General features: G+C 46.5%; 67 protein-coding genes, 1 pseudogene and 2 riboswitches (2 of these 70 running past the window's edge). Of the genes and pseudogenes, 9 read left to right on the plus strand and 59 right to left on the minus strand.

What is annotated here, in order from left to right:
- The 8 genes from gudB to AD710_RS18255 all read right to left on the minus strand — a co-directional run.
- On the minus strand, window positions 1-217 hold the 5' end (the start) of the coding sequence (gene gudB, locus AD710_RS18220) for an NAD-specific glutamate dehydrogenase (protein ID WP_016939121.1). Its footprint begins 1058 nt before the window's first position; 217 of the gene's 1275 nt are visible here — the first part of the coding sequence; the start codon lies at window positions 215-217; its stop codon lies beyond the left edge, outside the window.
- 156 nt (window positions 218-373) lie between these two features.
- Window positions 374-958: a genetic competence negative regulator gene (locus AD710_RS18225; RefSeq protein ID WP_003153412.1), complete on the minus strand. Its 585-nt coding sequence runs from the start codon at window positions 956-958 to the stop codon at window positions 374-376.
- Between the two features lie 151 nt (window positions 959-1109).
- Entirely contained in the window at window positions 1110-1898 is a 789-nt protein-coding gene (locus AD710_RS18230; RefSeq protein ID WP_049628706.1) for a metallophosphoesterase, read from the minus strand.
- A gap of 86 nt (window positions 1899-1984) precedes the next feature.
- Window positions 1985-2443: a YpbF family protein gene (locus AD710_RS18235; protein ID WP_049628707.1), complete on the minus strand. Its 459-nt coding sequence runs from the start codon at window positions 2441-2443 to the stop codon at window positions 1985-1987.
- Window positions 2444-2506: 63 nt separating this feature from the next.
- Window positions 2507-3283, minus strand: a complete 777-nt coding sequence (locus AD710_RS18240; protein WP_016939125.1) for a LysM peptidoglycan-binding domain-containing protein — start codon at window positions 3281-3283, stop codon at window positions 2507-2509.
- Window positions 3261-3848: a CPBP family intramembrane glutamic endopeptidase gene (locus AD710_RS18245; RefSeq protein WP_049628708.1), complete on the minus strand. Its 588-nt coding sequence runs from the start codon at window positions 3846-3848 to the stop codon at window positions 3261-3263. The genes AD710_RS18240 and AD710_RS18245 overlap by 23 nt, the downstream gene beginning before the upstream one ends.
- 14 nt (window positions 3849-3862) lie before the next feature.
- The gene (locus AD710_RS18250) at window positions 3863-5353 is read right to left on the minus strand and encodes a RecQ family ATP-dependent DNA helicase (protein WP_016939127.1); all 1491 of its coding nucleotides are present in this window, start codon (window positions 5351-5353) and stop codon (window positions 3863-3865) included.
- On the minus strand, window positions 5346-6404 hold the full coding sequence (locus AD710_RS18255; protein WP_049628709.1) for a YpbB family protein: 1059 nt from the start codon (window positions 6402-6404) through the stop codon (window positions 5346-5348). The genes AD710_RS18250 and AD710_RS18255 overlap by 8 nt, the downstream gene beginning before the upstream one ends.
- Before the next feature lie 270 nt (window positions 6405-6674).
- Here AD710_RS18255 and AD710_RS18260 point away from each other — a divergent pair, with 270 nt between their 5' ends.
- The gene (locus AD710_RS18260) at window positions 6675-6923 is read left to right on the plus strand and encodes a ferredoxin (RefSeq protein ID WP_003153403.1); all 249 of its coding nucleotides are present in this window, start codon (window positions 6675-6677) and stop codon (window positions 6921-6923) included.
- Window positions 6924-7063: 140 nt separating this feature from the next.
- Here AD710_RS18260 and AD710_RS18265 read toward each other — a convergent pair whose 3' ends face one another.
- Entirely contained in the window at window positions 7064-7636 is a 573-nt protein-coding gene (locus tag AD710_RS18265) for a riboflavin transporter FmnP (protein ID WP_015240114.1), read from the minus strand.
- 147 nt (window positions 7637-7783) lie between these two features.
- A riboswitch (FMN riboswitch) is annotated at window positions 7784-7918 on the minus strand.
- Window positions 7919-8123: 205 nt separating this feature from the next.
- Here AD710_RS18265 and serA point away from each other — a divergent pair.
- Window positions 8124-9701, plus strand: a complete 1578-nt coding sequence (gene serA / locus AD710_RS18270) for a phosphoglycerate dehydrogenase (RefSeq protein WP_016939129.1) — start codon at window positions 8124-8126, stop codon at window positions 9699-9701.
- A 45-nt stretch (window positions 9702-9746) separates the two neighbouring features.
- On the opposite strand, the gene AD710_RS18275 is transcribed toward serA, so the two are convergent.
- The 14 genes from AD710_RS18275 to AD710_RS18340 form a co-directional block, all read right to left on the minus strand.
- Window positions 9747-10811 (minus strand): hypothetical protein, encoded by a 1065-nt coding sequence (locus tag AD710_RS18275; protein ID WP_049628710.1) that lies wholly within the window; start codon window positions 10809-10811, stop codon window positions 9747-9749.
- Entirely contained in the window at window positions 10786-11370 is a 585-nt protein-coding gene (gene sigX, locus AD710_RS18280) for an RNA polymerase sigma factor SigX (protein ID WP_016939131.1), read from the minus strand. Before sigX ends, AD710_RS18275 begins: the two co-directional genes overlap by 26 nt.
- A 190-nt stretch (window positions 11371-11560) precedes the next feature.
- Window positions 11561-13342, minus strand: a complete 1782-nt coding sequence (locus AD710_RS18285; protein ID WP_049628711.1) for an ATP-binding protein — start codon at window positions 13340-13342, stop codon at window positions 11561-11563.
- Entirely contained in the window at window positions 13339-14061 is a 723-nt protein-coding gene (gene resD, locus AD710_RS18290) for a DNA-binding response regulator ResD (protein WP_003153397.1), read from the minus strand. Before resD ends, AD710_RS18285 begins: the two co-directional genes overlap by 4 nt.
- A gap of 80 nt (window positions 14062-14141) precedes the next feature.
- Entirely contained in the window at window positions 14142-15317 is a 1176-nt protein-coding gene (ccsB, locus tag AD710_RS18295; RefSeq protein WP_049628712.1) for a c-type cytochrome biogenesis protein CcsB, read from the minus strand.
- A gap of 18 nt (window positions 15318-15335) precedes the next feature.
- Complete coding sequence (gene resB, locus AD710_RS18300; RefSeq protein WP_049628713.1) at window positions 15336-16964, minus strand: cytochrome c biogenesis protein ResB; 1629 nt, start codon at window positions 16962-16964, stop codon at window positions 15336-15338.
- Window positions 16961-17500, minus strand: coding sequence for a thiol-disulfide oxidoreductase ResA (resA, locus tag AD710_RS18305; RefSeq protein ID WP_045925489.1), 540 nt, complete (start codon window positions 17498-17500; stop codon window positions 16961-16963). Before resA ends, resB begins: the two co-directional genes overlap by 4 nt.
- An 84-nt stretch (window positions 17501-17584) precedes the next feature.
- Window positions 17585-18319, minus strand: a complete 735-nt coding sequence (rluB, locus tag AD710_RS18310) for a 23S rRNA pseudouridine(2605) synthase RluB (RefSeq protein WP_016939136.1) — start codon at window positions 18317-18319, stop codon at window positions 17585-17587.
- A gap of 92 nt (window positions 18320-18411) precedes the next feature.
- A complete protein-coding gene (gene spmB / locus AD710_RS18315; RefSeq protein ID WP_003153387.1) occupies window positions 18412-18948 on the minus strand; it encodes a spore maturation protein SpmB in 537 nt (178 codons plus the stop codon).
- Between the two features lie 4 nt (window positions 18949-18952).
- The gene (locus AD710_RS18320; protein WP_003153385.1) at window positions 18953-19543 is read right to left on the minus strand and encodes a nucleoside recognition domain-containing protein; all 591 of its coding nucleotides are present in this window, start codon (window positions 19541-19543) and stop codon (window positions 18953-18955) included.
- Window positions 19531-20682, minus strand: coding sequence for a D-alanyl-D-alanine carboxypeptidase family protein (locus AD710_RS18325; protein ID WP_047475704.1), 1152 nt, complete (start codon window positions 20680-20682; stop codon window positions 19531-19533). The genes AD710_RS18320 and AD710_RS18325 overlap by 13 nt, the downstream gene beginning before the upstream one ends.
- A gap of 114 nt (window positions 20683-20796) precedes the next feature.
- Window positions 20797-21282 (minus strand): DUF3907 family protein, encoded by a 486-nt coding sequence (locus AD710_RS18330; protein WP_016939138.1) that lies wholly within the window; start codon window positions 21280-21282, stop codon window positions 20797-20799.
- A 90-nt stretch (window positions 21283-21372) separates the two neighbouring features.
- On the minus strand, window positions 21373-21966 hold the full coding sequence (scpB, locus tag AD710_RS18335) for an SMC-Scp complex subunit ScpB (protein WP_016939139.1): 594 nt from the start codon (window positions 21964-21966) through the stop codon (window positions 21373-21375).
- The gene (locus tag AD710_RS18340; RefSeq protein WP_016939140.1) at window positions 21956-22711 is read right to left on the minus strand and encodes a segregation/condensation protein A; all 756 of its coding nucleotides are present in this window, start codon (window positions 22709-22711) and stop codon (window positions 21956-21958) included. Before AD710_RS18340 ends, scpB begins: the two co-directional genes overlap by 11 nt.
- A gap of 208 nt (window positions 22712-22919) precedes the next feature.
- On the opposite strand from AD710_RS18340, the gene AD710_RS19425 reads away from it, so the two are divergent.
- Window positions 22920-23009: a YjcZ family sporulation protein gene (locus AD710_RS19425; RefSeq protein ID WP_016939141.1), complete on the plus strand. Its 90-nt coding sequence runs from the start codon at window positions 22920-22922 to the stop codon at window positions 23007-23009.
- 86 nt (window positions 23010-23095) lie between these two features.
- Window positions 23096-23617, plus strand: a complete 522-nt coding sequence (locus AD710_RS18345; RefSeq protein ID WP_047475701.1) for a DUF309 domain-containing protein — start codon at window positions 23096-23098, stop codon at window positions 23615-23617.
- 65 nt (window positions 23618-23682) lie between these two features.
- Here the strand turns inward: AD710_RS18345 and ribT are convergent, their stop codons facing one another.
- From ribT to AD710_RS18395, 9 genes are all read right to left on the minus strand, one after another.
- A complete protein-coding gene (gene ribT / locus AD710_RS18350; RefSeq protein ID WP_003153373.1) occupies window positions 23683-24057 on the minus strand; it encodes a GNAT family N-acetyltransferase RibT in 375 nt (124 codons plus the stop codon).
- Window positions 24058-24173: 116 nt separating this feature from the next.
- Window positions 24174-24638 carry a 6,7-dimethyl-8-ribityllumazine synthase gene (gene ribH, locus AD710_RS18355; RefSeq protein WP_003153372.1) on the minus strand — a complete coding sequence of 155 codons (465 nt, stop codon included), beginning with the start codon at window positions 24636-24638 and terminating at the stop codon, window positions 24174-24176.
- Window positions 24639-24670: 32 nt separating this feature from the next.
- Window positions 24671-25867 (minus strand): bifunctional 3,4-dihydroxy-2-butanone-4-phosphate synthase/GTP cyclohydrolase II, encoded by a 1197-nt coding sequence (locus AD710_RS18360; protein ID WP_016939143.1) that lies wholly within the window; start codon window positions 25865-25867, stop codon window positions 24671-24673.
- A gap of 14 nt (window positions 25868-25881) precedes the next feature.
- The gene (gene ribE, locus AD710_RS18365; protein ID WP_045925494.1) at window positions 25882-26529 is read right to left on the minus strand and encodes a riboflavin synthase; all 648 of its coding nucleotides are present in this window, start codon (window positions 26527-26529) and stop codon (window positions 25882-25884) included.
- On the minus strand, window positions 26510-27625 hold the full coding sequence (gene ribD / locus AD710_RS18370) for a bifunctional diaminohydroxyphosphoribosylaminopyrimidine deaminase/5-amino-6-(5-phosphoribosylamino)uracil reductase RibD (RefSeq protein WP_049628714.1): 1116 nt from the start codon (window positions 27623-27625) through the stop codon (window positions 26510-26512). The genes ribE and ribD overlap by 20 nt, the downstream gene beginning before the upstream one ends.
- A gap of 131 nt (window positions 27626-27756) precedes the next feature.
- A riboswitch (FMN riboswitch) is annotated at window positions 27757-27903 on the minus strand.
- Window positions 27904-28023: 120 nt separating this feature from the next.
- The gene (locus tag AD710_RS18380) at window positions 28024-28368 is read right to left on the minus strand and encodes a hypothetical protein (protein WP_049628716.1); all 345 of its coding nucleotides are present in this window, start codon (window positions 28366-28368) and stop codon (window positions 28024-28026) included.
- A 246-nt stretch (window positions 28369-28614) separates the two neighbouring features.
- Window positions 28615-29190, minus strand: a complete 576-nt coding sequence (gene lepB, locus AD710_RS18385) for a signal peptidase I (protein WP_032864909.1) — start codon at window positions 29188-29190, stop codon at window positions 28615-28617.
- 80 nt (window positions 29191-29270) lie between these two features.
- Complete coding sequence (locus AD710_RS18390) at window positions 29271-29762, minus strand: CcdC protein domain-containing protein (protein WP_016939148.1); 492 nt, start codon at window positions 29760-29762, stop codon at window positions 29271-29273.
- Window positions 29763-29912: 150 nt separating this feature from the next.
- Window positions 29913-30344, minus strand: coding sequence for a peptidylprolyl isomerase (locus AD710_RS18395; RefSeq protein ID WP_038463262.1), 432 nt, complete (start codon window positions 30342-30344; stop codon window positions 29913-29915).
- 283 nt (window positions 30345-30627) lie between these two features.
- Between AD710_RS18395 and AD710_RS18400 the strand changes: the two genes are divergently transcribed.
- Window positions 30628-31530, plus strand: a complete 903-nt coding sequence (locus AD710_RS18400) for a DUF1002 domain-containing protein (protein WP_049628717.1) — start codon at window positions 30628-30630, stop codon at window positions 31528-31530.
- 44 nt (window positions 31531-31574) lie between these two features.
- On the opposite strand, the gene lysA is transcribed toward AD710_RS18400, so the two are convergent.
- The 24 genes and pseudogenes from lysA to AD710_RS18520 form a co-directional block, all read right to left on the minus strand.
- The gene (lysA, locus tag AD710_RS18405; RefSeq protein WP_016939152.1) at window positions 31575-32894 is read right to left on the minus strand and encodes a diaminopimelate decarboxylase; all 1320 of its coding nucleotides are present in this window, start codon (window positions 32892-32894) and stop codon (window positions 31575-31577) included.
- A 124-nt stretch (window positions 32895-33018) separates the two neighbouring features.
- Entirely contained in the window at window positions 33019-34500 is a 1482-nt protein-coding gene (locus AD710_RS18410) for a spore germination protein (RefSeq protein WP_049628718.1), read from the minus strand.
- Window positions 34454-35062, minus strand: a complete 609-nt coding sequence (locus AD710_RS18415) for a stage V sporulation protein SpoVABEA (protein ID WP_095241744.1) — start codon at window positions 35060-35062, stop codon at window positions 34454-34456. Before AD710_RS18415 ends, AD710_RS18410 begins: the two co-directional genes overlap by 47 nt.
- A gap of 3 nt (window positions 35063-35065) precedes the next feature.
- Window positions 35066-35416 carry a stage V sporulation protein AE gene (spoVAE, locus tag AD710_RS18420; protein ID WP_045510891.1) on the minus strand — a complete coding sequence of 117 codons (351 nt, stop codon included), beginning with the start codon at window positions 35414-35416 and terminating at the stop codon, window positions 35066-35068.
- The gene (spoVAD, locus tag AD710_RS18425) at window positions 35417-36433 is read right to left on the minus strand and encodes a stage V sporulation protein AD (protein WP_016939156.1); all 1017 of its coding nucleotides are present in this window, start codon (window positions 36431-36433) and stop codon (window positions 35417-35419) included.
- Between the two features lie 11 nt (window positions 36434-36444).
- A complete protein-coding gene (gene spoVAC / locus AD710_RS18430) occupies window positions 36445-36897 on the minus strand; it encodes a stage V sporulation protein AC (RefSeq protein ID WP_007612334.1) in 453 nt (150 codons plus the stop codon).
- Window positions 36898-36909: 12 nt separating this feature from the next.
- Window positions 36910-37335, minus strand: coding sequence for a stage V sporulation protein AB (locus tag AD710_RS18435; protein WP_007409413.1), 426 nt, complete (start codon window positions 37333-37335; stop codon window positions 36910-36912).
- A complete protein-coding gene (locus AD710_RS18440) occupies window positions 37325-37945 on the minus strand; it encodes a stage V sporulation protein AA (protein WP_016939157.1) in 621 nt (206 codons plus the stop codon). The genes AD710_RS18435 and AD710_RS18440 overlap by 11 nt, the downstream gene beginning before the upstream one ends.
- 126 nt (window positions 37946-38071) lie before the next feature.
- The gene (gene sigF, locus AD710_RS18445; protein ID WP_003153348.1) at window positions 38072-38839 is read right to left on the minus strand and encodes an RNA polymerase sporulation sigma factor SigF; all 768 of its coding nucleotides are present in this window, start codon (window positions 38837-38839) and stop codon (window positions 38072-38074) included.
- An 11-nt stretch (window positions 38840-38850) separates the two neighbouring features.
- Window positions 38851-39291 carry an anti-sigma F factor gene (gene spoIIAB / locus AD710_RS18450; protein ID WP_016939159.1) on the minus strand — a complete coding sequence of 147 codons (441 nt, stop codon included), beginning with the start codon at window positions 39289-39291 and terminating at the stop codon, window positions 38851-38853.
- Entirely contained in the window at window positions 39288-39641 is a 354-nt protein-coding gene (gene spoIIAA, locus AD710_RS18455; protein WP_016939160.1) for an anti-sigma F factor antagonist, read from the minus strand. The genes spoIIAB and spoIIAA overlap by 4 nt, the downstream gene beginning before the upstream one ends.
- 95 nt (window positions 39642-39736) lie before the next feature.
- Window positions 39737-40906, minus strand: a complete 1170-nt coding sequence (locus AD710_RS18460) for a D-alanyl-D-alanine carboxypeptidase family protein (protein WP_045925499.1) — start codon at window positions 40904-40906, stop codon at window positions 39737-39739.
- 136 nt (window positions 40907-41042) lie between these two features.
- The gene (locus AD710_RS18465) at window positions 41043-41861 is read right to left on the minus strand and encodes a purine-nucleoside phosphorylase (protein ID WP_045925500.1); all 819 of its coding nucleotides are present in this window, start codon (window positions 41859-41861) and stop codon (window positions 41043-41045) included.
- An 11-nt stretch (window positions 41862-41872) separates the two neighbouring features.
- Complete coding sequence (gene deoB / locus AD710_RS18470; protein ID WP_016939163.1) at window positions 41873-43057, minus strand: phosphopentomutase; 1185 nt, start codon at window positions 43055-43057, stop codon at window positions 41873-41875.
- A gap of 169 nt (window positions 43058-43226) precedes the next feature.
- Window positions 43227-44117 (minus strand): site-specific tyrosine recombinase XerD, encoded by an 891-nt coding sequence (gene xerD / locus AD710_RS18475; protein WP_016939164.1) that lies wholly within the window; start codon window positions 44115-44117, stop codon window positions 43227-43229.
- A gap of 7 nt (window positions 44118-44124) precedes the next feature.
- Window positions 44125-44352, minus strand: a complete 228-nt coding sequence (locus AD710_RS18480; protein ID WP_003153331.1) for a YqzK family protein — start codon at window positions 44350-44352, stop codon at window positions 44125-44127.
- 114 nt (window positions 44353-44466) lie between these two features.
- Window positions 44467-44916, minus strand: coding sequence for a ferric iron uptake transcriptional regulator (gene fur / locus AD710_RS18485; RefSeq protein ID WP_016939165.1), 450 nt, complete (start codon window positions 44914-44916; stop codon window positions 44467-44469).
- A 112-nt stretch (window positions 44917-45028) separates the two neighbouring features.
- Window positions 45029-45673, minus strand: coding sequence for a stage II sporulation protein M (gene spoIIM / locus AD710_RS18490; protein ID WP_016939166.1), 645 nt, complete (start codon window positions 45671-45673; stop codon window positions 45029-45031).
- Window positions 45674-45778: 105 nt separating this feature from the next.
- Window positions 45779-45979: pseudogene (locus tag AD710_RS18495) on the minus strand (hypothetical protein); the annotation flags it as partial.
- A gap of 56 nt (window positions 45980-46035) precedes the next feature.
- Window positions 46036-46326, minus strand: coding sequence for a hypothetical protein (locus AD710_RS18500; RefSeq protein ID WP_016939168.1), 291 nt, complete (start codon window positions 46324-46326; stop codon window positions 46036-46038).
- A gap of 111 nt (window positions 46327-46437) precedes the next feature.
- Window positions 46438-47751 (minus strand): NAD-dependent malic enzyme, encoded by a 1314-nt coding sequence (locus AD710_RS18505; RefSeq protein ID WP_016939169.1) that lies wholly within the window; start codon window positions 47749-47751, stop codon window positions 46438-46440.
- A gap of 12 nt (window positions 47752-47763) precedes the next feature.
- Window positions 47764-49170: a Na+/H+ antiporter NhaC gene (gene nhaC / locus AD710_RS18510; protein ID WP_016939170.1), complete on the minus strand. Its 1407-nt coding sequence runs from the start codon at window positions 49168-49170 to the stop codon at window positions 47764-47766.
- 140 nt (window positions 49171-49310) lie between these two features.
- Window positions 49311-50738: an aspartate ammonia-lyase gene (gene aspA, locus AD710_RS18515; protein WP_003153322.1), complete on the minus strand. Its 1428-nt coding sequence runs from the start codon at window positions 50736-50738 to the stop codon at window positions 49311-49313.
- 36 nt (window positions 50739-50774) lie between these two features.
- Window positions 50775-51764, minus strand: a complete 990-nt coding sequence (locus tag AD710_RS18520) for a type I asparaginase (RefSeq protein ID WP_016939171.1) — start codon at window positions 51762-51764, stop codon at window positions 50775-50777.
- A gap of 175 nt (window positions 51765-51939) precedes the next feature.
- Between AD710_RS18520 and AD710_RS18525 the strand changes: the two genes are divergently transcribed.
- Window positions 51940-52293 (plus strand): helix-turn-helix domain-containing protein, encoded by a 354-nt coding sequence (locus tag AD710_RS18525; protein WP_016939172.1) that lies wholly within the window; start codon window positions 51940-51942, stop codon window positions 52291-52293.
- 9 nt (window positions 52294-52302) lie between these two features.
- Here the strand turns inward: AD710_RS18525 and AD710_RS18530 are convergent, their stop codons facing one another.
- Window positions 52303-53466, minus strand: a complete 1164-nt coding sequence (locus AD710_RS18530) for a TIGR00375 family protein (RefSeq protein WP_049628720.1) — start codon at window positions 53464-53466, stop codon at window positions 52303-52305.
- Entirely contained in the window at window positions 53466-54020 is a 555-nt protein-coding gene (locus tag AD710_RS18535; RefSeq protein WP_016939174.1) for an NUDIX domain-containing protein, read from the minus strand. The genes AD710_RS18530 and AD710_RS18535 overlap by 1 nt, the downstream gene beginning before the upstream one ends.
- Window positions 54021-54098: 78 nt before the next feature.
- On the opposite strand from AD710_RS18535, the gene mciZ reads away from it, so the two are divergent.
- Window positions 54099-54221, plus strand: coding sequence for a Z-ring formation inhibitor MciZ (mciZ, locus tag AD710_RS18540; RefSeq protein WP_049628721.1), 123 nt, complete (start codon window positions 54099-54101; stop codon window positions 54219-54221).
- A 62-nt stretch (window positions 54222-54283) separates the two neighbouring features.
- Window positions 54284-55204: an aldo/keto reductase gene (locus AD710_RS18545; protein WP_049628722.1), complete on the plus strand. Its 921-nt coding sequence runs from the start codon at window positions 54284-54286 to the stop codon at window positions 55202-55204.
- Window positions 55205-55236: 32 nt separating this feature from the next.
- Here the strand turns inward: AD710_RS18545 and AD710_RS18550 are convergent, their stop codons facing one another.
- Window positions 55237-55461, minus strand: a complete 225-nt coding sequence (locus AD710_RS18550; protein ID WP_049628723.1) for a YqkE family protein — start codon at window positions 55459-55461, stop codon at window positions 55237-55239.
- 107 nt (window positions 55462-55568) lie between these two features.
- On the opposite strand from AD710_RS18550, the gene AD710_RS18555 reads away from it, so the two are divergent.
- Window positions 55569-55763, plus strand: partial view of an alpha/beta hydrolase gene (locus AD710_RS18555; protein ID WP_049628724.1) — the start only. Its footprint extends 720 nt past the window's final position; 195 of the gene's 915 nt are visible here — the first part of the coding sequence; it begins with the start codon at window positions 55569-55571; its stop codon lies beyond the right edge, outside the window.

The raw sequence follows: 55763 nt of genomic DNA on the forward strand, positions 1-55763 counted from the left end.
TGTGCTGCGCACGATAGCCTGTAAATATCTTCACAGACCCGTCATCCATCCGAACCGGAATTTTAACCGTTAATAATCTGAGCGGCTCTTTCAGCAGTTCATACACTTCTTCTGGATACCCCAATTTTTCCAGAGCTTTATGTATTACGGTTTGGGTTGATTTTAATACATCATGTTTGTCTTCTTCATTATGACCGGTGAATCGATCGGCTGCCATTTGAGTTAACCTCCTAAAATCTTCTGTTTCTCTCATGCTCCCTTTCAGTGACTAGTATACACCTTCAATATCTCCGTGCATAGAAGAAAGACAATGATTTTTCCATTATTTCGCTAAAAAAAACGGCCGCTGAAAACAGCGGCCGTTTCATCTTTTTTATGAAAAATGTTTCTGGATGGTCTCTACAGCATTGCCGTCCATGATGAGTTTTCCGTATTCATGGAGCCTGTAAATCGTGATCGTCGCCGGATGCCCGTATTCGGCCAGCACCGCGATAACGCCTTCGGCAGAACGGGAGCCGAGGTCTTCAAGACTTACATAGTATTGGTTCTCATAGTGGTAGACGGTTCCGCCGGTAATCCCGATGCGATGAAGGCTCCCGGCAAGCTGAATGATATCTTCAAACGAATGGAACTGATAAATAATATCCGGGCTTTCGTCAAGTTTGACCTGCATCTCGATATAATCATCGTCATATTCGTCATCTTCTGCGTCCGCGTCATGATTTTTCGTTACAATCACAACCATGCCTTGTGCCTGAAGAGAATATACTTCCACCGCGATCGGACCATTCGCTTCAAAGCCGAGCTCTGTATTTGCTTCATTCATCATATCTTTAAATAACTGGTGGACTTTAAACGAGTCCTTCCAGAGGTCTTCTTTTGTCAATCCCCGATCAGTGAGATCGTCGAGGGTTAAAAAGATTTTAATCTTATTGTAGTTCAGACGCTCAAGCCGCATAATGTTCCCTCCTGCCTCTTCTTGCACACAAATCATATAACACAGTATATGAATAAATGAGTCATAGGTTCTTAATTTGTTATCAGTTTACACCGTGTACAGCGGGAAGACAAGCAGAATGCCGTTTTTTATCGGAACGGCCGGGTTTGTTTCAGGAAAACGGCTCATCAGGTCCGCACAGTGTAATCATATGCGTCTCCGGTTTCGCTCCGAGCCTCAGCGGAACTTTTGTCGTGCCGTAGCCGTTGCTGATCAGGTAATGCGCTTTCTTTACCGTTCCCGTCCCGCCCAACTCATACGGCCCGAACCGGCCGAAACGGATTTGGCCGCCGTGCGTATGGCCGCTGAACACAGCATCAATTCCGTCAGACTCATTCATCTGCTCATGGATTTCCGGGTTATGGCAAAGCAGGAGATTTACTTCGTTTGCATCCGTATGTCTGACCGCAGATTCGTAATCATCCATCATCATCCGGATATCATCCACGCCGCAGATCGTAACGGTTTCCCCTTTATAAGCAAACTGAACCGATTCATTTCTCAGCGGAATCACTTTATATGCCCTTAAAAGAGAGAGCAATTTTTGCTGGCTGACCTCGTAATCATTATTTCCCCACACATAAATGACAGGCGCAAGAGCCGTCAGACGCTTGATGTTTTCTTCAATTCTGGCGTAAGGAACTCCGCCCTCCGCCAAATCACCGCCGAGCAAAACGGCATCCGGCTTATAAACCGATGCTTCCCAGAGAAGCTTTTCATCAATTAAACGGCGGTGCACGTCAGATATAAAGAAGATGGTGAGCGGCTTCATCCCTTTCATTTTATCAAGCGTAAATGTATGTGTTTTCAGATGGCTGCCGTTTGCCGTTTTGTACATGACGGCCGCCATAACTGCAGCCGCTCCCGCCAATGAGCCGAGAATTCCCGCTGTAAGCTTCATAAATGCACTCTCCATTCTGTCATTGTCTTACATTAGACGGACAAACAAAAAAAGACGTTTCTATCCTTTCCGGAAAACGCCTCTTTTTATTTGCTTTCAAAATAAAGATTGATATCATACCGATGTTTCATTAAGTGAAAAACGGATTCTCTCGCCCGCCATTTTTCCGGCTGAGGCCATAAATCCGTGCTTTTTTGGATAATTTCACATCTCAGTTTATGAAATTCACCCTCAGCTTTTTCTTCCTTTTTTTTAAAATAATAAGAAGTGCAATACGCAAAAGCGGAAGCCATAATCCAGCACAAATAAACCGTATGGCCTAATATTTCCTGCAGAATCAGCTGCGGAGAAGCTTGAGGGGCATTAAAGCTTTTAAACACCAGCAGTACGCACATCAGGGAAAAGCAAACGAGGGACGCCCACTGCCATCTTCGGCATTGCGCGGCATAATTTTCGTATTTTAATTTCCTTTTAACCAGTGCCTGAAGCATTTGTTTTGTCGGTCCGTCAGCAAATCGGTCTAATTGCTTCCATAAAGAATCCATGCGCTTCACACCTTGTCCGTTTTCATTGGTACACTATATGAAAGCCGCGGTGAAAATATGTATTTATTCGGACAGCGGAATGTTCAGAACCTGGCCGGTATACACGTCGTTTCCGTTTAACCCGTTGTAGCTGCGGATTTTTTCTTCGCCCGCCCGGCTTTTATAATATTTCATTGAAATGCGGTAAAGCGTTTCTTTCGGCTGTACAGTATGCTGGACGGTCCGCACTTTTTGCCGGACGGTTCCGGCTTGATCACTGCCGGCAGCCGGAACCGCTTTTTCACGGACAGCCGGCGGAGACTGCTGTTTGGCCTCCGCATATTCGGTTTCTGTCGGCTTCACCACCTGTTTTTCTGAAGCCGTTTCCGTTTTTTTCGGTGTTTTTTCAATCGGTTTTTCTTTCGTTTTTTCAGATGCGGCCGTTTCTTTTTTTTCTTTGGCCTCAGACTTTTTTTCCGGCTCTTTTAAAAGAGCGGTTTCGGATGTTTCTTTCTGAACGTCCGCTTTCGGAGTAACGGCAGGCGCGCTTTCACTGTGATCTATGAAGACATCTTCATAATCCTTCGGGTCAAATCTGCTGCTGTTCGTCATATACAGAAGACCGAAAAAGACACCGATTGTCACAATAATAAACAGAACGGTCAGGAAGGTGAACAGCGGTGTTTTTGTTTTGGTTTTTTCCTTCACCTGCTCTTCCTTTTTTTTACGCTCCTCTTTTACAGACTGTCTTGTCGGGAGGCTGTCTTCAAGATATTCAATTTGTTCATCCGCGGCCGCGGCAACCTGCTGCTCGGCACGCAGCTGAGCTTTTCTTCTTTCAACTCTTGACATTTCCGTCATGCAAACCCCTCCTCACATATTGAAAACGGATTTGACAGGCAAATACCGCATCAATAATAAAATGCGCTGTAACCGGAACGAATAAATTGCCGGTCCATTCATAAATAAGCCCCAGCAAAAGACTGATGCCCGCAACCATAATAAACAGAAGCCACTTCGCCAAGTATCTGAAATGAAGCACGGTGAAAATCAAGCTGGCGGCCCATAAACCGATATGTGTCTGCAGGACGCCTCTGAATAAAATCTCTTCGCTGAACGAAATGAGAAGCGTCAAAAACAAAATGTGCAAAACCGGCCTGTTCTTAAAAAGCAGTGTATTAATACCGCCGTCATCATATAAATGCGAAGGACACCATTTCATCACCGCCAGATCGGCAAAAATGACAAGGACGGCAAGAGTTACACCGTACCATATGATTTTATCGTCACGTATATGCCAAAGCTTTAAAAAATCGTGAATATCGGTGAAAAAGAAAAAGCCAATAACCGCTGAAGCCGCCAATATGAGCAATTGGGTAACATAAAGCTGTATGACAATCTCACGGTCTGAGAGCTGATGGATCAATTCGCTTTGCCGTCTCAGCTCAACTCACCCGCAGACTCTAAACCGAAAATCCGGCCTAATTCCATCTTCCAATCTTCAAACCGCTCCATGTTTTTCTGTTCTCCTTTTTGCTCGTATGGGGCCAGATCAACTCCGCAGCTGCTGCAGCATTGTCCTGTTTGATCTTCAGGCTCATACGATTCATCAAAGTATGCCAACAGCGCTTTTCTTATACATTCTTTCCGCTCCAATAACGCCGAAAAGCGGTTCATTTTATGCAGCTTCTTTTCCACGCGGTATGTCAGTTCTTCCTGCAGCTGCTCTTTTGTGGTTTTTCCCTGCAGATACAGGTGGATGGCCGTTCGCGCCTGCGTTTCCTGAACGCCCTTACTTATAAGAACGTCCCGAAGCTTTCGCTCATCGCTCGTACCGGCGTCCCGGATGATGGCCAGAATGCCTTCCAGATCATAATCAGACAAGCTTTCTGTCTGAATAATCTGCTGCTGAAGCTCTGTATCGCCAGGCGCTCTCAGCAAAATACTGACACTCGGGCTGCCGTCGCGTCCCGCTCTGCCGATTTCCTGCATAAAGGCCTCAGCCGTTTGTGGAGGATAAAAGTGAATGACAAAGCGGATATCAGACTTGTCCACACCCATGCCGAACGCATTGGTGCAGCAAATGCAATCAAGCTGGTTATGGATAAATTGCTGCTGGATTAAGATCCTGTCGCCTGTGTCCATCCCTCCATGATAATAATCCGTCCGCTTTCCCGTTTTTTCGTTCAGCTCAGCCGCAAGCTCTTCCGCCCACTTTCTGGTCGGACAATACACGATGCCCGGGCCTTCAAGCTTTTTGACGAGATCCGTGATCCTGCTTATTTTTTCGGCATTATCAGCCAAGTGTTCAACCGTCAAAAGAATATTCGGCCGGTTGACAGAATATAGATGGCGCACTGCATGCTCAAGTCCGAGCACGTCCGTCACATCACTGAGCGTTTCTTTTGTCGCTGTTGCGGTCAGCGCCAATACAGGCGGCTTGCCGAGTGCTTGCCTGAAGGGGCCGAGCTTTGAATAATCAGGCCTGAAATCATGTCCCCATTCTGATATGCAATGAGCCTCATCAATGACAAACAAACTGACCGGGACGTTTTTCAAACGGTTCAGCACATAAGGTGACGAGAGGGCTTCAGGGGACATATAAAGAAATTTGTACCTGCTGATGTTGCTGAGAATAAAATGCCGCTCGTCAGCATTCAGCATGCTGTTTAATGCCGCAACCCGTTTTTCTCCTTTCGCTTTCAGCTGCTGCACCTGATCTTCCATTAATGAAAGGAGCGGCGAAATAATCAGCACGAGCCCGTCCATTATGTAACCCGGAAGCTGATAGCATAATGATTTTCCCCCGCCGGTCGGAAGCATGGCGATCGTATCCTTTTTCTGGAGCACGCTAGTCATAATCTCTTCCTGCCCTTTTTTAAACGAATGCAAACCAAAGTGCCGGTATAAAGCTTTATGGAGCTCAGTCATGCTGTTTCACCGTCTTTGCCAGCGCCAGCCTGATCTGAAAATAGCTGAAGCGCATCTGCATTCCTTCGCGAATCCGTTTAATTTTATTCGTTTGATGCTGTTTTGCAAATGCCGTTATCATACGCTGGTCCTCTTCAGAAATGTACTGTTCTATAAAAAATGCAGGCTGATGCAGTGATATTTCTACAATATGATCTTCGATGGTGGCGGTTTTTAAATTTCTGACCGCGGCGATTCTTTCAATCGGAAACCCTTTTTCCAAAAGCTCCAAGGTTTTTCTGGCAGACTGTGTCAGCGCGCTTTCCGCCCGCAAATCGGACAACAGCTCGCCTAGAGCCGGATGTGCACATTGCGGAAGGGATTGAATAACATAATGTACCGCTCCCCAAAACTGGACGGACACATACCATTCGTCTTCGTTCAGCTGAGAAGCGAGCTGCTTATTCGTTTTGCCGATTCTGTCGAAAGATGTTAAAGAATAGACAAAAATAAGGGCCTGCCGTTCACTTACGCCTTGCAGAAGCTGAAACAGCGCGTCATGCATTTGAACGGAGAGCTCTTTGGCGTCTCTGTTTTTGCGCAAGAACCGTTTGACCCATCTCAGCGCCTGCACATCGTTTGTAACCGGGATATATTGACTGCATTGGCGCTCTTTGTTTGACAGGACTTGAATGAGCAGGGAAAGCCGCTTCCACAAGGTAACGGCCGGCGTTTGATAATTCGCGCCGTGACAATGCTTCGGCCAAGGCCGCTCGGCAAATGCCCGTTCGAGCTTTTGAACGCCGCGTGCAGTCACTTTACACGTTCCCTCTTCTTTTCCGGCTGTAATGTATGAGTCCCCGGCGAGTTTATGCATAGAATCCGCAATGTCGCCGCGTTCACACTGAGAAGCCATGCCGAAATATTTAGCAATCTGAAACAAGCCGGCATCCTGAATGGTTTGAGACGACTTTTTTCCTTTTAATAAATGAAACACAGCACTCGGAGTCCGTTCGCCGTCTATTTTGTCCAGACAGTCGAGAACCACGGTATCAAAGTAGTTTATCGCCAATCTAAACACACCTACATTTCTTCTGTGACAAGTTTCGTTTTTTGGTTCTTTTTATTTTAACAGATTTTCATATAAATTTGACGTTTAAAGTCATCTTTTGGGGGGAAGTGCTAAAGAGAATCCCTTATGTGATAAGCATTCTCAATCATTTTTCTGTTGAAATTTGACACTAACATCATTACAATAAGTAAGAGGAATAGGTGTTATATTTAAAAAATATATAAGGTAAACCATTTGTTCCAACACGAACAATCTGGGAGGTTTTTTTTCATGGCAAAGTACACAATCGTAGATAAAGATACGTGTATTGCATGCGGCGCCTGCGGAGCTGCGGCACCAGACATTTATGATTATGATGATGAAGGCATTGCATTCGTTACACTTGACGAAAATAAAGGTGTCGTCGAAGTTCCGGAAGTGCTGGAAGAAGATATGATTGACGCATTTGAAGGATGCCCTACTGATTCAATCAAAGTTGCGGATGAGCCGTTTGAAGGCGACCCGCTGAAATACGAATAAAAAAGCCCTCCCCGTGAGAGGAGCTTTTAGTTCTTGAATAAGACTCCGGCTGTTATCGGCCGGAGTCTTATTTTTTTGCGTGATCAAACAATCAAAAAAGCGCCCGGCCTGTGTTTTACAGAGCGGGCGCTTTGGAGCGGCTATTGTGTCTGAATGCTGCGTTTTTGTTCAATCCAAGGTTTAAGCTTCGTAAAGATGAACGTAAAGACGATGGTGATGATAACGCCTTTTACAATGTTAAACGGCAGAATTCCTGCCACAACCGCCGTTTTTAATTGGCTGTTTGACAATGCCGGTGAATGTAAAAACCAAGTATACGCGGGCAGGATGAGAATATAGTTCAAAATACTCATCAGCACGGTCATTGCTGCGGTTCCGGCCAGCAGGCTCACTGCAAGTCCTTTAGCAGATTTGAGCTTTTTAAACATAAACGCCGTCGGCAGAATAAACAGCGTCCCCGCGATAAAATTGGCTGCCTGCCCTACAGGCACGCCGGCCATGCTTCCTTGAATGATATACTGCAGAATATTTTTAATCGCTTCAACCGCAATCCCCGCCGCAGGCCCGTAAACCAAAATGGCAATAATTGCAGGAACGTCACTGAAATCAATTTTCAAGTAATCCGGCAGACCCGGAAACGGGAAATTTAACAGCATAAGCACAAACGCAATGCTGCTAAGCATACTGATGACAACTAATTTTTTTACTTTCACAATGCTCTCTCCTTTTCGATCAAATCTCTCGAAAAGAGGAAAGGTTCTTTTGCACCTCAATAAAAAAACCGCTTTTAATAAAAAGCGGGAGCTTACTAAGGCTTGGCAAAGAAACGTTAGATATAAGCATCAAAACGTCTGCTGAACCTCCATCTTCTCCCATCCAGACTATACTGTCGGCTCCGGAATCTCACCGGATCCTGCCGCCGAAGCAGCTCGCGGGCTTAGAGCATGACGCTCATCACCGCCGGTAGGGAATTTCACCCTGCCCCGAAGATTGATCTTATGAATTTATTCACATTATATATGATCAAATTGTAATTGTATAGAGAACTGCTCAATTTTATATAAAATATTGATAAAGCCCATTTTAACTGAATTATCGGCCTCCTTTTCTCCTTTACTGCGTCAATACACATTGACACTCAATTAAGAATATGATAAATTATCAGATATTTAGTCAGCTAAACTAGGAGGAAATCTAACAATGTTTCGAGTTTTGGTCTCAGATAAGATGAGCAATGACGGCTTAAAGCCGCTGATGGAATCAGACTTTATAGAAATTGTTCAAAAAAACGTCGCGGATGCAGAAGATGAATTACATACCTTTGATGCCCTGTTAGTCCGCAGTGCCACAAAAGTAACCGAAGAATTGTTTAAAAAGATGACTTCTTTAAAAATCGTCGGCAGAGCCGGTGTCGGCGTAGACAACATCGACATTGATGAGGCCACAAAACATGGAGTTATCGTGATAAATGCGCCGAACGGAAACACCATTTCAACGGCAGAGCATACATTCGCGATGATTTCTTCATTAATGAGACACATTCCCCAAGCTAATATTTCAGTCAAATCAAGGGAATGGAACCGGACGGCTTTTGTCGGAGCGGAACTTTACGGAAAGACTTTAGGTATTATCGGTCTGGGCCGGATCGGAAGCGAAATCGCCCAGCGCGCCAGAGCATTCGGTATGACTGTCCATGTATTCGATCCGTTCTTAACCGAGGAGAGAGCCGGCAAAATCGGCGTGAACAGCCGGACATTCGAAGAAGTGCTTGAAAGCGCGGATATCATTACCGTTCACACGCCTTTAACAAAGGAAACAAAAGGTCTGCTTAACAGAGAAACCATTGCCAAAACAAAAAAAGGCGTCCGCCTGGTCAACTGTGCAAGAGGCGGAATTATTGATGAAGCTGCGCTTTTGGAAGCGCTGGAAAGCGGGCATGTCGCAGGCGCTGCGCTTGATGTGTTTGAAGTGGAACCTCCTGTTGAGTCAAAACTCCCAGATCATCCGTTAGTGATCGCCACACCTCACTTAGGCGCATCAACGAAAGAAGCACAGCTGAATGTCGCGGCGCAGGTTTCTGAAGAAGTGCTGCAGTTTGCTAAAGGTCTGCCTGTCATGTCGGCGATCAATCTGCCTGCGATGACGAAGGATGAATTCAAAAAAATTCAGCCTTATCACCAAATTGCTGATAAAATCGGAAGTCTCGTGTCACAATGTATGAAGGAACCCGTCAAGGATGTTGCCATTCAATATGAAGGCACCATCGCAAAACTTGAAACATCATTTATTACAAAAAGCCTGCTGTCCGGCTTCTTAAAACCGCGTGTAGACTCAACTGTCAATGAAGTGAACGCCGGCGGTGTAGCAAAAGAACGCGGAATCAGCTTCAGCGAAAAGATTTCCTCCAATGAAACAGGATATGATAACTGCATCAGCGTAAAAGTGACCGGAGACCGGAGCACCTTTACGTTAACAGCTACGTATATCCCTCACTTCGGTGAACGAATCGTTGAACTGAACGGCTTTAATATTGACTTAAATCCTGCCGGCCACCTCGTTTATATCCAGCATCAGGATACGACCGGTGTAATCGGACGCGTCGGACGCATCCTCGGCGATAACGATATCAATATCGCTACCATGCAGGTAGGCCGTAAAGAAAAAGGCGGAGAAGCCATTATGATGCTTTCTTTTGATAAACATTTAGATGACAAAGTCGTCGATGAGCTGACTTCCATTCAGGATATTGTCTCAGTTAAATTGATTGACCTTCCGTAACAAACAAAAAACCCAAAACATTCATATGTTTTGGGTTTTTTACATTTAATGGTTTGGAAGCGGATTAGGCGCGGCAGGCACAGAGATCGGTTTTGTCACATCATAATTGCCGATTTTCTTTGTATGCGCATGTGTGAACAGCACCTCAGAATAACCGAATTCCTTCGCAGTTAACAGAAGCCCTTCAATCATTAAAATGCCTTCCAACGAATCTTCAATTTTATGTTTTTCGGACAATTGGATCCGCAGCTGCTCGCCGTATTCCCTTTCCGATACCGATGCAATCGCATCTGCTTCTATAACGCTCGCGGTCTGTGAGTCTCCGTCTGTTCTTTTCATCCCGTCAATGGCCTGATAAACTGAATGATAGGTTTGTGCAGACGGGATGAGATACTCTTGTCCCAGACTGTCGCGGTAAGAAAAATACGCCCGGTTGGCCTGCTTATATACGGACATCTCAGCCGAAAGGCCGGAAGCTTTTAAAAAATCCTGACCGTCTCCGTTTTGAATCTTTGTCAATTTTATTCGGTCGTAAGGACTCCAGGTCAAAGTCTCTTTCAGCATCTTTTTCAATAAATCAGCTTCGGCAGCTGATTCGATTGAAAACCGCCCGTTTACCTGCACAAGCAAATCTTTCTTAACCGCGGTTACTTGCACACCGTCCAAAAGCTGAGGAACAGAGAGGAAAGATTCGGGCACTTCTAAGTTTTCTGCATCAGAGAATGCCTCTGAAACCGATTCGTCAGGCTTCTTTTTTTCAAAACTGACCGGAATGACGGCCGATGTATCTGAATCGGCAAACGCCAAAGTAATGTAATTGTTTTTGTTTTCGTTAGAAACGACAAACGTTTTCTGATCCGGCTTAACAACAGCTGACTGACTGGCTTTTTCGGCTTGACCGCTGTCAGCTGTAAGATCACCGGCAGATTCGTTTTTTGTCATCAGGTGAGGAGATATAATAAGAGCGATGCACAATGCGCAGATGCCGGCGGCGGCGGGGCCAACCCAGCTTCGGGCCGGTTTTTTCCTGTACTGTCTACCCGTTTCAACATTCCGGTAAATGGCCTCTGGTGAACGATGATCTCTAACCGCCGGAAGTTGTCTTAACAACTCCTCTACCCTTTCTTCGTTCCAATATGACTTCATCATCCATTAGCTCCTCCCTCAAAAGCTCCATCTGTTTCCGAAGTATTTTGAGCCCTCTGTGTTGGGTCGTTTTGACTTTGCTTTCCGAGAAGCCAAGAGCGGCGGCTGTTTCCTGAATGGAATATCCCTGAATAAATCTCAGGATAATAACAGCTCTTTGATCTATAGTGCAATGATCAAGCGCGGTATAAATTTCCCGGACATTTTCATGCTGTACGGCGAGTTCGTCCGGAAGCAAATGCTGATCTCTGACATCTTGTGTATCCCAATCAAACGTACCCATAATACGCTGTCTGATCGTCTGCTGCTTGCGGAACCAGTCAATCGCCACATGGCGCGCGATGGACAACAGCCATGTTTTTTCACTGCTTCTTCCTTCAAAAGTATGATAAGAATTCAAGACGCGGATATACACTTCCTGCGCCAAATCCTCAGCCTGTGTCTTATCTTTCACCATATAAAATAAAAATTGGTATAAATCTTGATGGTATGAATCATATAATATCTGAAAGGTTTCTTCCATGGGAAGCCCCTCCGTTCACTTTTTTGTCGTAAAAATGCGTTGAAAAGTTACATTACAACTATATTACGAGAAACTGGAATTTGGAAGGGAATTTATATTAACATATTCTTAAATTTTTTAAAGAAGAAATAAACAAAAACACCCGCATGTTCTGCGGGTGTTTCGTATGGAACAAGATTGTTCGTCAATTTCAGACGCCATCCTGCACTTTTGTCGGAATATAAAATGTAAATGTCGTTCCTTTGTCAATGCTGCTGTGCACCGCAATTGAGCCGCCGTGGGCTTCCACAATATTTTTTACGATGGCAAGTCCTAGTCCGGTTCCTGCCCTGCCCCTTGTTCTCGCCTTGTCCGCTTTATAAAAGCGTTCAAAAATAAAAGGCAGGTCCTCTTCAGGTATTCCCGAGCCGGAATCTTTAATATCGATTTTCAAACCGTCTTTCACGGTCTGAACCGCGATATGAACGTTTCCGCCTGACTCTGTGTGACGCAGCGCATTATCTATAAGGTTGGTAAACACCTGCTCCATTTTGTCTTCGTCAAAAACACACTCCGGCTGAGACACGGCAATATCTTCTGTAAGCGAAACCTCTTTTTCTTTCGCTACACCGGAGAATTTCCGGGAGATCTTCTCCAGAAATTCATGCAGATTCACCGTCTCATAATGCAGGCCTGTATGTCCGGATTCCATTCTGGCCAAATCCAGCAAATCATTGACGAGCCGGCCCATGCGAAGGGATTCATCATAAATGATCTGCGCGATTTCTTTTTTCTCCTCTTCGGTGCTTGCAATGTCGTCCACTATTGCTTCGCTGTATCCCTGCAGCATAGAAATCGGGGTTCTGAGTTCATGACTGACATTGGCAATGAAATCTTCACGCAGCTTATCAAGCCTGCGCTCTTCGGTCATATCACGGAGCACGGCTACGGCGCCGCGGACGTGTGATTCCGCATAAAGAGGCGACATTAATAAAACCCATGACCTTCCTTGAAGCGTCATCTCAATCATTTGCTCTTTTTCTGTGCTCACGGCATTTTGGAAAAGCTCTTTCGCCTCAGGCGGAAGGTTATCGCCTTCTTTAATATTCATATTCTGCTCATAATACCAGGCCTGCAGAAAGCGTTCAGCCGGCGGGTTAGTCACCAAAATGGTGCCGTCGATATTAATGGTGATAACTCCGTCTGCCATACTGCTTAAAATATTGGACAGCTGTTCTTTTTCCTGATTCAGCGCGTTGATATGAAAATTGAGCTGCCGGCCCATCTGATTAAAGGCGATGGCAAGCTCCCCGATTTCATCTTGAGTAAGAATCGGAATCTTTGTATCAAACTTTCCTTTCGCCAAGTCCTGGGCGCCTTCCCGCATTTTCCGAAGCGGGTACGTCACCCTGCTGGACAAGAAGAAGGCGAAAAACGTTGTCAAGACAATGGCGATGCCCGCCGCAAGAAAAATATAGCGTGTCGTATGTTTCGTCGTATCTTTGACGGCAAGCAGCGACTGAGATAAAAAGACCATGCCTTTTTTGCCGTCTTTTTCATACGGCACTCCGACGATCAGCCGTTCATTATCGGAACCGGCATTGTTGGGCACCGCGCGTTTGCTTACTTTTTTGCGATCTGTCAGCGCCTTGTGCAGATCCCGGTCGTGTTTGATCTGTTCCAATGTAATAGAGGATAAATGATTATCGTCATTGGGCGAATACCAGACATGATTATCGTCCTGAATGATCGCGATGCTCGTTAAATTGTCGGCCAGCTCCCACGTGATGGATCTGGCAAGCGGCTGGTCTTCATGATTTTCTATAATGACCGCAATTTTATCGGCAAGCTGCGTTAAATCTTTTTCCGCTTCTTCTACGTGGTAATTTTCTATAAACTCCAGAAGCAGCACCGTTAAAATAAATAAAACAATTAATACGAGTGAAAGAATGGTAAACCAAAGCTTTCCTACTACGCTTTTCCAAAACTTCATTCAGCGCCTACCTCAAATTTGTATCCGACTCCCCAGACGGTGACAATTTTTTTCGCCGCTCCCGGGGATACTTTGTTTAATTTTTCACGGAGCCGTTTGACATGAGTGTCAACCGTTCTGAGATCACCGAAGAATTCATATTGCCACACTTCTTTTAAAAGTTTTTCTCTGTCATACACTTTGTCCGGTGTTTTTGCCAGAAAGTACAGCAGTTCATATTCCTTCGGCGTCAGGCTCACCTCTGTGCCGTCCGCGGTCACTCTGTGAGCATCGTGATCGATGGAAAGGTGTGAAAAGACAAGAACATTTTTTGTCGGCGTATTGGCTGTCAGATAGGATGTTTGGGAAGCTCTTCTTAAGAGCGCCTTTACCCGGAGCACCACTTCTCTCGGGCTGAAAGGCTTCACGATATAATCGTCCGTGCCAGCTTCAAACCCTTGGACGCGGTTGGCTTCTTCCCCTTTTGCCGTCAGCATGATAATCGGCGTCGCTTTTTTTTCTCTGAGCTGCCGGCATACTTCTATTCCGTCCGTTCCCGGCATCATTAAATCCAAAAGCACCAGATCATAATCTGATGCCAGCCCCATTTTAATGGCCTCATCACCGTTTTCCGCTTCTTCAATCACATAGTTTTCCCGTTCAAGGTACATTCTTAAAAGGCGTCGAATTCTGGCTTCATCATCTACTACTAATATTTTAGTTTCATTTGTTTGATCCATCGTTTTCCCCCTGCTTTCCTTCTGTTACTATCATTTTAACAAACTGTGCGGCTGCTTGAGAACTGTATCGGCTTTCGGCTCTATGCGTACGAATGAAGTCCGGCAAGCACGAGATTCACAAAAATTAAGTTAAACATAATAATGGCGAAACCGATGACGGCAAGCCACGCGGACTTTTCGCCATGCCAGCCTCTCGACAGCCGCAAGTGCAAGTACGCTGCGTAAAATAAAAAGGTGATCAGCGCCCATACTTCTTTCGGGTCCCAGCCCCAAAAACGCGTCCATGCAAGCTGCGCCCAGATCATCGCAAACACAAGCGCGCCGAGCGTAAATACCGGAAAGCCGATAGAAACGGCGCGGTAGCCGACTTCATCTACCAAGTCCAGATTCACATTTTTAACGAGCGGGCTTAAAAGAGCGCTGATTCTCTTTCTGAATATCAGCCTGAGGGCGCCGTATAAGACGAGACCCGCGCCAAACGACCAGATCACCGTATTGACCTTTCTGCCTGAAAAAATAGCCGGAAGCTCAATAAACGGCTTCATCGCGCCTTCTGTAAGCAGTTCTCCCTCATGCGGGCCGACAAGCGCAGGCATATCATATATCATGACGCTTTTGGCGTCTTTTTTATCCACCCAATTAAATTCGGCTTTGTAGTCCGCCAGCCGGAATGCAGACGTGACGGCGATAAATGCCACGGTCGTCACGATAATAAACATGATGAACTCGAGCCAGAACGTTTTTTTGCCCGGTCTGGACTGGTCGACATGCTTTAACAGGAAAATGACGCCGGCTACAAAGCTGATCGCAAGAATCGCCTGCCCGAGCGCCGCCGTCGTGACGTGAATGTACAGCCAATTGCTCTGCAATGACGGAATAAGCGGCGTAATATCGGCGGGAAACATGCTTGCGTACGCGATCAGCAAAAGCGCGACAGACAATGTGAACATGCCTAAAGACGGCAGTCTGTAAATAAAGTAAATAATAATAAAAGCGAGAACAAGCATCATGCCGAATGACGTTGTAAATTCAAACATATTGCTGACAGGCGCATGTCCGCTTGCCGACCATCTCGCAATGAAGTAGGCGAGATGGCAAAGAAATCCGACAATGGTTAACGTGATTCCGATAGCCGACCAGCGGCCCTTACTGTCCTTTGCGCCTTTTGTTCCCCGGATGGCGCCGCCGAAAACCGGGACGGCGATTAAATAAATCAAAAAGGCAGCATAAAGAAAATTTGCGCTCAGCTCCGCCATGACACCACTCCTTTTTCATTAGGCCTGATTTTTGACCAGTTCTTTTTGATCGGCCGGTTCTTTAATCTCCGTCCCGCTAAGAACATATCCGATATCCTTTTTCAAACCGAACCAGTTTTTGTTCGTATGCCCTGCCACAAGCACTTCGCTGTCACAGGTTTTGATCCAGATCCTTCTGTGCTGCCAGTACATCCCTTGAATGACACCGATCATAAAGATCGCGCCCCCGACGGCAAGCACCCATAAGGTTAAGTCTTTTCTGACGGTGAGACCTGTAATGTTTTTCGTTTCCACATGGTCGAATTTTAATTTGTACTTGTTATTTGCGGAACCTTCAACAGTCTGCTGAATCGCAACAAAGCTTTTCTCCCCTTTCGGCTTGTCAGGAGCCGTGACTTTAAAGACGAAAGCCGGATTGTTTGGGACCTTTGTTTTCGTGCTCGGTTCGCCGTCCTTATTAAAATAAAAATCGGGAAGATAACTGGCGATTTGCACTTTGTAACCGTTACCAAGATCATAGTCCGTGTCGGGATCAAGAAGATTGATCTTCAGTTTGCCGAATGACCGTTTTGTTTTTTGGTCGATCAGCTGGAATACCATCCGATCGAGCTGGTTTTCTTTATAGTCCACCTGATACACAGAATAGGAGTCAAACCGCAGCGGTTCATTGACGCGGATATCGTTTTCTTTGACTCTTTTAAGCTTTGGCTTTTCACCGAATACGATGTCGCCCTCCCTCTTGTACAAAACCGCATCCGTTGTGAAGGATTTTGCGACTTTGCCGTTTCCGGCTCTGTCAATGGCATCGGCGAATACTTTTTTCTCAGTGTTTTTATTATACGTCTCCATGGTGAACCGGTTGTTTTTTAAGTAATATTGGCCGTCGGTGCCGGGAATCTGGGCGGTTTCGCCTTCACGGACCCAGAGCGTTTCATCGACGTACATACCGGGTACAAATCTCAGCATGGCTCCGATCAGAAAAATGATCAGGCCGATATGATTAACGTAGGGGCCCCACCTTGAAAAACGGCCCTTTTCTGCGAGAATACTTCCCTCTTGTTCCCGCACTCTATAATGCTTTTTTTTCAATCGTGTTCTGATGCCATCAGCCGTATCTCCGCTCAGCTCAGTTTCTGTCCGGCTGTATAGACGCTGCCGTCTTAAAAAGACCGGATTCCGCTGAACGCCTTGGTTTTTCAGCGCCCTGTACAACGGAATCACCCGATCCAGGCTGCAGATGACAAGTGATACGCCGATTGATGCGATCAAGAGCATATACCACCATGAACCGTACAGGTGATGAAACCCCAGCAGATAATACAATTGGCCGATTGTGCCGTACTGCTGTTCATAATATGTATCCGGCTGAGCGCCCGGCGGCAGATAAGCTTCCTGCGGAAAAACCGTGCCGAATGCCGACGCCGCCAGAGTAATGACGATCAGCCATATTCCGACTTTAACGGAAGAAAAGAAATTCCATACCTTATCTACAATTGTTTTGTTATATGTTTGCGAACGTCTTGCGCTGCCGTCGTACCGCATATCGGCAAGCGGCGACTTTTGATCATCAAGCGGCTTTCCGCATGACTCGCACAATACCGTCCCGGCTGGATTCACGTGTCCGCATTCACATTTGACCTTTTTCATGAAGACGCCTCCGGCTTAATTAAATTCATATAGTCATGAACCATGCGTTCTGTCATCGTGCCGGTCACCACTTTCACGACTTTTCCGTCGGGATTGATCAAAAATGTCGTCGGGATAGGCGAAACGCCGTACGCGTCCAGCACTTGCCGGTCAGTATCAAGCGCAACAGGGAAATTGACGCCGTATGTTTTCATAAAATTATGTACTGCAATTTTTGATTCGCCGACATTTACCGCAATCACCTCGACACCGAGGTCTTTAAAATGCTTGTATTGATTCTCCATATAGGGAAATTCCTGCTTGCACGGCTCGCACCACGTTCCCCAGAAATTCAGAAAAACACCTTTTCCTTTTAACTGACTCAGTTCTATGAGTCTGCCCTCTGTATCTTTCAGCGCGAAATTCGGGGCTTTGGACCCCTCAGATATACGCTCGCCGTTTGAGTAAACAGCATTATAGACGGTATATCCGAGCGCGCAGAGTAAGATGAGAAGGATGCCGGTCCGAATGAATAAACGCCGCCGTTTTTTGTTCATTGTACACTGCTCCCCTCCCCTGCCTGCAAATCCATTCAATTATATCATCTTCGCGTTTTGTAATTTTTGAAGGTTATGTGAAAATTAGAAAGCGTTTTTACCGTGTTCAGCTAAAGCCCGCAGCCTTTTCACCTCATGCGGCGTCAATTCTCTTGCGTCTCCTGTGTGAAGGCCTCTTAAATCTAAAAAGGCGTATTCTTCACGTTTGAGCTTCAGCACGTCATGACCGATCGCCTCAAACATGCGGCGGACCTGTCTGTTCCGTCCTTCATGAATTGTCAGCTGAATAATGCTCGTCTGCTTTCTTTTGTCCAGAGAAAGCATTTTCGCTCTGGCCGGCGCTGTCTTGCCTTCTTCAAGCTGAATGCCGCGCTCAAGCTTCCGCAGAAGTTCCTTGGAAGGAATCCCCTTCACTTTGGCGACGTACGTCTTATCAATTTCGTATTTCGGGTGCATGAGTTTGTTGGCAAACTCGCCGTCATTTGTCAGTAATAAAAGACCGCTCGTATCATAATCAAGTCTGCCGATCGGATAAATACGCTGCGGCACTTCTTTGAAAAAGTCGGTTACCACTTTCCGCCCTTTATCGTCATCAGAAGCTGAGATCACTCCTCTCGGTTTATAAAGCAGGAAGTACACGGGTTCTTCCCGCTCCACCTTTAATCCGTTTACTTCAATCTGATCAGAACCGGTCACTTTTACGCCGAGCTCTGTTATTACTTTTCCATTCACCTTTACTTTTCCTTCTTTTATCAGCTCTTCTGCCTTTCTGCGTGATGCCACGCCGGCATGAGCAATAACTTTTTGCAGTCTTTCCATGTCGTTCACCTCAAGTATAATCTTACTTTTTTCCCCTTGAACAAACAAGCTTTTTCAAGGAGCATTATTCTGATATATAAAAAGCGCCTCAATCAGGCGCTTCCAAATAATAACGTAACTATGATGATTGATGCAACCACCCCGATCAAATCAGCAAGAAGACCAACCTTTAAAGCATCCCCCATTTTTTTGATGCCGACCGCCCCGAAATACACAGTAAGGACATACAGCGTCGTGTCAGTCGATCCCTGCATGACCGAGGCCAGTCTGCCGATAAATGAATCAGGCCCGTACACGGCGATCAAATCCGTCGTCATGCCGAGCGCCGCCGTACCCGAAATCGGACGGATCAGAGCAAGCGGCACGACCTCTGCGGGAATGCCGAGCGCCGTAAAGAAAGGCTTGCAGAGCCCCATGACAAAATCAAGCGCGCCCGAGGCCCGGAATACGGTTATCGCCACAAGCATCCCGACCAAATACGGAATGATGGAAAACGCAATCTCAATTCCTTCTTTTCCGCCTTCAACGAATGATTCATAAGTCGGCACTTTTTTGATCGTGCCGTATATCAATATACCGGCGATAATAATCGGAATCATGGCTAAAGACAGCCAATTCACCATTTCCATTCGCTTACCTCCCTTTTCTTTTGCGGCGGTACCAGAAGTAGCGGTCAATGAAAATAGCGCCGATACCCGAAATTAAAGTCGCTAAGATGGTCGGCCCGACGATATCGGTCGGTGATTTCGCCGAATAGGCCATGCGGACGGCAATGACGGTTGTCGGTATCAATGTAATGCTCGAAGTATTTACCGCCAAAAAGGTAATCATGGAACGGCTGGCCTCAGACTTGCCTCCGTTCAGCTTTTTCATCTGCTCCATGGCTTTAATGCCGAGGGGCGTCGCCGCGTTTCCCAATCCAAAAAAGTTTGCCATGAGATTTGATAAGATGTATCCCATTGCCGGATGATCAGGAGGGATATCAGGAAACAGCTTAGAAATAAACGGACGGCACATTCTGCTGAATATATCCAAAAGACCGGACTGCTCAGCTATTTTCATCAGGCCGAGCCAGAACACGAGGACGCTCATTAATCCGAACGAGATCGTAACCGCTTCTTTCGCTCCTTTAAAAACCGCTTCATTCACATCCTGCAAGGTTCCGTTAAACATCGCAAAGACCAGTCCGATTACCGTCAGACAGACCCAGATTAAATTGACCATGCTGAACCGCCCGCCGCGCTCATAAACAGGCTCGTAAACGTTTCAATGAAATGCTTTTTCGGTTTTTTAAGGTGCTCGTTTTCATAATAGACGGGGACCTTGGCGATCACTTTCCCATCATGCATAACAGTCATCCGGCCGACGACATCAGGAATGAGAGAAGCATCCTTTTTCCAGGCTTTTTTCGGCTTTATTAAGGTTGTGCTGATTTTCACATCATCGATTTCATCCTCTTTTAACAAATACTTGACATCCCGGGAAATAAAAGCGTGTTTTCCGTAAAACGTCTTTTTCAGCTTCGGGATGCCGCCTTTTTTGGCGACGATATAGGTTTTATAGTGCTCAAAGACATAATTAAACATATTCATATGGTCATCCCAGTCATCCGGATCATTTATGGTGACTGCGATAAGATCCGTTCCGTCTTTTGAAGCCGTCGAAACGAGTGTCCGTTTCGCGATTTTTGTGTAACCCGTTTTTCCGCCTGTGCTGTAACGATAAAGCCCTGTCAGAAGCTTGTTTTTATTTTTCCATACCCGGTCCATCGTTTCCGCTTTATACACTTTGGTGCCCGAAACAGTCCGGTATTCCTTGATCTTCATCGCGTATTTAGTCAAAAGGGCCATATCATACGCCGTTGAATATAAATTTTCATGGTCGTCCAGCCCGTGGGGGTTTTGAAATTTTGTATTTTCCATTCCGATTTGCTCGGCTTTTTGGTTCATCATAAATACAAAACCGTCAAGACTTCCGCCGACATATTCAGCAATGGCCGCAGCGGCGTCATTTCCCGACCTCAGCATAAGCCCGTAAACGAGATCTTTCAGCTTCACTTTTTGTCCCGGCTGAAGATAAATGGCTGAGCCTTCCGTTTTTACGGCATTCGGCGAAACCGTCACCATCTCTTCCATCTTCCCTGATTCAATCGCCAGCACCGCCGTCATGATTTTCGTAATGCTCGCGATCCGCCGCTTATGGTGTTCGTCCTTAGCAAACAACACCCTGCCTGATGCACCGTCGATAATAATCGCGCTTTTTGCGCTGACATGTATTTGGGCATGTGCCGTATTTCCGTCTGTAATGGAAAACAAAATAACAAAAGTCAAAAGAAATACGGCAGCTTTTTTGAGAAAGCGCATGAATGCTCACGTCCTTGTTGTGGGTTTGTACAAGTTTATGCGCATGTCCATGACTTATGAATACCAATTGCATCTCTTTTACGTAAAAAAACTCTCCCTTTTGGGAGAGTTTTTTTATCTGGATGATACCATATTCGAGCCTGATGCTTCATATTGCGCCAATTCTTCACGCATGCGCAGAAACTCACTGCTCAGTGAAAGCAGCAGGCTCCGCAGCGAATCGGGCACATGCTGATAAAATTCAATCGCACTTTGGCCTGTATAAGCGGCGCGGCTGTTTTCGTACCACGTATCCTTTTTCGGCATGAAAAATTCTTCCACGCACTGATGATACACTTTATAAAGCGTTTTTTCCGCTCTCGCCTCATGAAACGGCTCCTGCATTAAGAGCCGGCGGCAGGCTTCCTGGGCGCCTTCGCAAAAGACGGTCATCCTTCTCAGCACACTGAGCACGTCGCGGCAGTATGCCTCATCCGCCTTTCCAGAAGCCTGCATTTCCGGTAATGTTGTATGATTTAAATAACTGTTGACCATCGTGACAACCTCGGCTAAAAATTCACCAGTTTCTTCAGTATGGGCCCTCACAATCGAATTTCCCATTTCCGTCCGTTTCCTTCCTCTCTTGTACTTCGTCAATTTGCGTTATTCATCAATGGCCTTTCCCTATTATCGTATGATGAAAAACCGTTATTATTTAATATCCTCAAAAGTTTGGTTGAAGTTTTCAAAGAATAAGTCGGCTTCCTCCTGGAGAACGTCTTCTTCCGCATTTTCAGGAAGAGGCGGAAGCTCGTCCAGTGTTTTTAAGCCGAATTGTTCAAGAAATACCGGGGTCGTGCCGTATAAAATCGCCCGGCCGGGACCGTCGGCGCGTCCCACCTCACACAGCAGCGCTTTTGACACGAGACTGTGCAGAATCCGCTCAGACTTCACGCCCCGGATATCTTCAATTTCCGCCCGTGTGATCGGCTGCTTGTATGAAACGATCGCCAGCACTTCTAAAGAAGCCTGTGACAGTCCCTTTGACGGCACCTCGATTAATTTTTTCAAATAAGGCACAAATTCTTTTTTCGTTGCAAGCATATACGTATCCGCATATTCGGTCAGCTCAATGCCCCTGCCGTCTTCCTTGTACTGGGCGGCCACTTCTTCCATGATTCCGGCCAGTTCCGCCTCTTCTATTTCAAGCACCGTCACCAATTGCTTTTTGGTCAGCCCTTCATCACCCGCCGCATACAGCAGGGCTTCCACAATCGCTTTCCAATTCACGATATCAAGCGCCATGAATGGATTCACTCCCCGTAATGTATATATCTGAAAAGTTTTCTTCCTGTTCGATGATAATCTGCTGATTTTTCATCAGCTCCAGAACGGCTAAAAACGTCACGACGAGATGGTCTTTTTGCCGAGAAGGAAAAAGCTCCGTAAAGTTGATTCTTCTTCCCGCCGTCTTTAAGCTTTTTACGATTTCGTTCATTCTGTCTTCAATCGGTATTTCCTGTCTTGTAATAGTGGTTTCTTTCGGCCGCGAGATTTTTTTACGCTGAAGCACCTTTTGAAACGCACCGATCATGTCATAAACGGTCACCGACAGCCTCTGCTCCGTCTGTTTGATTTCTTTTGCATACTCACTTAAATCACTCGGCGGCTTTGTAAATGACTTTTGTCTTTCTTCTTCCCGCTCTTTTAAATCCTTCGCAGCGGTTTTATATTTTCTATACTCAATCAGCTTTTCAATCAGTTCGTCCCGAGGGTCTTCCTCTTCGAGCATTTCATCTTCAAACAGCTCTTCCTCTTGTTTCGGAAGCAGCATTCTGCTTTTAATGCTGAGAAGCGTCGCCGCCATGACCAGATACTCACTGGCGACATCAAGTTCAAGCACTTGCATTGTATGTACATATAATAAATATTGTTCAGTAATGGTTGCCACGGGTATGTCGTATATGTCGATTTCAAGACGGTTAATCAGATGAAGCAGCAGGTCCAATGGGCCTTCAAACGTATCAATTTTCACTTGATATTCTACCATTATCTCACCATTTTCAATATCACTCTCATTGCCGGAAAAACTGGCTACCCTTTAGTATAATCCACCGAAATGCTCTCGTCCAATACTTTTCTAATTGTGCTTCGTTATTTAGAAAATACTGAAAAAAGAAGGTATACGCCTATACCTTTAAAGGCGGATGCACATATGATAGCCGTGTAAACATGAAACAAAGGGAGGCTGATTTCAGATGGGCGGAGCTTGTTTCGGCGGAGGTTTTGCATTAATTGTCGTTCTGTTTATTTTGCTTATTGTTGTAGGGGCATCTTATATCTGCTAGTTCTTCACGTTTCAGACGCCAAGCCGCTCTTTTTTTCCTTTTCATAACGCTGTGGTACACTGGTTTTAGCAAAAGGAGGAAGCGGCTTGTATCCAAAAGCTTATATCGGCTTTTTGGCCGAATTTCACGCATCAAGAGATTATTTTGAGTGTCATGAACTGTTAGAGGAATATTGGAAAGAAAGCCCGCCTGAGGAGCGGAGCATTCATTGGGTCGGCCTGATTCAGCTAGCCGTCGCTCTGTATCACCAGCGAAGGGGAAATGAAGCCGGGGCGAAACGGCTGATCGCCAACAGCTTACGCATTCTGAGGGCTGAAAAACAGGCTGTCAGCTCTCTCGGCCTCAGCCATCCAAAGCTGATAGAGCTGATAGAGTCGCTGTCAGACGATATAAAAGCCGGCCGGCCGTACAAAAGTGTTATGCTGCCGATTACAGATGACACTCTGAAAGAAGCGTGTCTTGCCGAATGCCGCCGCAAAGGCTATACATGGGGGCAGGCCGGCGTATCAGATACCTTTCTTATTCATAAACACCGCCTGCGGGACAGGACGGATGTCATTAAGGAACGCGAACGGGAAATGGAGAGAAGAAAAAAAAGCAGAGGCTGACGGACAGCCCTGCTTTTTCTGCATAAAAACAGCTCCCGAAACCGTGAAGATTCCGGGAGCATTTGTCAGTTATTATATGAAATATCCTGATCTTTTTGATGTTGACAGCGTTCAAAAAAGCTTTGCGTTAATTCATTCGGAACGAGTGCCTCCGTTTTGAACAGACGTTTTAAGGCGTCCATCATTTGCTTTCCGATTCCTTGATGGCGGTGAGAAGGATTCACGCTGATATGGCGGATTTCAACCTCTGAGTCTTTTTTTTCGACTCCGATCGCTCCGACGATATCTTCATCCTCTTTCCAAAGAAAGAGCTGGCGGCCAGTATCCGTTTCATAGTCCTTTATTGTCTGCTGAAGCTGCTTGAGATCTTTTTCATTCGGCATAAATGACAGAAGACCCATTGCAATCTTTTCAAACGATTTTTTATAACGAATTAACATAAAAACCCCTCTATATCCAAAATGTCCATTCATGTCCTAGCAAACGGATGAATAAAGGCGATCCGTTTCCTCACATTATATCATTTTCGCCGCTGTTTTAAACGCTTTTCAACAAATTATTCAAATGAACGGTTTAGATTCGCCATTTCAATGGCGGATACTGCGCAATCCGCTCCCTTATTTCCGGCTTTTGTTCCTGCGCGTTCGATCGCCTGCTCAATGGTTTCAGTCGTTACGATACCGAAGATAACCGGGACGCCCGTCGCCGTGCCCGCTTGAGCGATGCCTTTTGCTGCTTCGTTGCAGACATAGTCATAATGCGTTGTCGCTCCTCTGATCACCGTGCCGAGTGTAATTACGGCATCGTATTTTTTCGTTTCCGCCATTTTTTTTGCCGCAAACGGGATTTCAAACGCTCCCGGCACCCAAGCAACGTCAATGTCATTTGATTCTACACCGTGGCGAAGCAATGTATCTTCCGCTCCGCTTAACAGCTTGCTCGTAATAAATTCATTAAATCTGCCGACGACGATTCCGATTTTAAGTCCTGTTCCTACTAAGTTACCTTGTATGATATTCATATGTTATCCATCCTTTTTTGTGAGATTTGTTTTTAGAAATGAAGCAAGTGTCCGAGTTTGTTCATTTTGGTTTGTAAATAATTCCTGTTATGCTCACCCGCCTCCATTTGAAGCGGCACCCGTTCTGAAATGCTCAGTCCGTATCCTTCAAGGCCGGCGATTTTCCGGGGGTTATTGGTTAAAAGTTTCATATGCTGAACCCCCAAATCGCGGAGAATCTGGGCGCCGATCCCGTAGTTGCGCAGGTCAGGCAGAAAGCCGAGCGCTTCGTTCGCTTCAACCGTGTCATACCCCTCTTCCTGCAATCGATACGCTTTCAGCTTATTGATTAAACCGATTCCTCTTCCTTCCTGACGCAAATACAATAAGACGCCTCGGCCTTCTTCGGCAATTTGCGCAAGCGCGGCATGTAGCTGAGGCCCGCAATCACAGCGGTGGGATGCAAACACATCGCCCGTCAGGCATTCTGAGTGCACTCTGACAAGAACGGGTTCGCTGCTAAACGGGACATCACCCATAACAAAGGCGAGGTGTTCTTTTCCGTCAACCTCGTTTGTATATCCGTAAACCCGGAACGTGCCGAAGTCAGTCGGCAGCGTAATGTCAACTTCTCGGTTCACAAGTGTCGTAATGTTGTAACGGTATTCTATTAAGTCTTTTATCGTAATCATTTTCAGTCGGTGGCGTTTGGCGATTTCTGATAACTCCGGCACTCTGGCCATTGTGCCGTCTTCATTCATAATTTCACAAATGACGCCCGCTCCTTGAGAGCCGCATGCTTTTGCAAGGTCAACGGCTGCTTCCGTGTGGCCCGCCCGCTTCAGGACGCCTCCTTTTTTTGCGATTAAGGGAAAAATGTGGCCTGGACGCTGAAAATCATCAGACACAGATTCCTCGTTCAACAGCGCCTGAATCGTAAAAGAACGTTCTTGAGCGCTGATGCCTGTTTTTGTCAGTCTGTGGTCAATGCTGACCGTAAACGCGGTTTCATGTGAGTCCGTATTATGATCGACCATCGGGTGAAGATCCAGCCGGGCGGCAATATCTTCAGAAAGCGGCGTGCAGATCAGGCCCCTCCCATGGGTCGCCATAAAATTGACCACTTCAGGTGTGGCATGCTCAGCGAGCGCTACGAAATCTCCTTCATTTTCTCTGTCTTCATCATCGACAACGATGATGACTTCACCTTTTTTCAGCGCCTCTAACGCCTCTTCTATTGGATGAAACATATTGATCTTCCTTTCTAAAAGCCGTTCTCGCTTAAAAAAGCTTCTGTGATCGTTTGATTGCTTTTCGTTTGTTCTGTTTTGTGCAAAAAGCGGTATAAGTATTTGCCGATCATGTCACACTCAATATTTACGGTCGAGCCGACTGTTTTCGTCTGAAAAATCGTTTCTGAGATGGTATGCGGAATAACAGATACCGTCACGCTTTCGTCTGATAAACCGAAAATCGTCAGGCTCACGCCGTCTACCGTAATTGAACCTTTCAAGACGAGCGTTTTCGTCAATTCAGGCGAAAGTTTCAGATCGTAATAAACCGCGTTGCTTTTTTTCTCAATCCGGGTAATTTCCGCCGTTCCGTCCACATGCCCGGATACAAAGTGGCCGCCGAAGCGTCCGTTGGCGGACATCGCTCTTTCCAGATTGACTTTGCTGCCTTTTGACAAGCCGTTCAGCGAAGTGGCTTTTACGGTTTCCGGCATGACATCAACCGTAAATTGATTATCAGAAAATCCGGTTACGGTCAGGCAGATGCCGTTTACCGCGATGCTGTCGCCAAGTTTCACATCGCTTGTCACTTTTGAAGCGGCGATGGTTAAAGCCATGGAAAGGCCTGTCTTTTTGATTGCTTGGATCGTGCCTGTTTCTTCAACGATTCCTGTAAACATCGTCACCATCCTTTCCGTCTTTAGGTATGGCCGTCAGTTTTATATCCGGCCCGATTTGGGTGATTTGTGTGAATTGTAAATGGGGGACATCTTTCATTGATTGAAAACCTTCACCGGAGATCAAGCTGGGAGCAAGCGTTCCTCCGATTAATTTAGGGGCGAAATAGAAATGAAGCTCCTCGAAACAGCCTTCCTTGACAAAACTTCCGTGTACGGATGCGCCGCCTTCCACATAAACGGACATTATGCCGTTTTCAGCGAGAATGCTGAGCACCTCAGGAATGTGAATGCGGTCTGTTTCAAGCGAAAAGACTTTTATTCCGAGTGCGGTCAGCCGGTCTTTCTTTTGCACGTCAGCGTCTTTGGCCGTAAATATCCATGTCGGCGCGGCGCCGTCAGTGACCACATTTGCCGTTTCCGGAATGGTCAGCTTTGTATCGAGAATGACTCTGACCGGCTGCTTGACCGCATCGGGCAGCCTGCAAGTCAGGCTCGGATTATCGGCTTTGACTGTGCCTGCTCCGACAAGAATGCTTTGATGCGATTTCCTGTATTGCTGGGCATCAAGCCTTGCCGCCTCTGAAGTAATCCATTTGCTGTCACCGGTTTCAGTCGCTGTTTTCCCGTCAAGGCTTGCGGCCGCTTTCAAGGTGACATACGGAAGTCCGGTCCTCATGAAGTGAAGAAACATTTTATTCAGCTCTTCTGCCTGCTGCCTGAGAATTCCCGTTTTCACTTCGATGCCCGCTGCTTCCAGCATTCTGATGCCTTTTCCGGCGACTAGCGGATTTGGATCCGTCATAGCAACAAATACCCTTTTTATTCCCGACTTTATCATCAGTTCGGCGCATGGCGGTGTTTTTCCGTAATGGCTGCAAGGCTCCAGCGTCACATACATATCTGCGCCTTTTGCGTGACTGCCTGCCATATTGATCGCGTGCACTTCCGCATGGGCTTCTCCGTATTGCAAATGGGCGCCCATTCCGACGATCTGGCCGTTTTTGACGACGACAGCACCGACAAGGGGATTAGACTGCGTCTGCCCTTCACCGCGTCTGGCAAGCTCTATTGCCGTATTCATATAATATTCTTCCATCGTTATCCCTCCCTTCTTCCACGCAATTTGGCGTCAAAAAAGCCCCGAATGTTTACACAGTTCGGGGCTTTGCCAGTTTTAATCCATAGGAAATAAGACTATACAGTATGATTATTTTTTGCATAGCTTCTCTCATCCTTCTCCCATCCAGACTTTCACTGTCGGCTTCAGCTTTTCACTGAATCCACCGTATACAGATGCATACGGGTCACGGGCTGTAAAGCGCAAAACGCCTTATTACCGCCGGTCGGGATTTTCACCCAGCCCCGAAGGATACAATCAATATTTTTTTGTCCTTATCCGCTATTATAACATCCTTTGCGGCAGGCGCAATGAATTTGCACCTCATTTTTCAGAAAAAATAAAAAGCGCCCTTTTTCCAAAAAAGGCGCCTTTATTTATTCGTTTACTTTAACAACCTTCAATAAGCCGTCAATCCGGTTTGATTTGCTGAAATACGCTTTAATCTTATCTCCTTGTTTCACGTCGGAAAGATCCTGCTTCAGCTTGTCGCCGTTAAAAATGATTTTTGTGCCGTTTGCTGCCGTGCCGTGGTATTCGGTTCCTTCTATTTTCGTAATTTTATATGTTTTCACTGTATATTCTTCTTTTTCTTGAGACAGGGTTTGTCCGATAGCCGTCGGCACGTCTTTCAGCTCAATATCGTTTATGACCATAAAACCGCCCGCCAATAACAGCAGCAGTACAAGTAAAATGGCTGCTTTTGTTTTAATTCTTCCCATTTTTCTACCTCCAGCCGTATCAATCTATTCATTACTATGTCATATTCCTTTTTTTCATGAATAGAAAACCGTTCTTCCCTGCGTGAGTTATTCATATAACGTTTCGTCAAGGGAAGATGTTTCATGTATCTGTAAAACTTTCTATCTATTAAATAGATATACGAATTTATGTTCTGTTTTTGTGGGTAGGGAGATTAATTTATATAAAAAAAAGCAGTTTTCTCATAAAGAAAACTGCCGTACGGTTTATTTCGTCTTGCGGATTTCGTTAAACGGGAAGAAGACGAATTTTGATGTGCCCGCGATTTGTTTTTTCGTAAAAAGACCGAGGCCGTTGCGGCTGTCCATAGATTCTCTGCGGTTATCACCCATGACGAAATATTTGTCGTCCGGCACTTTCACCGGGCCGAAGTCTTCCGTCAGCCGGTCATAGCCGCCTTGCTTCGCTTTTTTCTTGTTTGCCGCTAAATACGGTTCGGACACTTTTTTGCCGTTGATGTACAGCTGGTCGTTTTTCATTTGCACCGTGTCGCCGGGAAGTCCGATAATCCGTTTGACATAATGTTCATTTTCTCCGTTCAGAACGACGATCTGTCCGCGTTTGAAGTCGCTTATGTATTTGACCGTCATATTGACAAAGATTCTCTCGCGGTCATGCAGCGTCGGTTCCATTGATCTTCCGTCAACGAGATAAGGAGCAAATAAAAAGTTGCGGATGAGCAATGCGAGAACGACAGCGATGATAATGGCTTTCGCCCAATCAAGTACGGCGCTTTTTTTAGAAGTTTTTTCTTTTTCTGATTTCAAGTGATTTCCTCCCATTAGCCATGGTCGTTTTTATTTTACCATGAATCCCTGCACAGAGGGCAAATAAGCCCCGCACCTCATCCATTTTTTTCATTTTATAAGCCGGATCTGCTGATTTTACGGTATTTTACGAAGCTTCCGATCCGCCAAATGCACAAATACACAAAAGCAAGCTCCATTGTTAAAACGGCAAATTCCGTCGCGTCAATGTTTTTGAAATATTGACTGAGCACGATACGGATCGCAATAATCGCGATAATGACATATTTAAAGTTTTTATTCCGCTTAGAGTACACAAAGCCGTCTTCCCGGATTTCATATGCGGTTTGCGACAGCATGATGAAGCCAAATACTGCGCCTAACAGCCCGGCGATGGCGAGCTCCCAAACAGCGGGAAGATGAAACGGCTTTCCTGGGATATTCATGAGCTGGCTGATGCTCAATGAAAAAATGACGGCGATAATCAAAAGCGGGAGAATGATGCCGAAGCCGCCGCCTTTAATCGGCCTGTTTCCTTTTTTCAGCCTGAACCAAAAAATAAGTGCGATAATGATAATGACAAATAAAACGGTTGCCAATTGAACCAACGTTTTTACCTCTTTTCATTCTTGTAATCGGTCTTTTACACTATACCAGAGTGACCGCCGAAGTTCATATATGTATTTTTTCATGATTTACACATGAGAATTTTCATATACATAAAAAAACCCGCCTCCAAAAGGCGGGTTTTTCCGTCATTAACCTTCTACACGGACTTCTTTCATTTTGTCTCCGTTAGACATGTTTTTCGCGTGCTCTAAACCGCTTGTCACTTTTCCGAATACAGTATGAACGCCGTTTAAATGCGGCTGCGGCTCATGTACGATGAAGAATTGGCTTGAACCCGTGTCTTTACCGGCATGCGCCATTGATAAAGAACCGGCTTCGTGCTTATGCGGATTGCCTTCTGTTTCACATTTGATCGTTTTTCCGCTTCCGCCCATGCCTGTCCCAGTCGGATCTCCGCCTTGGCTGACAAAGCCTGGAATCACGCGGTGAAAAATAACGCCGTCATAAAAGCCTGTATTCGCCAGGTTTTCAAAGTTAGCGACTGTATTAGGTGCTTCATTCGGGTAAAGTTCAAATTCGATTCTGCTGCCGTTCTCCATTTCGATGTAACCAGTTTTCATTCTCATTCCTACTTCCATATGTTTTTTGTCAAAGCCTTCTTCAATATGAATTTCAATTGTAAGCCGGCTTTCTTTTTGATATTCTTTTGAAGGAAGATGCGTCTGCTCTTCTTTTCGCGGCTATTATACCACACCTTCAGCCGGAAAACGAATCTCCCCGCTTCCAAAGAAAGAAAATGAAACCAGAACAGCATCACAGCCGTCTATGTAACGGAACTGCTTCACGCAGTCCCTCACAAACCGCTTCAAAACGGCATTTGTGAAAAGAAGGAGGTTAACCGCTTTGAAAAAAATGTGGATTCGATTGCTGGCGGCGGCCGCAGTATTGTGCACAATACCGAAAATCAGCCTGGCCGATGCCGCAGTCGGAGATGTTATCGTCACACTGGGGGCAGATCTGTCAAACGCAGACCGTCAGAAAGTGCTTGACGAATTAAATGTCCCTGATAACGCGACAAAGGTGACAGTCACGAATAAAGAAGAACATGAATATCTGGGAAAATATATATCGAATGCCCAAATCGGCACAAGAGCCATTTCTTCATCATCCATCACGGTGGAAAAGAAAGGGTCCGGACTTGACGTCCAAACCCATAATATTGATTCCATTACGGATGAGATGTACTTAAACGCCCTGATGACAGCAGGCGTGAAAGATGCAAAAGTATACGTGACGGCGCCGTTTGAGGTATCAGGAACCGCCGCATTGACAGGAATCATTAAGGCGTATGAAGTGTCATCAGACAAAGCGATTTCAGAAGACGTAAAACAGGTCGCCAACCAAGAGCTTGTCACAACTTCAAATCTCGGGGAAAAAATCGGAGATAAAAACGCCTCCGCGCTTATCGCCAACATTAAAGACGATTTCGCGAAAAACGGTGTGCCCGATACAAAAGAAGGAATCGAGAAAAAAGTCGATGATGCGGCATCAAACCTTAACATTACACTGACTGACGCTCAAAAAGACCAGTTAGTTTCATTGTTTAATAAAATGAAAAATGCCAAGATTGATTGGGGCCAAGTCGGCAATCAGCTCGATAAGGCAAAAGACAAAATCACAAAATTCATTCAATCCGATGAAGGCAAAAGCTTTATCCAAAAAGTCATTGATTTCTTCGCTTCAATTTGGAATGCGATCGTGTCTGTATTTACAGGAGACAGCGGATCAACTTCTTCAAACAGCTGAGACAAAAAAGAGACCGGACTCCATTGTCCCGGTCTCTTTTTTATTTATTGTTTGACCCCCGTCTTAAACGGCAGATCCAGCTTTACGATGTCTTCATAAGTTTCCCTTTTAATGACAAGATGCGCTTCGCCGTCTTCCACAAATACGACGGCAGGCCGCGGAATGCGGTTGTAGTTGTTAGCCATGCTGTACCCGTATGCTCCCGTGCAGAAGACGGCGAGAAGATCGCCTTCTTTCACTTCCGGAAGATCTATATCCCAGATGAGCATATCCCCGCTTTCACAGCACTTACCCGCAATGGACACTGTCGTGTCGTGGTGTTCTCCGATTCTGTTTGCCGAAACGGCTTCATATTTGGCTTGATAAAGCGCAGGACGGATATTGTCGCTCATGCCTCCGTCAACCGCTGCATATTTACGGGTGCCGGGGACTTCTTTTTGCGAGCCGATGGTATAAAGCGTCGTTCCGGCGTCGCCGACGAGCGAGCGCCCCGGTTCAATCCAAATTTCCGGAATGTCAAAAGCATGCAGCGCTGCGTTTTCTTTTACCGCTTCGATTATTTTTTCAACGTAGACGGCAGGATGAAGAGGTTCATCCTCTTCCGTGTAACGGATGCCGAAGCCGCCCCCTAAATTCAGCACTTCAGAGACGAAGCCGAAAGATTCTCTCCATTCACTCAGTTTTGCGAAGATTTTTTCTGCGGCCAGCACAAAGCCCGCCGTATCAAAAATTTGTGATCCGATGTGGCAGTGAACACCGAGAAGATGGATATGGTCTGACTGCAGCACTTGCTCAATCGCCTTTTCTATTTGCCCGTTATGCAGATCAAAGCCAAATTTGGAATCTTCCTGTCCGGTCGTAATATAATCATGCGTGTGCGCCTCTACTCCTGGGGTGATCCGCAGAAGCACATCCATGGTGCGCCCTGATTTGCTGCACAGTTCCGCGAGTAAGGATATTTCATAAAAATTATCAACGACGATGCAGCCGATTTGATGATCGAGCGCCATTTTCAATTCTTCTCTGCTTTTGTTATTGCCGTGAAAATGAATCCGGTCAGCCGGAAAACCAGCCGAAACCGCCGTAAACAGCTCTCCGCCGGATACAACGTCCAGTGAGAGCCCCTCCTGCTCAGCAAGCTGTATCATTGCAACGGAGGAAAACGCCTTGCTCGCGTATGCGACCTGCGCTTTTAAATCCGCGTCAATGAATGCCTGTTTAAAACTTTTAGCGCGCTCACGTATTAAAGCCACGTCATAAACATAAAGAGGCGTGCCGTAATGCTCCGCTAAATACAGGGCATCCACACCTCCGATTTCCAGATGACCTAGTTTGTTTTGTCTGCTTGTGCCATGTAAGAACAATGCTCATTCCCTCTTTCTGATCCGCATATGGGTGAAAAGGACAGCTTTTTTTGAGCTGTCCTTATACAAGTCCCGCATAAGTTAAGACATACAATATCATAATCTTCTGTCGGTTTCAATGCGATTATGAACCGCTTGGCTGTCTTTGACGGTCTTTCGGGTGAACAATGCTCGGTCTGACTTTCGCTCCCGGCACTGTCGTCCTGACGAGCACCTGCCACAGCGCCTTTCCGTTAAACGGTAAAAACGGCCATAAATACGGTGTATGAAACGAGCGGATACCCGCCATTAAAATCAGCAGCAATGTAAAGCCGATAACAAAACCTTTTACTTTAAAAATGGCCACGAGCACCATTAAGATGAGACGTATCATTTTATTGGCGAGGCTGAGTTCATAGCTCGGCGTGGTAAATGATCCGATGGCGGCGATCGATACGTACAGAATGACTTCGGCGGAAAACAGCCCCACCGCTATGGCAATTTGTCCGATCAGCACTGCCGCTATCAGGCCCATGGCAGTCGATAAGGCGGTCGGCGTATGGATCGCGGCCATCCTGAGAAACTCAATCCCCAAATCAGCCAGAAAGATCTGCAGAATGATCGGAATGTGCGTATTTTTATTTAAGCCGATAAAATCCAATCTTTCAGGCAAAAGTGACGGGTCGAGAACAAAGAGGAACCAGATCGGAAGCAGAACAGTTGAAGCGATAATACCGAAAAACCTGATCCATCTTAAAAATGTTCCGACAGAAGGCGCCTGTCTGTATTCTTCCGCATGCTGAACGTGGTGAAAAATCGTTGTGGGCGTTATGATCACGCTCGGTGACGTATCAACGACGATAACGACGTGCCCTTCTAATATATGATTGGCGGCCACATCAGGACGCTCCGTGTACCTGACCATCGGAAACGGGTTGTAGCCTTGTTTGACGATAAATTCTTCCACCGTTTTATCCGCCATCGTCAGTCCGTCAATATCAATCGCATTCACTTCGTTTTCGACGATGCTGACAAGGTCCGGATCTGCGATGTCCTCTATATACACAATGGCAAGATCCGTTTTAGAACGCTCGCCGACTTTCGTAATTTTGACGCGGAGCCTTTCGTCTCTGATCCTTCTTCTGATTAACGCTGTATTAATGACGATACTTTCGATAAATCCGTCTCTTGCCCCGCGAACGACCTTCTCTGTATCCGGTTCTTCGGGTGTGCGTCCGGGGTAATTTCTGACGTCAACGACGAAGGCGAAACCGGCGTCTTCTACGATAACAGCCACAAGTCCGGAAAGCACTTGATCCGTCGCTTCGTCGAGCGTTTTGACTTTTTGGACCTGCTGGTTCACAAGCCTGTTTTCAACAACATCAAGCGCTTCATCCGCGTTCTCGTCATAATTATTGACATCGACGAGCTGTTCTATTAAATGAATGATAAACAATGTATCGGTTAACCCATTGACAAAGTAAATCTGGACTTCCCGGTCTAATACTTGAACTTTGCGGACTCCGATATCGTAGCTCGTCCCCATACCGACGCGGTCTTTAAAAAATTGTTCATTTTTTCTAGGATCCCGGTATACTTTTATCATGTTTTCCGGTTTTTCCGGCATGATATTCGCTCCTTTCTAAAATGAATTCGACAGCCTTCATCGTGATCGGCGAGCCTTTTGATATGTCATCTTTTCTTCCCATTTTTCCTATATCGCCGATGCCCACAACGAGGGGAACGTCCAGTTTGTCAAGACAATACACCGTATCTCCATTCATTCTGTGCTCGTCCATTTCCCTCATTCCGGTTTTATCGACGCCAAACTCCGTCACTTCTCCATCACGGTCAATGGAGACATCGACTTTTGTCCATTCAGCCTGATGGGTTTTAGAAGCGACCGCAATCACCCCAAGCACTTCAATGTCTTGATGTGAGGCGACATATTTCAGCGCAGTTTCGCCCGGCCCCTCCCCTTGCAGGCCGGAATCGTCAAACATGACAAACACCGGGTCATGCGGCGCGGCTTTAATCAGCTGAACGAGTTCCGGGCCGGTTCTGGTTGACGGATTGCCTTTTGATTGGGAAATACATCGTCCGCCTGCTTTTTCCGCGGCATATTCAATCGTTTTAGCGGCGTATACGTCTCCGTCTGTCACAAGGATGACCTTCCGTTTCGTCATCAGACATTATCCTTTCGGTTTAAAAATAACGGCAACAAGAAATGCGAATAAAATCGCTGAAGATATACCGGCGGAGGTCAGTTCAAAAATCCCCATGCCGATTCCGATAAATCCATGCTCGTGAGCTTGATGCATGGCGCCGTGCAATAAGCTGTGCCCGAAGCTGACGATGGGAACCGTCGCGCCCGCGCCTGCGAATTCAATAAATTTATCATAAATTCCGAACCCGTCTAATAAGGTGCCGATGACGACAAAGGTTGTCATCACATGGGCGGGTGTCAGTTTAAAAATGTCCAGCAGCAGCTGACCGATAATGCATATGATTCCTCCGCAAACAAAAGCCCACAGATATTCCATTTATGATGCACCTCCCGCTCGCTCAAATACCACACCGTGGGCGATAGTCGGAATGGTTTCCTTCTGCTGAATCATTGTCGGACTTAAAAGCGCTCCTGTCGCGACAACGAGAACCCTGTTAAGTGAGCCAGATTTCAGTTGATTAAAGATATGTGTGTACGTAACGAGCGCGGAGCAGGCGCAGCCGCTTCCGCCCGCAAACACCTGCTGATCCGGCGTATAGATGAGAAGACCGCAGTCATCGTGTTTCGTTCCGGCGGGATAGCCTTCTTCCTTAAGCAAATCTTTTAAGATCGGCGAGCCTACGCCTGAAAGGTCTCCCGTTAAAATCAGATCGTAATCATCCGCCGTGCGGTTCAAATCCTTCAGGTGCTGTTTGATTGTATCGGCGGCAGCGGGCGCCATGGCTGAGCCCATATCAAACGGGTCTGTAATTCCGAGGTCGCTTACTTTTCCTACTGTCGCGCTTGTGATCCGGATATCAGAAGGGTTTTGGCTGATGATGACCGCCCCGCCCCCCGTGACCGTTGAAGTGGCGGTATCCGGTTTTTGCCCGCCATACTCCGTCGGATTACGGAATTGTCTTTCAGCCGTCGCATTATGGCTGCTCGTCGCTGCAATCGCCCGGTTCGCAAAACCGCCGTCAATAAGCGCGGATGCGACGGCGACCGTTTCCATTGACGTCGAGCAGGCGCCGAACAGGCAGAGGAACGGAATTTTCAGATGTCTTGCGACGTAATTGGCCGTCACATTTTGATTTAAAAGATCGCCAGCGAGTAGCAAATCGATGTCGCTCTTTTTCAAATTCTGTTTTTGCAAAGCGGAGTTGATGGCATCTTCCATTAATTGACGTTCCGCCATTTCCCAGTTTTTCTGATTGCAATGCATTTCATCGTATGTTTTATCAAACAGCGAGCCGAGCGGGCCGTCTTTTTCTTTCGGTCCGGCTGCCGTTCCCGCCGCATTTATAAATAACGGGTTTTCAAACACCCAGGTTTGCTTTCCGGTCAATTTCATTTTTTCTCCTCCTATGAAAACAGTTTTTCACAAGCAAACCGTATCAGGCCTACGATATAGGCTGCCACGACGCCGAATACAATGACGTTTCCCGCCAGTTTAAACATGTTTGTCGCTACACCGAGCACAAGCCCTTCACTTCTGTGTTCCAGAGCCGCGCTTGTCATACTGTTTGCAAACCCCGTCACCGGCACGGCTGAACCCGCTCCGGCAAACTGACCGAGCCTGTCATAAATGCCGAATCCGGTCAAGAGGGCGGAAATTAAAATAAGAGTGGCGGACGTCGGGTTTCCCGCTGTTTTTTCATTAAAATTAAAAAAATGGATGTAAAAGTCTTGAAGAGCCTGCCCGATCAGACAAATCAAACCGCCGATCAGAAAGGCTTTGACACAATTCCAGACGTATGGCGGTTTCGGCTGATAGTCTTTCACTTTTGTTTTGTAATTTTCTTTTAAGTTTGTCACGTCTGTTCCTCCTTATGAATGATGGATAAAATACAGCCAATGAAATAATGAGCCGGCTATTTTGCCGAACACGATGGCCATCAGCAAAATGATGATTTTGCTCCCGAAACCGATCCGTTTGGCAAGAATGGGAAGCACGTTCAGCACTTCTGTAAGCGCCGCGGCCAGCATGCCGACAAACATGCCGGCCAGAAGCCCGACCGGAACGGCAAGCCATTCAGATAAAAAAAAATGATTCATATTTAAGGTTTCCCAGCCGCCGAACACCGCCCCGGAAATAACAGCCCCTTCGTAGGCCTGTACAAAGCGCATGGTTTTTGTCAGCTGCATAAGACGGGGGATGATTCCCATAACGGTTAAAAAAGCCACAAAGCCCGCTCCCACGGTCAGCCCGCCGCCAAGCCCGACAAACATAACGAAAAGAATGCTAACGATCATGCAGATCTTTCATCGTCTCTTCGTTTTCGTGTATTGCAACATAATGATCGAGATCAAGCTGATAATTAAACATCTCGACCTCCAGCGGGCTTGGCTCTTCATTCAGGCGTTTTTTAAAGATGTGATTAAAAAAGACGATCATCCCGAGACCGAGGCCGATGCTGTACGGAATCTGAAGCAGGTACGGATACTCATTGCGCCTGCCCGTTATGATTTCATATAAGGCGATATGAACTTCTCTCATGCTGACATCTTCATGAAAATTCATAATGGCGAGACATGAACCGATAAAAAGCAGCAGCCAGACACCGACAAACAAAACGGCTGACAGCTGCTTTTTCTGGTAATGGATTTCCACTATCGTTTCAGCGCCGCCGACGGTCTGCACATCAAGAGCGGGAAAAGCGGTATGAATGGCCTTCAGCACTTTTATGATGTCCAGCACGACGATATTTTTGTCTTTTTTCGTGATCTGATACAGCGGCAGTGCCGACAGTTTTTTTTTCAGCTTTTGCTGTCCTGCGATCTGGGCGGCGTCACCGACTGTGATGATATCTCCGGTATGAGCCTTCACGCGGTGGCGAAGTCTGAGAAATATTCGCCTTTCCATCTTGCATCACCATCTTTCGGGTGGTTATATATGTAGTATGTGGTTCACTTTTGTTCTCATTCATCAGCAGCAAAAGACCATAAATTACCATTCAGGCGCAAATAAAAAAAGCCGGCCTGTAAAAGGTCAGCTTTCCGTATGATCCATCTGCACTTTAATCTGCTTTAATATTTTTTTCTCCAGCCTCGATACCTGAACTTGTGAAATCCCGAGCCGTTCGGCTACTTCCGACTGCGTCTGATCCTTGTAATACCTCAGATAGACAATGAGCTTTTCCCGTTCTTCCAAATCACTGATCGCTTCCTTGAGAGCGATTTTGTCAAACCACTTCTCTTCTGAATGATCGGCGATCTGATCGAGCAGGGTGATCGGGTCTCCGTCATTTTCATACACCGTTTCATGAATGGACGAAGGCGCCCGCACCGCTTCCTGCGCAAGCACCACGTCCTCCGCGTCAATTTCCAGGTGGTCAGCGATTTCCTGGACGGTCGGCACTCTTCCGTATGTTTTTGACAGTTCATCTTTCGCCCGGCGGATTTTATTGCCGAGCTCTTTTAAAGATCTTGATACTTTGACGGTTCCGTCATCCCGGATGAAGCGCTGGATTTCTCCGATAATCATCGGCACGGCATAAGTTGAAAAACGGACATCATAGGACAAATCGAATTTATCAACGGATTTTAACAACCCGATACAGCCGATCTGAAACAGATCGTCCGGCTCATAGCCCCTGTTTAAGAACCTTTGCACGACGGACCATACAAGACGCATGTTTTTTTCTATGAGGAGGTCTCTTGCCTGCTGGTCGCCCTCTTGGCTCTTTTTGATCAATTCTTTGACTTCATGGTCCTTGAGCTGCGCGTTTTTGCTGTTTTTCTTAACCTCCACATCCATAACAAATCTCCTTAATTACAAAGCGCTTTGCTTTTTGATAGGTGTTTTGTTAAGCGTATCGTCGTCCCCATCTCCGGCGAGGAATCAATCGAGACATCATCCATGAAGTTTTCCATAATGGTAAAGCCCATTCCGGAGCGCTCAAGCTCGGGTTTTGTCGTAAAGAGCGGCTGGCGCGCTTCCTCAAGATCCGTGATCCCGAGGCCTTCGTCACGTATGGTCAGATAGACGACATGATCCTCCAGGGTAACGGAGATGTACACCTTTCCGTCGCAGTTTTCTTCATAGCCGTGGATGATTGCGTTTGTTACCGCTTCTGATACGACGGTTTTGATTTCTGTCAGCTCGTCCATCGTCGGGTCGAGCTGCGCGATAAAAGAAGCAACCGTTACACGCGCAAACGATTCATTCTGACTGAGGGCTGAAAATTCAAGATGCATCTCGTTTTTCATGATGCCACCCCCAGCGTTAAAAGCGCTTTTTGTTCTGATTGTTCGAACCTGATGATTTTAAACAGGCCCGACATGTCAAACAGACGTCTCACCGCAGGCGAAATCGCGCACACGACCATTTCTCCGCCAAGCTGTTTAATTTGTTTATAACGCCCTAAAATCACGCCGAGGCCGGAGCTGTCCATGAAGGAAAGATCTTCAAGGTTCAGCACGATGTGACGGATGCCGTCAGCCTCCAGCGATTCAGCAACCTTTTGTTTTAATGATTCTGCCGTATGGTGGTCGAGTTCACCAGTTAATCGAATACAAAGCACGGATTCTTTGACATGCAAGTCAATTCCAAGGCTCATGCTCATTCCTCCTTGATATGATCGGATAATGAGTGTTTCGATTTTCGGGAAAGCAATTCCTTCACCATGACAAAACTAGTGCCCGTTCGCCACGATTATTTAAATTTTGTCCAATCTCCCATCGTCCGCTTCAGAAAAGTGAGAAAACCCGCTTTTTCCATGTCGTCTTTTGCCGTGACCGGGCTTTCAACGAGCACTTTTCCGTCTTTTTTCAGCACGAGGCTGCCAAGCACCTCCCCTTTTTTAACCGGAGCCGTTATATTGCTGTTGATTTTCACTTCTTTTTTTACTTTGTCCATGTTCTCTCCCTTTTTGGCCAGGAGGGAAATCGGTTCAGATGTGGTCAGCTTGATCAGTTTCTGTTTTCCTTTTTTCACTTTTACCGTTCCGATGATTTGATTCCGTTTATACAGCGGGTGTGTTTTGAACTGGCTGAAAGCATAATCAAGCATTTTTGTCACTTGGGCATTTCTTTCTTTCGGAGTGCTGGCTCCGAAAACAACTGCGATGACCCTCATATTTCCTTTTTTAGCGGTGGCGGTTAAACAATACTTTGCTTCACCTGTAAAACCCGTTTTCACACCGTCAACACCCGGATAAAATTTGATCAGCCGGTTTGTATTGACGAGCCAGAACTTTTTGTCTGTGTTTTCTCTTAAATAATCTTCATACGTTCCCGTAAATTGAGTGATTTTATCATACTTCAATAATTCCTTCGCCATTTTCGCCATGTCATAAGCAGAGCTGTAGTGGCCTTTTTCAGGCAATCCCGTCGGGTTTTTGAAGGAGGTATCTTTCAATCCCAATTCTTTTGCTTTTTTGTTCATCTGATTGACGAAATCCTCTTCCGAACCGGCGATATACTCTGCCATCGCGACGGATGCGTCATTTCCGGAAGCTATCGCAATTCCTTTGAGCATTTCTTTTACCGTCATTTCCTCACCGGGTTCGAGGAAAATCTGCGATCCGCCCATGGACGCGGCATGCTCACTCGTCCTGACTTTATCGCTCATCTTAATGTTACCTTTGTCAAGCGCTTCCATGATTAAAAGCATGGTCATGATTTTTGTCATGCTCGCCGGCGCCAGACGCTCCCGGCTGTTCTTGTTGTAAAGAATGTTTCCCGTATCGCGTTCAATCAGCACGGCGCTTTTGGCTTCATGAGCGAGCTCCGATGTATGTTTTCCGTCCGGCTTTGCAAAAGCGGACGGTGCTGATGCGGTTATTAAAATGCCAATCAACAAAGTGGATATAAGACGTTTCATCTCCAAAGCCCTCCATTTCATAATCCTTTTTATTTTTTCCAAGCCCGGTGGTTTTATACGCCTCATCTGGAAAATGTTTCGTTTTGAGGACATAAAAAAACAGCTGCTTCCGAAGAAACAGCTGATCTATGCTGATTTAGTTTTGAGATCGTGCGACTACGGCTTTTACAAGCTTCAAAAAGCCGCCTTTTACTTTTTCCGTCATTTCCATTACTTCATCATGGGATAACGGCTGGTCAAGAATGCCGGCTGCCGCGTTTGAAATGCACGAGATGCCGAGCACACGCATTCCCGCGTGGTTGGCGACGATGACTTCCGGCACGGTCGACATTCCGACAGCGTCAGACCCCATCGTTCTTAAAAACCGGACTTCAGCCGGCGTTTCGTAAGATGGCCCCGTAACAGCCGTGTACACACCTTTTTGAACAGGGATGCCAAGCTCAGCCGCCGTTTTTTCAGCCAAGCCTGACAGCTCTTTGTCATAGGCTTCTGACATGTCCGGGAATCTGGCTCCGAATTCCGCTTCGTTCGGACCGATTAACGGGTTGGTGCCCGTAAAGTTGATATGGTCGGTAATAATCATCAGATCACCGGCGCGGAAGTCAGTGTTGATACCGCCCGCTGCGTTCGTCACGATGAGAGATTCAACGCCGAGCGCCTTCATCACGCGGACCGGAAACGTTACCTGATCCATTGAGTAGCCTTCATAATAATGAAAGCGGCCCTGCATCGCGATGACCTGCACACCTTCAAGCGTTCCCATCACAAGCTGGCCGGCATGGCCTTCTACCGTTGAGACCGGAAAATCAGGGATCGTTTCATATGTAAGCTTGACAGCTCCTTCAATTTCATCGGCCAATACGCCGAGCCCTGAACCTAAAATCAGACCGATCTTAGGTGTTTCTTTCACGTGTTCTTTAATAAATGCAGCAGCACGTTCGATCTTTTGTTTCAAAAAAAGTCCCCCTACTGTAATCTTGATAAAAAGCTTTTTCCGTATTCCGGCTTTTCCGTTTTGAAATTATCCGCAATGGTTGCGCCGATATCGGCAAATGTATCCGCAAGCGGCAGCTGTTCGGTATGTTTATGCTTTTTGCTGTAGACAAGAAGCGGCACATACTCCCGCGTGTGGTCCGTCCCGTGATGGACAGGATCATTGCCGTGATCCGCCGTGATGATGAGCAGATCGTCCTCTTTCATTTTTTCAAACACTTCCGGAAGCCTTGCGTCGAATTCCTCAAGCGCTTTTCCGTACCCTTCCGGATCACGGCGGTGTCCGTACAGCGCATCAAAATCAACGAGGTTGGCAAAGCTCAGGCCCGTAAAATCTTCACCGAGCGTTTCAATCACTTTGTCCATGCCGTCCATGTTAGATACCGTGCGGCGGGATGATGTGATGCCTTCTCCATCGTAAATATCAGAAATTTTACCGATGGAAATGACGTCTAAACCGCTGTCTTTCATTCCGTTCATTACCGTGCGGCCGAACGGTTTGAGCGCATAATCATGGCGGTTCGGCGTGCGTTTGAAGCTGCCCGGTTCTCCGATGAACGGTCTTGCGATGATCCGGCCGACCATGTACTTCGGATCAAGCGTCAGTTCTCTGGCTGTTTCACAGATGCTGTACAGCTCGTCAAGCGGAACGACATCTTCGTGAGCCGCAATCTGCAAAACGGAATCTGCTGATGTATAAACGATCAGCGCACCCGTTTCCATATGTTCTTTTCCGAGCTCGTCCAGAATCGCCGTCCCTGAAGCCGGCTTATTCCCGATGATTTTGCGTCCGGAACGCTTTTCAAGCTCCTGAAGAAGCTCATCCGGAAATCCTTCCGGGAACACTTTAAACGGTTTTTCAATGTAGAGGCCCATAATCTCCCAGTGCCCCGTCATCGTATCTTTTCCGTTTGACGCCTCCTGCATTTTACCGTAGTACGCCAGAGGCTGCTCCGTTTTTTCCACACCCTTAATGTCCCCGATCAGTCCGAGACCGAGCTGTGCCATATGAGGCATATGTAAACCGTTCATGTGCTCTGCGATATGTCCGAGCGTATTTGCGCCTATATCATTAAAATCGGCGGCGTCCGGCGCTTCACCGATTCCGACCGAATCCATTACGATCAAAAACACACGTTTATATTTGTATTCAGACATCATAAAAGCCTCCTTTTCTTCCATCTGTCCATTTTAGCTTACAGAGGTCAGACAACTCAAGTATAAACCGTTTACATTCTTGTTGACAATGCCTATTCAAATAATAAGAACCTTCTCTGTATTCCGCCAATCCGACAGAAAAAAGCCGCGGCACCTTTGCCAACGGCTCCTAGGCGCGCGGATGATACTGCTTGTACACGTCCTTCAGCCTTGTTTTCGTCACATGCGTGTAAATTTGCGTCGTGGAAATATCGGCATGTCCAAGCATCTCCTGCACGGCGCGCAGGTCCGCCCCGTTTTCAAGCAGGTGCGTTGCAAAAGAGTGCCGGAGCGTGTGCGGTGTCAGTTCTTTTTTAATGCCTGCCTCAAGGGCGATTTTCTTCAGGTTTTTCCAAAATCCCTGACGGCTGATCTGCCTGCCGTGATGATTCAGAAAAAGCGCTTCGGTCACATTTTTCTTTAATAATTTCCCTCTGGCTTTTTCGATATATGCTTCGATCGCATGGGAGGCGGCTTCACCGATCGGCACAATCCGCTCTTTCCGGCCTTTTCCGAAGCAGCGGACAAATCCCATCGTCAAATGAACGTCGGATAATTTCAGCTCAATCATCTCGCTGACCCTGATGCCGGTTGCATACAGCAATTCGAGCATGGCTTTATCCCTGAGACCGAACGGGCTGTTAAGCTTAGGCGTGTCCAATAACTGCTCTACTTCGTTCAGCGCCAGCACTTTTGGGAGGGCCCGCTCTGTTTTTTGTGTTTCAATATGTACAGAAGGATCTTTATCCGCGGCTTTCTCCCTTAACAGAAATTGATGAAAAGACCGGATTGACGCCAAATGCCTGGCAGACGTCTTCCCTGATTTCCCCGAGTCCTTCAAATGCTTTAAATATTGAATAATATGAAGACGGGTCACATCATTCCAAGAAGTGATCTGAAGGGTTTCAGTTAAGAAGAGAGAATAACTTTTCAGATCACGCTCATAGGACATCATCGTATTTTGGGACAGCCCTCTTTCAACCCTCACATAATGGATGAAATCCTTAATTTGATCCTTCACTCTTGATCTACTCCCCGTTTTGGTAAAAAAAGATCAACCGGCCGAACCAGCCGTCCTTCTCCTCATGTTCCGTTTTGGCCACTTTGACGGCGGAGCCTTCCGGTTTATCGTACCGATGATAGTTTTCATACTCTGAATTCACCCATATCATAGCATAATAGAACAGCGCGGTAAAACCTGTGAACAGAATAAACACTTTGATCGTATCCGCGGCTGTTTTTAGGAATCTGCCCATCTTTCGATCGATCCTTTCTTTGGCGGCTGTTAGTACACCTTATGCCAATTTCAAAGGCTTTTATACATAAAAACAGCAAAAAACCCTTTCCTGACAGAAAAGGTTCATAGGCTTTTATTCTGTTTCATTCCCGCCGCAGCGGTGGCAGATTCCGTGAAAAGTCAATCTATGATCTTTAATTTTAAATTTCCAATCACGTTCAATCACTTCTTCAACGTCTTCAAGCAGATCTTCTTCAATTTCATCGACGGCTCCGCACTCCATGCACACCAGATGATGATGGAAGTGGGCCGCGCCCTCTTTGCGAAGGTCGTAGCGGGATACGCCGTCCCCGAAGTTAATTTTATCAACGACTTTTAATTCTGTTAATAATTCTAATGTACGGTATACTGTAGCGAGACCAATTTCAGGAGATTTCTCTTTTACGAGGAGGTATACATCTTCTGCGCTTAAATGGTCTTCTTCATTTTCAAGGAGCACCCTTACCGTTGCTTCACGCTGTGGCGTAAGCTTGTAGCTTGACGAGTGCAGCTGCTTTTTAATTCGATCAATACGGTTTTCCATGTCTTTCCCTCCTACGCCGCATTCCATGACTCATTATAACAAAATACGCGCAGAGTTCCAACTATAATTATTACAAACTGATAAATAAAAGTATTATTTTGTGATAATCATTCTAAAAGATCCGTGATGAAAGCTTTTCCATAAACAGCGGAGACACATACGCTTCCAGCAGTGAAGCGATGACCGAGAAGAAAATGATGAGAATCAGCACGAAGGCGTAGCGTCCGAACCATTGGATCGGCGTATCATGGAGGCTGCGTTTGACAAACAGCTGCCGGATCAGTTTCAGCGAAAAAGCGATAGAGCATGTCCCCATGATAAGGTATGCCGGAATGAGAACGATGTTTTGCGGCAGCACCGAGATGAAAGACAGGAAAAATCCGTTCATCCCCATTTGATTCACTAAAAATCCGACCGTAAAACCGACGACGATTCCTTTCAAAAACACCATGATAAAAATCACCGGGAGACCGATTACGGAAATACCCAGAATCCACATCAGCCCCAAATATTTTACATCATGAAAGACGGCCTGCCAAAACATGTCTGAGGCGCCGGCATGTTTTCCGTCAGACAGCTGTCCGAAAAATTTGCTTAAATAGTAATACAAATCTTCTTTCTGTGTGATTGTCATGCTGTTGACAATGATCGCGCCGAAAATGACACCCATTAAAAACAAGACAAACACAAATATATAAAGTGACAGATGATCCTTCATATGGCGAAAAAACAGTTCTTTGTACGATTGTTTCCTCATACCGCTTTCCTCCCGCTAATCTATTGACTTGATTTAGTAGATTGTATGAAAGAAAAGAGAAAACATGACAGAGAAATCATAGAAAGGCTCCGAGATTCCGGCAAAAAAAAAAGAATCCCCGCCATCACTCTTGTGATCATGGGGATTCCTTTTTTTATGCTTTATTCTTTCCAGCCTGTCTTTTTTGGTTTTTGTCACTCTTTCATGCGTGCTGAAGGACGGCGCCGCCCCTCTTGATAAGACTGCGTCACGCAACCCGTTTCTTCTGAGATGCTCCCGCATTTTTTTCGCTTTGCTTTTCGCCATGTGCAGATCGCTCCTTTTTGCCTTTTCTCTATCATAACAAAAAAATCCAGGTGTGTTCATGAATAGGGCTCATGTTTCTTCCGGTAGGCGCGCAGAGATGTTTTGGCAGATGAAAAACTCCCCATTGCGGCGTATCCGTAAAAGAATCCCATAAAACTCCCCTCATACACGTGTTCGTGGTGACCGAAAACGATAGACACAATATTTCCGACAACAAGGGCAATCGTGGGAACGAATATGCCGGGAACCCTGCAGAACACTTTGATCAGCTGCGTCACGCATAAGACGACCGGCACGCCGATCACAGCATCCCAAATATTTGTATGGATCAGCGGAAAATAATCCACATTGACACCTCTTTATTCCGTCTTTTTCTATATGTTAGCCTGCCAAAGAATTCCGCTTCCTATTCATGATAAAAAAAGCACCGGATACATATCCGGTGCTGTGAGCGTTATTTATTTTCCCGCCGCGGCCCGCTCTACAGCTGCCGATACGGCGTGATGCACGTCCGCGTCCAAAGGCTGAGGTACGAGATCACCGTGTTTCGTACAAGAAGCGATGGCTTCAGCGGCCGCCACAAGCATTTCATGGTCAATTTTCTTGCTTTTGGCGTTCAGCGCACCGCGGAAAATACCAGGGAAGCCGAGAACATTATTGACTGAACGGCCGTCGGCTGCATAAGCGGCTCCGGCCTGCAGCGCCTCTTCCGGTTCAATCTCCGGCTTCGGATTAGATAAGGCCAGAATGACTTGTCCTTTTCTGACATCCTCTTTTTTAATGAGCCCCGGAACTCCTGTGGTGCTGATCACAATGTCACACGTGTCCATTAAATCTTTAATGCTTTCAAGCGGCTGACCTCCGTATTGAGCGAGGCGGTTCATTGCTTCTTCTGACTTGTCCGTTCCGCAGACCGCTTTGACTCCGTATGCCATAAACATGCGGCAGATGGCGACGCCCGCCGCGCCGAGACCGATCTGTCCGACTTTCGCTTCTTTTAAATCAAGACCTGCGCTTTTACAAGCGGAAATGGCGGCGGCGAGAGTAACGACCGCCGTGCCGTGCTGGTCGTCGTGCATAACCGGAATGTCCAATTCTTCCTTCAGGCGGTCTTCAATGTCAAAGCAGTGAGGCGAACCGATATCTTCAAGCAGAATTCCGCTGAATCCCGGAGAAATATGTTTTACCGTGCGGATGATTTCTTCCGGATCAGAGGTGTCGAGCAAAATCGGAATACCGCTGATGCCTGCCAGCTGGTCAAAAAGCGCTGCCTTCCCTTCCATTACGGGCATTCCGGCGACAGAGCCGATGTTGCCGAGACCGAGAATCGCCGTTCCGTCGGTGACAATGGCGACAGAATTGCTGATGGTCGTATAGATGGATGCTTTTTCAGGCTCGCTTTCGATCAGTCTGCACACATCGGCCACGCCCGGCGTATAAACACGGCCAAGCTCAGCCAGTGTCCGGATCGGCATTTTGCTTTTCATCTGAATTTTTCCGCCTTCATGAGCAGAGAGCACTTCATCTGAGACGGTATGAAGCCGGATGCCTTCACCGAGAGCTTCAATGGCTTGAATGATTTCCTGCAGCTGCTCCTCATTTTCGGCCTGCACCGTAATGTTGCGCATGGTGTAGTTCGGGCCGACTTTAACGGTTTCAACTTCCCCGATATCTCCGCCCATCACTCCGATGGCCGTTGCCACTTTTCCCAGATTTCCGGGAACAGTCGGCGTTTCTATCATTAACGTCCGAATCATATGCTTTGTAATCATAAAATAACCCCCCTAACCCAGTTTTTGAGATTGCAAGGATTTTTCTTTCGTGTACCAAATGAATTTACCCGTGTATCCGTACAATATGGCCAGTCCGATAGATACAAAACTGAGCCACATGAACGGCAGATAAGAAAACGTGGATACGCCGAGAATGCCGGCCATATAGATGCCGTTGTCAGACCATGGCACCATCCCTGAAGTAAGCGTGCCGCCCACCTCGGCATTCCGGGATAAAATTCTTCTGTCAAGTTTCAGTTTATCATAACTGTTCTCCATGATTTTCGGCGTCAGTATCAATGACACATACATCGCACAGCCGAAAATGTTTGCTAAAAGGGCGACGATCAGCGTCGAAAGCGTTACATTTCCCGGTGTGGTCAGTTTTTTCTCAAAAGTTGAGACAATCACTTTTAATACGCCGAGCTTCTCGAGAATTCCTCCAAAACCGAGACCGAAAAGAATAACGACCAACGTATCCAGCATGCCGGTGATGCCTCCGCGGTTTAACAGCCCATTTAAAAATTCGACGTCCGTTTTAATGGAAAAACCATTGTAAGCAGTCGCGATGGCACTGGCAAAATTCATTCCCTGAAAAACAGAAGCCCAGATGGCGCCAAGCAAGGCACCGATGACGATGACGGGCATAGACGGCTTTTTCAAAATCAGCAGGACGACGACGACAACCGCCGGGATAAGCATCCATATATGAATATCAAACGTTTTCTGCAATGCAGACTTTAAAAATTCCACTTTATCAAGATCAATATTTTTTCCGCCGTATATAAATCCCGTTACGGTAAAAAGAATGGCCGTAATGATATAGGACGGAATGGACAGATACATCATCGCTCTGACGTGTGACAGCACATCCACCTTAGAAAGCGTGGAGGCAAGCACCGTACTGTCAGACAGCGGTGAAAGCTTGTCCCCGAAGTAAGCGCCGGACAAAACGGCCCCCGCTACGATCGGAAGCGGTATGCCCATTCCCTCTCCAATGGCAATCATGGCGATTCCCGCCGTTCCCACGGTTCCCCAGGACGTCCCGGTCGCAACGGACATAACCGAACAAATAACCAATGTAGCAAGCAGGAACACATGAGGATTAATAAACTCTAAACCATAATAAATTAAAGTCGGCACAACGCCGCCGGCAATCCATGTCCCGATAAGGGCACCGACTGAAACTAGGATCAGAACGGCTTCAAGACCGTTTGATATCCCGGTGACAATGGATGACTGCAAGTCTTTATATGAATGTCCCAGCCTGATTCCGAGAATAATAGCGATAAACCAGGATATAAAGAGAGCAAGCTGGATCGGCAGGTCTAAAAACACTGTGAATGACAAAACAAGCGCTAAAAACCCGAATAATAAGATAATAATTTCCAATAAATTTGGCAATCTGACCTCTTTCACAAAAAAATCCCCCTAGAAGAAAAAGCTAAAACGCTTTCATCAAATGATATAACAAATTATACTATACTTCCTCATCCCTTTGTATGGCAACCGCCTTTTCACTGAAAAACGTGAAAAGGCGGCTGTTGTTGCTTCAAAATTTATTTTTCTAAAAGATCTTTTCCGGCAATCCCCGGTTTTGTCATTTCATACGGATTCAAAATGATATCCAATTCTTCTTCTGTCAGTACATCGTTTTGGAGACAGAGATCTCTTACAGATTGCCCCGTCATGATTGCTTCACGGGCAATTCGCGCAGCCGCCTCATATCCAAGGTGCGGGTTGACCGCTGTAATGACGCCGACGCTTTTTTCCACGTATTGCTTCAGGCGTTTTTCGTTGGCTTCAATCCCCGCCAGACAATGATCGGTAAATGATCGGAAACCGTTGTTCATAATACTGATGGATTGAAGCAGGTTAAATACGAGCACCGGCTCCATCACGTTAAGCTCCAGCTGGCCCGCTTCTGAAGCGAGGCAGATTGTATTGTCATTCCCGATGACCTGGAAGGCGATTTGGTTGATCAGCTCTGCCATTACAGGGTTGACTTTCCCCGGCATAATGGATGATCCCGGCTGACGGGCGGGCAGTGAAATTTCCGCTAGTCCCGCGCGCGGGCCTGATGCCATTAAGCGCAGATCGTTGGCGATTTTAGACATATTCATCATGCATACCTTCAACGCGGCTGAAACTTCCGTATAAGCATCAGTGTTTTGTGTGGCATCAACCAAATGGCCGGCGCCGACAAGAGGCAGTCCGCTGATGTCAGCCAGGTGCTTTACAACCTGTTCTATGTAGCGCGGATCAGCGTTAAGTCCCGTACCTACAGCCGTTGCCCCCATGTTTACTTCATACAGATGCTGGCGGGATTGTTTAATTCGCTTTATATCACGCTCAAGCACGCGGCTGTACGCTTCAAATTCCTGTCCGAGACGGATCGGCACAGCGTCCTGAAGGTGTGTGCGTCCCATTTTAATGACAGAATCAAATTGTTTCGCTTTATCTTTAAAGACACTCAGCATATGCGCCATTGTATCAAGGAGCTTATCCAGAAGTTTTAAGGTAGAAATATGAATCGCCGTCGGGAACACGTCGTTTGTCGATTGTGACATATTGACGTGTGTGTTCGGGCTGAGATGAATGTATTCACCTTTTTTATGTCCCATGATTTCAAGCGCTCTGTTGCCGATTACTTCGTTGGCATTCATGTTCATGGACGTTCCGGCTCCCCCTTGGATCGGATCGACGATGAATTGGTCATGCCATTTACCCTCAAGAATCTCGTCTGCGGCCTGGACAATCGCGTTGCCGATTCCTTCATAGAGGCGCTTTACATCCATATTGGCAAGCGCCGCCGCTTTTTTGACGATGGCGAGCGCATTAATCATTTCTTCATGGATGCGGTAGCCGGTAATCGGAAAGTTTTCTTTCGCGCGCAGCGTTTGGATTCCGTAATACACATCAGCTTCAATTTGTTTTTCTCCGAGGAAATCTTTTTCCTGACGATATTCTTTTTGCGCGTTTGTCATGCTAATACCCTACTTTCTCTTTGATGGTGGTCTTTTTTACAGTACAACGTCGTCTGCGATCGGTGTCTCCATAATGTTTTTGACTTCAGCCAAATTGTGAGACTGGCCGAGCGCCCACATTAATTTCGGCACGATGGCTTCTGTGTTCATATTTCTTGAACGGATGATGAGATCTTGATTGACTCTCCGTCCGACTTCATAGACACTCATGTCTTCTCCTTCTTCAAGACATTGTGTCGTAATGACAACGACAATGCCGCTTTCAATCATTTCATTGACTTTGGCGAGAATGTCCCTTCCTTCAAACGGCACGCCGCCGCTGCCGTAGCTTTCAATGACGATTCCTTTGTACATACCCTTTAACGCGTCAAACATTTCCGGTTTAAGCCCCGGATGAAGCTTGAGCAGGCACACGTCCGTGCAAAGTGATGTATTGACCGTAAAGGCGTCGTCTTTTGGCATGTGCACGTGTTTGTTGTATTCAATTCCGTTTTCGGTAATAAACGCGATATACGGGTAGTTAATGCTCTCAAATGCATCATAGCTTTTCGTTCTTAATTTAATGGCGCGGGTGCCTTGAATGACTCTGCCGTCAAATACGACGTATACGCCGCCCACCCCTTCACATGCGAAGCGGATCGCGTCCGTGATATTTTTTTTGGCATCGGTTTTTTGAAATGTAATCGGGATTTGCGAACCCGTAATGACGATCGGTTTATCGGCATGCTGAAGCATATAAGACAGCGCCGCTGATGTATATGCCATTGTGTCTGTGCCGTGCGTGATGACGAACCCGTCGTACGCGTCATATTTTTCTTTGACAGCATCAGCTATTTGGACCCAATATTCAGGCTGCATATTGGTGCTGTCGATGTTCATTAACGAATGGGTTTCCATCGTGTAATCGTTATCAAGTTTTGATACGTAGGTTAACAATTCGTCTGCTTTTACCCCGGGTGCAAGCCCGTTTTCTCCTTCGACTGAGGCGATTGTTCCTCCGGTTGTTAACAGCAATAATTTTTTCATACCCTGCACCTCTTCATCATTTCTCAAGATGTTTAAGCATTCGCTTTTCGCATACTTTTAATCAAATTATAGACAGACGAATGAAATTAATCAAGTGATTATTATTCAATTCGCGTACACTTTTACACATCGATATGATATAATTTTGCTCAAGTGAAAAGGAGCGGTTTTGAATATGAATTTAGATCGTTTAACTGAACTGAGAAAAAAGAAAAATTGGTCTCTTCAATATACGGCTGACCGGCTCGGCATCGCAAAAAGCACATACGCCGGGTATGAGTCAGGCTACCGGCGCCCGTCATTCGAAGCGCTGGGCACGCTTGCCGATCTGTTTGACACGACGTGCGACGATTTACTGGGGCGCACTGAAAAAAAGGCGGAGCCGTTTGCCCAGACCATCGAATTAACAAAAGCCGCACAAGGCCGCGGCACACTGACCGTTGACGGGGAGCCGCTTAATCAGGATGAAATCATCGAATTGATTGCGTTTGTCCGCACGAAAAAAAAGGTACAGGAGGAACTCCGCTAAAAACCGGCTTTACGGCTTGATTCGGCCGTATGTTCCTCCGCCTCCCGCCTCAAGGTCGAGCTGTCCGGTGCGCGCTTTATGAATGACAGCCGCTATTTTGGGCTGCACGATGCGTGCCAGGTCCTCTTCTTCTGCCTGATGAAGAATCGCCATTTCCGTCCCGAAAGTCCGCTTTAGTTTTTCCAATGTTTTCGGCCCGACTCCGGGAATGAACTGCAGAGGGATTTGATGAATATACGGAGGCCGCGGCACGCGGCTTTTTTTTGGTCCGCTCAGTTCCTCCAGCCGTTCACTGACCCCTTTTGTCATTGTTTTCCCGCCGCATTCCGCACATTTTAAAGCTCCTTTTTCAGCCGGGCTGCCGCAGCGGTCGCAAGCCGTCCTGTAATACTTCCCGAGCTTCGGGTTCAGTCCGTAATTCGCCGTGATTCTTCTTCCGCCCTTCCCTTTTAGAGCCAGCGAAAATTCCGTAAAGTTCGCTTCCTTCAGAAGCATTTCATTATATTCTCTGCCGATTTTTCCTAAGGAATGCGCATCAGAATTTGTTAAAAATGTATACGGATCAAGTTCCGTTAACCGTGAAGCCATGCCAGTGTCGCAGCTTAATCCGAGTTCCGCCGCGTCAATAAGCGCCGGGTCGAAAACTTCTGTCAAAGAAGATCTGACCCCTTTTCCGTACAGGCTTTTATGCGGGGTGAACATATGGGCGGGAATAAACAGCCCGCCCAATTCCTTTGTTTTCTTTTGAAGATTCAAACCGGTCTCGTAAATGCGCTGGGAACTGAGATGGATATTTTTAAGCCTTTTTGCGAGCCACTCAGAAAACATCTTCATTTCGGCAAGAGCCGGCATAAAGACGAGAACGTGAATCGGCCCGCGGCATGTGTGGTCATAAATTTCAAGCTCACTGCCCAACAGAAGCGTCGTATTCCGATAGCGGATGCCGCCTTCTTTCAGCTCACGGTATCTGCCTTCATCAATTCCAAGCTCGATTTCTTCCAAGACTTCCGGGGAATGGCAGTCGATGATGCCCAATAGTTCAATTCCCTTCCCCTCGCTTGCTTCTTCCAAAATCCGCTGCAGCGTCAACGTTTTAGCCCCGGTGATTTTGACCGGTCTCCCCGTATAGGTTCGCCCGATATGAATATGCAGATCCGCATAAACGGTTTTCATCATTTTTCCTTCAGCGCTTCTTTCAGCTGGAGATACTGAATCGCGTATGCCGTTTTAGCGTCATACACCCGGCGGGATTCAACCAGCTTCACGGCCTCTTCAAGCGTGACCTGCATCACTTCGACAAATTCATCCTCATCCAGTTCGCGCTTTTCTTCAAGCAATGAAAGCCCTTCAGCAAGAAAGAGGTGCACGATTTCATCAGCAAATCCGGGTGATGTATAAAAAGCGGTGATTTTCGTCAAGGTTTCCGCCGTATATCCCGTTTCTTCTTCTAGCTCTCTTAATGCGGTATGTTCGGGCTCTTCTCCTTTTTCCAGCTTGCCGGCCGGAATTTCAACGATTGTCCGTTCCAGCGGCTTTCTGAACTGGTTCACCAAAATGATTTTTCCTTCTTCGGTTATCGCAAGTACGGCCACCGCTCCCGGATGTTTGACGATTTCCCGCTTGCTTGTTTTTCCGTTCGGGAGCTCTACATCCTCTAAGTAAAGATCTATGACTTTCCCGTCATACAGCTTTTTTTTCGCAAGTGTTTTTTCTTCTAAATGTTTCATCATGTCATCTCCCGTTCTGTCTCTCTATTATGCCTCATATATTTTATCATACATGCATAAGAGGGAGGTGCTTTTCGATTGAAGGTGTACCGGAAGGATAAGAGCATCGTATTGGTCGGAAAGGCTTGGGAAGTGCGGGCTAAATTGAAAGAGTACGGACAGACATTCCGCTATGTCGGAGATTGGATCACCGGGCCTTAACAGTTGAAAACTTCGCGCCTTTATATTACGGTCAATAAAAGACCATAAAAAGGAGCAAAATGATGAGAAAACGCAAATTGGGACGTTCTGATTTAGAAATAAGCGAAATCGGGCTCGGCTGTATGTCGCTCGGCACGGGTAAAGCTAAGGCGCTGTCTATTTTGGATGAAGCGATCGAGCTTGGTATCAATTATTTAGATACCGCTGATCTTTATGATTTCGGCAGAAATGAGGAAATCGTCGGGGAGGCCGTCAAAAACCGCAGACACGACATCATTTTAGCCACGAAAGCCGGAAACCGCTGGAATGATGAGAAAGACGGCTGGCATTGGGACGCTTCCAAAGGATACATAAAAGAAGCGGTCAAAAACAGTCTGCGCCGGCTGAAAACGGACTATATCGACCTTTATCAGCTGCATGGCGGCACGATGGAGGATCAGATTGATGAAACGATCGAAGCGTTCGAGGACTTAAAACAGGAAGGTGTCATCCGGTATTACGGCATTTCCTCGATTCGTCCGAATGTCATTAAAGAATATGTGAAAAAATCAAATATCACAAGTATTATGATGCAATACAGCCTGCTGGACCGGCGTCCCGAGGAGTGGCTTCCCCTTTTAGAGGAGAACGGAATCAGCGTCGTCGCCAGAGGGCCTGTCGCTAAAGGGCTTCTTACGGAAAAACCGCTCGATCAAGCGGCCGCAAGCGTAAAAGAGAACGGCTATTTAACATATTCTTTTGAAGAACTGGCAGAAACCAAAAAAGCGATTAACGCTGCCGTGCCTGATCTGAGCATGACGGAGCTTTCTCTTCAATACTTGCTTTCACAGCCGGCCGTCGCTTCTGTCATCACCGGAGCAAGCTCGCCTGAACAGCTGAGAGAAAACTGTTCGGCTGCAGAAGCCCGGCGTTTAAGCAGTCAGGAAATCAAAGCCCTGCAATACCATACAAAACAGGACGTATACGAAGCCCATCGTTCTTAAACAATAAAACCGGCACCTTGTCAGATGCCGGTTTATTTATATTTGTGCCAATCGAGACTGCTTTCATTCAGCAGCTCTTCAAAGCTTTTATTTTTTTCTTTTTCTTTTCGTTTTCTGATTTGTTCCGCCTTTTGCTGCGCTTGTTTTTTCTCGTCTTCTTCCTTCAGCTCACTTTTCATTTGCAAAAGCCTGGCCTTCAGATCTTCCTCCAGATTGTCTTTTAAGCTGTGTTTTTCTTTAGACAGCTGCTTTTTCATCATTATACCCCCGTATCTGAATAATGGTGAAGCAAGTGTACCATGGAGCGCCGGAGGCCGGCAACGTTCAAAGGGAAGGATTTTTCATATTAAAGGAGGGTGCCTGCGTGAAAAAATGGCTGGCGGTGTTCGGTTCGGCTTGTGCGGTCTTTTTGGCCGCCGGATTTGCTTTTACGAATCTGATCATGTTTATGAAGAAAAAGACGGATGAAGACATCATAAAAAGAGAAACGGCAGACTGGAATGGGGTATTTGATTCCTTTCAGGCGATGGAAAAAGAAGAGGCCGTCATCTTGTCACGC

It is taken from the genome of Bacillus sp. JFL15 (assembly GCF_001184225.1).
Classification (GTDB): Bacteria; Bacillota; Bacilli; order Bacillales; family Bacillaceae; genus Bacillus; species Bacillus siamensis.

Coding starts and splice junctions, on each gene's coding strand:
- AD710_RS18225 (WP_003153412.1), bottom strand. CDS start 958: ATGCGGCTTGAGCGTCTGAACTACAATAAGATTAAAATCTTTTTAACC.
- AD710_RS18230 (WP_049628706.1), bottom strand. CDS start 1,898: ATGAAGCTTACAGCGGGAATTCTCGGCTCATTGGCGGGAGCGGCTGCA.
- AD710_RS18235 (WP_049628707.1), bottom strand. CDS start 2,443: ATGGATTCTTTATGGAAGCAATTAGACCGATTTGCTGACGGACCGACA.
- AD710_RS18240 (WP_016939125.1), bottom strand. CDS start 3,283: ATGACGGAAATGTCAAGAGTTGAAAGAAGAAAAGCTCAGCTGCGTGCC.
- AD710_RS18250 (WP_016939127.1), bottom strand. CDS start 5,353: ATGACTGAGCTCCATAAAGCTTTATACCGGCACTTTGGTTTGCATTCG.
- AD710_RS18260 (WP_003153403.1), top strand. CDS start 6,675: ATGGCAAAGTACACAATCGTAGATAAAGATACGTGTATTGCATGCGGC.
- serA (WP_016939129.1), top strand. CDS start 8,124: ATGTTTCGAGTTTTGGTCTCAGATAAGATGAGCAATGACGGCTTAAAG.
- sigX (WP_016939131.1), bottom strand. CDS start 11,370: ATGGAAGAAACCTTTCAGATATTATATGATTCATACCATCAAGATTTA.
- AD710_RS18285 (WP_049628711.1), bottom strand. CDS start 13,342: ATGAAGTTTTGGAAAAGCGTAGTAGGAAAGCTTTGGTTTACCATTCTT.
- resD (WP_003153397.1), bottom strand. CDS start 14,061: ATGGATCAAACAAATGAAACTAAAATATTAGTAGTAGATGATGAAGCC.
- ccsB (WP_049628712.1), bottom strand. CDS start 15,317: ATGGCGGAGCTGAGCGCAAATTTTCTTTATGCTGCCTTTTTGATTTAT.
- resB (WP_049628713.1), bottom strand. CDS start 16,964: ATGAAAAAGGTCAAATGTGAATGCGGACACGTGAATCCAGCCGGGACG.
- resA (WP_045925489.1), bottom strand. CDS start 17,500: ATGAACAAAAAACGGCGGCGTTTATTCATTCGGACCGGCATCCTTCTC.
- rluB (WP_016939136.1), bottom strand. CDS start 18,319: ATGGAAAGACTGCAAAAAGTTATTGCTCATGCCGGCGTGGCATCACGC.
- spmB (WP_003153387.1), bottom strand. CDS start 18,948: ATGGAAATGGTGAATTGGCTGTCTTTAGCCATGATTCCGATTATTATC.
- AD710_RS18320 (WP_003153385.1), bottom strand. CDS start 19,543: ATGGTCAATTTAATCTGGGTCTGTCTGACGGTAATCGGACTGGTCTTT.
- AD710_RS18325 (WP_047475704.1), bottom strand. CDS start 20,682: ATGCGCTTTCTCAAAAAAGCTGCCGTATTTCTTTTGACTTTTGTTATT.
- AD710_RS18330 (WP_016939138.1), bottom strand. CDS start 21,282: ATGGGAAATTCGATTGTGAGGGCCCATACTGAAGAAACTGGTGAATTT.
- scpB (WP_016939139.1), bottom strand. CDS start 21,966: ATGGCGCTTGATATCGTGAATTGGAAAGCGATTGTGGAAGCCCTGCTG.
- AD710_RS18340 (WP_016939140.1), bottom strand. CDS start 22,711: ATGGTAGAATATCAAGTGAAAATTGATACGTTTGAAGGCCCATTGGAC.
- AD710_RS19425 (WP_016939141.1), top strand. CDS start 22,920: ATGGGCGGAGCTTGTTTCGGCGGAGGTTTTGCATTAATTGTCGTTCTG.
- ribT (WP_003153373.1), bottom strand. CDS start 24,057: ATGTTAATTCGTTATAAAAAATCGTTTGAAAAGATTGCAATGGGTCTT.
- ribH (WP_003153372.1), bottom strand. CDS start 24,638: ATGAATATCATACAAGGTAACTTAGTAGGAACAGGACTTAAAATCGGA.
- AD710_RS18360 (WP_016939143.1), bottom strand. CDS start 25,867: ATGTTTCATCCAATAGAAGAGGCGTTAGAGGCGCTGAAAAAAGGTGAA.
- ribE (WP_045925494.1), bottom strand. CDS start 26,529: ATGTTTACAGGAATCGTTGAAGAAACAGGCACGATCCAAGCAATCAAA.
- ribD (WP_049628714.1), bottom strand. CDS start 27,625: ATGGAAGAATATTATATGAATACGGCAATAGAGCTTGCCAGACGCGGT.
- AD710_RS18380 (WP_049628716.1), bottom strand. CDS start 28,368: ATGGGAAGAATTAAAACAAAAGCAGCCATTTTACTTGTACTGCTGCTG.
- lepB (WP_032864909.1), bottom strand. CDS start 29,190: ATGGGAGGAAATCACTTGAAATCAGAAAAAGAAAAAACTTCTAAAAAA.
- AD710_RS18395 (WP_038463262.1), bottom strand. CDS start 30,344: ATGAAAACTGGTTACATCGAAATGGAGAACGGCAGCAGAATCGAATTT.
- AD710_RS18410 (WP_049628718.1), bottom strand. CDS start 34,500: ATGCCGGAAAAACCGGAAAACATGATAAAAGTATACCGGGATCCTAGA.
- spoVAE (WP_045510891.1), bottom strand. CDS start 35,416: ATGGAATATCTGTGGGCTTTTGTTTGCGGAGGAATCATATGCATTATC.
- spoVAD (WP_016939156.1), bottom strand. CDS start 36,433: ATGAAATTGACCGGAAAGCAAACCTGGGTGTTTGAAAACCCGTTATTT.
- AD710_RS18435 (WP_007409413.1), bottom strand. CDS start 37,335: ATGATCGTTAGCATTCTTTTCGTTATGTTTGTCGGGCTTGGCGGCGGG.
- AD710_RS18440 (WP_016939157.1), bottom strand. CDS start 37,945: ATGGAAAGGCGAATATTTCTCAGACTTCGCCACCGCGTGAAGGCTCAT.
- sigF (WP_003153348.1), bottom strand. CDS start 38,839: ATGGATGTGGAGGTTAAGAAAAACAGCAAAAACGCGCAGCTCAAGGAC.
- spoIIAB (WP_016939159.1), bottom strand. CDS start 39,291: ATGAAAAACGAGATGCATCTTGAATTTTCAGCCCTCAGTCAGAATGAA.
- spoIIAA (WP_016939160.1), bottom strand. CDS start 39,641: ATGAGCCTTGGAATTGACTTGCATGTCAAAGAATCCGTGCTTTGTATT.
- AD710_RS18460 (WP_045925499.1), bottom strand. CDS start 40,906: ATGAAACGTCTTATATCCACTTTGTTGATTGGCATTTTAATAACCGCA.
- deoB (WP_016939163.1), bottom strand. CDS start 43,057: ATGTCTGAATACAAATATAAACGTGTGTTTTTGATCGTAATGGATTCG.
- AD710_RS18480 (WP_003153331.1), bottom strand. CDS start 44,352: ATGGGCAGATTCCTAAAAACAGCCGCGGATACGATCAAAGTGTTTATT.
- fur (WP_016939165.1), bottom strand. CDS start 44,916: ATGGAAAACCGTATTGATCGAATTAAAAAGCAGCTGCACTCGTCAAGC.
- spoIIM (WP_016939166.1), bottom strand. CDS start 45,673: ATGAGGAAACAATCGTACAAAGAACTGTTTTTTCGCCATATGAAGGAT.
- AD710_RS18505 (WP_016939169.1), bottom strand. CDS start 47,751: ATGATTACAAAGCATATGATTCGGACGTTAATGATAGAAACGCCGACT.
- aspA (WP_003153322.1), bottom strand. CDS start 50,738: ATGACAAACGCGCAAAAAGAATATCGTCAGGAAAAAGATTTCCTCGGA.
- AD710_RS18520 (WP_016939171.1), bottom strand. CDS start 51,764: ATGAAAAAATTATTGCTGTTAACAACCGGAGGAACAATCGCCTCAGTC.
- AD710_RS18525 (WP_016939172.1), top strand. CDS start 51,940: ATGAATTTAGATCGTTTAACTGAACTGAGAAAAAAGAAAAATTGGTCT.
- AD710_RS18530 (WP_049628720.1), bottom strand. CDS start 53,466: ATGAAAACCGTTTATGCGGATCTGCATATTCATATCGGGCGAACCTAT.
- AD710_RS18535 (WP_016939174.1), bottom strand. CDS start 54,020: ATGAAACATTTAGAAGAAAAAACACTTGCGAAAAAAAAGCTGTATGAC.
- AD710_RS18545 (WP_049628722.1), top strand. CDS start 54,284: ATGAGAAAACGCAAATTGGGACGTTCTGATTTAGAAATAAGCGAAATC.
- AD710_RS18550 (WP_049628723.1), bottom strand. CDS start 55,461: ATGAAAAAGCAGCTGTCTAAAGAAAAACACAGCTTAAAAGACAATCTG.